This is a genomic window from Kitasatospora sp. NPDC101155, from assembly GCF_044768305.1.
In the GTDB taxonomy this organism is placed as follows: Bacteria; Actinomycetota; Actinomycetes; order Streptomycetales; family Streptomycetaceae; genus Kitasatospora.
Genome location: NZ_JBIWPN010000013.1, coordinates 57,672 through 112,984, shown reverse-complemented (window position 1 = coordinate 112,984; position 55,313 = coordinate 57,672). Strand labels below are relative to the sequence as shown.

The window sequence follows — 55,313 nt, the reverse complement described above, 5'->3', positions numbered from 1 at the left end:
TCCCGCACGGCCTGGAAGCCGCCCGCGACTACATCGCGCGGGCGCTCGCCGACCAGGCAGCGGGCCGGTCGCTGCCGTTCGCGACGGTGAACGTCGCCGACGGCCGGGTGGTCGGCTCCACCCGGTTCCTGGAACTCGACTACTGGCAGGGCCCGATGGTGTGGCCGCCGGTGCCCGGCGTGCCGTTCGGCGATCCGGAGACGGCCGTCCCGGACGCCGCCGAGATCGGCAACACCTGGCTCTCGCCGCGAGCCCAGGGCACCGGCATCAACACCGAGGCCAAGCTGCTGATGCTGCGGCACGCCTTCGAGACCTGGGGCGTGCAGCGGATCTCGCTGCGGGCGGACGCCCGCAACCTGCGCTCGCGGGCCGCGATCGAGCGGCTCGGGGCCACCTCCGAGGGCGTCCGCCGGGCGCACTCGCGCGGGCTGGACGGGGTGGTGCGCTCGACCGCGTTCTACTCGATCCTGGACTCCGAGTGGCCCGCCGTCCGGGACATCATCGAGCTGCGGATCGCCGCCGCCACCTCGCCGAGCGCCCCGGATCCGGCGATCAACCAGGAGTGCCTTAGACAAGGCGGCAGCGGCGCCGGGCAGCTGATGATCACGGCCTGAGGGGGGACCGTTCACCGGTGGCGGCGGTCTTCAGGATCCAGGTGAGGACCGCCGCGCCGTGGGGATCCTCGGGCAGCACCGGCCAACGGTTGTGGCTCGTCTCGGCAATCACCGAGACTGGCCGCCAGCCGCCACGGACCCGGGTGACCGCAACCTCCCAGACCGGATGGCCGTCCTTCGGGCGGCAGATCCTGACCGAACCATCGTGGGTGTGCACCGCCCAGCGGTGGTCCAGCGCGTCCGTGTGCCTCCCGGCCCGGATGCGCTGCCACTGCTCGTCGGTCCACTCCACGTCGGGGACGGGATGCCGGCGCGGAACCAGCATGTCCGCGCGGCCCCGGCCGCCGGTGACACCGCCCGGTTCCGGGAACGCCCAGGCCGGGAGCGGTTCGCGGGCAGCCATCCAGGCGGCGGGGATGCCGACGGTACCGGCGTAGGCTGCGACCACCCCGCCGGTGATCGCAGCCACGGTGTCCATGTCGCCGCCCGCCGCGATCGCCTCCCACAGGGCCGCCCGGTAGTCGGTCAGCCGTCGGGCGGCGCACCACAGGGCGTACGGGACGGTGTCGGCGGCGGAGGTCCGGCTGCCGTTGCCGAGCACCTTGGCGGCGACCAGCGGGTCCGGCTCGGCGAGCAGGGCGATCGCCTCGGACAGGCCGTCGTGGACGGCGCCCAGTGGGGTGTGGTGGCGGACCCAGCCGAGGAAGCTCTCCGGCGTCATGCTCTCGGTCCGGGCCCGGACCGCCAGGGCCGCCGCGACCGCAACGGCGATCGCCCCGTCCACGGCCTGCGGGTGGGTGTGGGTGATCATCGCCGTCCGGACGGCCAGCCGGACGACCTCGTCCAGGTCATCCGCGTACGCCGCCCCCAGCGGAGCGACCCGCATCGCGGCGCCGTTGCCGTACGAGCCCTGGCCGTCGAAGAGTTCGGCGGCCAGCGCCTGGGCGTCGCCGCCCTCGCGGATCAGCCGCAGCAGCCGGTTGGCCGCCGGGCCGTAGCCACGGTCGAAGTCGTGGCGGCGGGCGAAGGCGTGGGTGAGGTCGAAGGTGTCGATCGTGCCGCGTTCGCGGTGGGCGGCGTACACCGAGCAGGCCATCTCGGTGTCGTCGGTCCACGGCCAGGGGCCGGGCGGTTCGGTACGGGAGGCGTGGTGGGCCCGGGCGGTTTCCGGGACGAAGAACTGCGCGCCGAGGGCGTCGCCGACGGAGAGCCCGTTGAGCGCGTCGAGCGCGGGGCCGTGGGATTCGGTCATCATGTGGGCCCAAGCTGATCCGCTGAACCGCCGTTTCGTCAACACTGTTACGCCGACGCCCCCGACGAGGGATGTTTCGCATACCTCCGATCCGGGCGGGCAGCACCGGGGCATGACCCGCGCGAACCCCCTCGACCCCGTCTCCCTGCTCGGCGCCGACCAGCAGCACATCGCCACCCGGGCGCAGTTGCGCCGGCTCGGCATGCCCTCCGGCACGATCGCCCACCGGCTGCGGCCGGGCGGGCCGTGGCAGCAGGTGCTGCCGCGGGTGATCTGCCTGCAGAGCGGACGATTGACGGTTCATCAGAAACTGCGGGCCGCGCTGGCGTACGCGAGCCCGAAGGGGCGGGAGCCGCAGCCCGGGGAGGTGCTGCTGACCGGGCTCGCGGTGCTGGCCGACGCCGGGCTGCCGAGTGCCGGGCACCCGGCCGACCTCGCCGAGGTGGATGTCCTGATTCCCAGTCAACGCCGGGTGGCCGACCGGGAGTTCGTCCGGGTCCACCGGGCGACCGGGGTGATGCCGGGCGGTTTCGAGCGGGACGACGGGCTGTGGAGTGCCACGGTCGCGCGGGCGTTGGCGGACCTCGCGCCGCGGGAGACCGGGCCGCGCCGGTTCCGGGCGCTGTGCGCCGAGGCCGTGCAACGGCGACACTGTGAACTCGGCGAGCTGCTGGACCAGTTGCTGGCCCGGACGGGCGCATTGGCGCTGCCTCAGGTGGCCCGGGTGGTGGAGGACCTGACCGCCGGGGTCCGCTCGGTGGTGGAGGGCGAGGCCCGCGACGTGCTTTCCGGTGCGGGCCTGCCCGAGCCGCTCTGGAACCCGGTGCTCTTCCTGGACGGCCGCTTCCTCGCCGTCCCGGACGCCTACTGGCCGCACGCCTGCGTGGCGCTGGAGATCGACTCCCGCGCCTACCACCTGCGCCCGGCCGACCACGAACGCGGCCTCGCCCGCGCCAACCGCCTCACCGCCTCCGGCCTCCCGGTGGTCCGCACCACCCCGACCCAGCTCCGCCGTGACCCGGCGCCGGTGCTGCACGAACTGACCGCCCTGCTCACCACCGGCCCCCACGGCCGGCACCACCGCATCACCTGGCGGCGGGCCCAGTGAACTCAGAGACATTTCAGGTGTGTTGGGCTCCGGCGGCCTCGGCGGCGGCGACCAGTCGCTGGAGTTCGGCGAGATGGGCGGCGAGCGCGGCACGGCCCTCGCGGGTGGCGGCCAGCCAGGTGCGCGGGCGCTTGCCGACGTAGCCCTTCTTCACCACCAGGTAGCCGGCTTCCTCCAGGGCGGTGGCGGCCTTGCTGAGGACGGAGTCGGAGACCTCGCAGTGATCCCGGACGGCGGCGAACTCGGCCTCGCGGCAGGCGCCGAGGAAGGCGAGCACGGTCAGCCGGGTGGCGTGCTGGAGCAGCGGATCGAGGGCGGGGCGCTGAGTCGGCCCCCACTATTGGGTGGCCCGTTTCCAGCGGGGGACCCCGCCCCGCCGCCAGGCGGCTGCCCTGGCGCAGTTGGCCAGGTACAGCGCCTCGACGGCAAGCCAGTTGGCAGACATGGAGTCACTCATGGCTTCCGTTGCGTCGGCCCTCAGGGGACCTCAACACTCCGGACGTTTCTGCCCGGAAGGTCCGTTCGCGGCCTTTCGGACACGACTACGGTTCACGCTTCATCGCCGACTGCCCGGCTTGCGCCTGGTCTGATACGGCTCCACGTGCGTTTTCCGTCTCCGAGCCACTCCCGGCGACGCCAGGCCGAGGCCCGGTATGGGAAACGTGTTTAGCCTGCCGTCGCAGGATCCGCCGCCCGGTTCGGCTTGACCTTCGTCGGCCGGACGCACCCAACGTACCAATCGACATGCAGGGAAAGTAATTCCATTACGGCGGCTACTTTCCGAATCGGAAGTACTCTCAGCAGCGCGGGTCGATCTCCTGGAAGGTCGCGTAGTGGTCCGGGGACCAGTACTGCTCGCCGGCGCCGCCGGTGACGACCCGACGGGTGCCGCGGTCGTTGGAGCCCGGGGTGACCACGGTGAACTCGTGGTAGTAGTCGCCGGCCTTCTTCGGCAGACGGCTCTCGCGGTTCTCGAAGACGATGCCGTCCCGGTTGTACGGGTAGGGGCCGTTCTTGGCGATCAGGGCGATGGTGTCCTGGGCCTGACTGGGCAGCTTGGTGCGGCAGACGTCGGCCAGCGCCGGGTCGGCGGGCACCCAGCTGCCGCTCGGGGCCGGGGTGCCGCCGGACGGCGGGGTGGGCTTGGGGGCCGAGGGCTTCGCCGCGGTGGTGGCGCTCGCGGCGGCCTTGGGGTGGCTGCTGCCGCCCCTGCCGGCGAGCAGGTAGCCGGCTCCGGCGAGGACCGCCAGGATCAGGACGGCCACGACGACGAGCGGGCTCTTGCTTCTGGTCATGCGGTCCAGCTTGGCAGGCGCCGCCGCCCGGCCGGGCGAGCTGCACACGTGGCCGAGGCCACACGGCGCCGTGCGCAGACGTACGGCCGGGCGGGGACGGACGCCGTTGTCCGTCCCCGCCCGGCCGTGTTACGCACGCCGGTTCTCCTGCGCCGAGCTCCGGTGTACGCCCTCCCGACGGGAGGGTGAGCGGTCAGTCGTACCCGCGCTTGAGTAGGGGATGCCTACCCTCTCAGCGCGAGTCGCTGCCCGCCGACTCGATGGCGGCGCGGCCGGCCTCCAGGCGCGCCACCGGGATCCGGAAGGGGGAGCAGGAGACGTAGTCCAGCCCCACCTCGTGGAAGAAGTGGACCGACTCCGGGTCCCCGCCGTGCTCGCCGCAGACGCCGAGCTTGAGGTCCGGGCGGGTGGCCCGGCCGGCCTCGACGGCGTGCTTGACCAGGGAGCCGACGCCGTCGCGGTCGATGGTCTCGAACGGGGAGACCCCGAAGATGCCCTTCTCCAGGTAGGCGGTGAAGAACGAGGCCTCCACGTCGTCCCGGGAGAAGCCCCAGACGGTCTGGGTCAGGTCGTTGGTGCCGAAGGAGAAGAACTCGGCGGCCTCGGCGATCTGACCGGCGGTCACCGCGGCGCGCGGCAGCTCGATCATGGTGCCGAGCTTGATGTCCAGCTGGACGCCGGTGGACTGGGCGACCTCGGCGAGCACCCGCTCGCACTCGTCGCGGACCAGCTCCAGCTCCTGGACGGTGCCGACCAGCGGGATCATCACCTCGGGGCGCGGGTCCCCGCCGGCCAGCTTGCGCTCGGCGGCGGCCTCCGCGATGGCGCGGACCTGCATGCCGAACAGGCCGGGGATGACCAGGCCGAGGCGCACACCGCGCAGGCCCAGCATCGGGTTCTGCTCGTGCAGCTTGTGCACCGCCTGGAGCAGGCGCAGGTCGTTCTCGTTCGGGTCCTTGCGGGCCTCGGCGAGGGCGACGCGCACCGACAGCTCGGTGATGTCCGGCAGGAACTCGTGCAGCGGCGGGTCGAGCAGGCGGACGGTGACGGGCAGCCCGTCCATCGCCTGGAAGAGCTCCAGGAAGTCGCTCTTCTGCAGCGGCAGCAGGGTGGAGAGGGCGAGCTCGCGGCCCTTGTCGTTGTCCGCGAGGATCAGGTGCTCGACCTCCTTGCGGCGCTCCTCACCGAGGAACATGTGCTCGGTGCGGCACAGGCCGATGCCCTGGGCGCCGTAGCGGCGGGCGCGCGAGCCGTCCTCGGCGTTGTCGGCGTTGGCGCGCACGGCGAGGCGGCGGCGGCCGTCGGCGTGCGACATCAGCCGGTGGACGGCCTGGACCAGCCCGCCCTGGACGTCGGCGCCGGCGTGCAGGGTGCCCTCGAAGTACTCGACCACGGGGGACGGCAGCACGGGTACCTCACCGAGGTAGACCTTGCCGGACGCACCGTCGATGGAGACGATGTCACCCTCCTCGACCACCAGGCCGTCGGCGGTGGTGAAGCGGCGGGCCTTGGTGTCGACCTCCAGCTCCTCGGCGCCGCAGACACAGGTCTTGCCCATGCCGCGGGCGACGACGGCGGCGTGCGAGGTCTTGCCACCGCGTGAGGTGAGGATGCCCTCGGCGGCGATCATGCCGTCCAGGTCGTCCGGGTTGGTCTCCCGGCGGACCAGGATGACCTTCTCGCCGGAGCGGGACCACTTGACGGCGGTGTAGGAGTCGAAGACGACCTTGCCGATCGCGGCGCCCGGCGAGGCGGCGAGGCCCCAGCCGATCTGCTTGGACTCGGCGGTCGGGGCGAAGCGCGGGAACATCAGCTGGGCCAGCTGGCCGCCGGTGACGCGCATCAGGGCCTCGTCCAGGTCGATCAGACCCTGGTCGACCAGCTGGACGGCGATCCGGAAGGCGGCCGCGGCGGTGCGCTTGCCGACGCGGGTCTGCAGCATCCAGAGCTTGCCGCGCTCGATGGTGAACTCGATGTCGCAGAGGTCGCGGTAGTGGTTCTCGAGCTTCTGCATGATCGCCATCAGCTCGTCGTACGACTTCTTGTCGAGCTTCTCCAGCTCGGACAGCTGCAGGGTGTTGCGGATGCCGGCGACGACGTCCTCGCCCTGGGCGTTGGACAGGTAGTCACCGTAGACGCCCTGGGCGCCGGTGGAGGGGTCGCGGGTGAAGGCGACGCCGGTGCCGGAGTCCTCGCCGAGGTTGCCGAAGACCATGGTGCAGACGTTGACCGCGGTGCCGAGGTCGTTCGGGATGCGCTCCTGGCGGCGGTACAGCCGGGCGCGGTCGCCGTTCCAGGAGTGGAAGACGGCGTGGATGGCGAGGTCCATCTGCTCGCGCGGGTCCTGCGGGAAGGCCCGGCCGGTCTCGCGCTCGACGATGCCCTTGAACACCTCGACCAGTTCCCGGAGGTCGGAAGCGTCCAGGTCCAGGTCGTTGACGGTGCCCTTGGCGTGCTTGGCCTCGTCCAGGGCCTCCTCGAACAGCTCGCCGTCGACGCCCAGCACGGTCTTGCCGAACATCTGGACCAGGCGGCGGTAGGAGTCCCAGGCGAAGCGCTCGTTGCCGGACTGGGCGGCGAGGCCGGCCACCGAGGAGTCGGAGAGGCCGATGTTGAGGACCGTGTCCATCATGCCGGGCATGGAGAACTTGGCGCCGGAGCGGACCGAGACGAGGAGCGGGTTGTCGGCCTGGCCGAGCTTCTTGCCCATCTCCTGCTCGAGGGCCTCCAGGTGGGCGCTGATCTCCTTGTGCAGCGAGGACGGCTCACTGCCGGTCTCCAGGAAGACCTTGCAGGCCTCGGTGGTGATGGTGAACCCCGGGGGGACGGGGAGGCCCAGGTTGGTCATCTCGGCCAGGTTCGCGCCCTTGCCGCCAAGAAGATCCTTGAGGTCCTTGTTTCCTTCGGTGAAGGAGTAAACAAACTTCTGCTGGGACGGCACGGGTCGGTCTCCTCGTACGCGGTTGCCCTGACGCCGGAGAACATACCCATTTCGAAGGCACTTCTCTGCCCTGAATAGGCCACACGAGGCCGGTACCGAGGGGTAACCCGCTAGATCGAATGCACATAAAGGCGTTCACCTCTGTTGGTGAAATCGTCCTCCTGACGCTAGCCAGCCTTCAAGTCTTGAAGACAACGAAACCCGAAGATCGCCCGATTCGGACGCTGGGTAGCGGCCGTGCGTCCGTCGCGTTGCCCCGGCTTGATTTCCTGCACCCGGATCGACCGATCGCGCCCGGATCGGCTTCGGGAAGCGATCCACCGCCGACCTGTCCATTTCGTCCACCGACCGGCCGTCAGTCGCAACTCCGTGTGGCAAGCGTCACCAGCGCATCTCGCCGGTCGAGCGTAGACCAGCTCCGCCGATCGTCGCACCCCGTCCAGGAATGTGCTCGCTCCGTGACATCGGAGCGCCAAAAAGGAGCCCTCCTGTCCAGAATGGACAAGAGGGCCAGGACCGACTGGCGACCGGGCCGAGGGGGCCCATCTCGCCACTACGGACAGATCATCCGCCAGAGGTGTCCGATTCGGCGTCCGCGCCCGGCCGGGCGCAGTCGTACGGATCGTCCAACCAGTTCTCCGGCAGGACCACCCGGTTGTTGCCGCTGGTGCGCCCGCGCGGGCCGTCCGCGCCGATCGGCCAGGACTGGGTCTGCTCCACCTGGGCCAGCGTTTCGGCCAGATCGGCCAGCGAGGAGGCGTTGGCGAGCTTCACCCGCAACTCCGAGCCGACCGAGAAGCCCTTGGTGTACCAGGCGACGTGCTTGCGGAAGTCGATCACGCCGCGCGCCTCGTCCCCCAGCCACTCGCCGAGCAGCTGGGCGTGGCGCACCATCGCCCGGGCCACATAGCCGAAGTCGGGGCGGGCGTAGTCCACGTCCCCCTCGAAGATCGAGACCAGGTCCTTGAACAGCCACGGCCGGCCCAGGCAGCCGCGGCCGACCACGACGCCGTCGCAGCCGGTCTCGCGCATCATCCGCAGCGCGTCGTCGGCCGACCAGATGTCCCCGTTGCCCAGCACCGGGATGTGCGCCGGGACGGACTCGCGCAGCCGGGCGATCGCCGACCAGTCGGCTGTCCCGCCGTAGTGCTGGGCGGCGGTGCGCCCGTGCAGGGCGATCGCGGCCACGCCCTCCTCGGCACCGATCCGGCCGGCGTCCAGATAGGTCAGGTGGTCGTCGTCGATGCCCTTGCGCATCTTCATGGTCACCGGCAGGTCGCCCGCGTTGGCCACCGCCTCGCGCAGGATCTCGCGCAGCAGGTTGCGCTTGTACGGCAGCGCCGAGCCGCCGCCCTTGCGGGTGACCTTGGGGACGGGGCAGCCGAAGTTGAGGTCGATGTGGTCGGCCAGGCCCTCGTCCGAGATCATCCGGGCGGCCTTGCCGACGGTCACCGGATCCACCCCGTACAGCTGGATCGAACGCGGCTTCTCGCTCGGGTCGAACTTGATCAGCTGCATGGTCTTGGCGTTGCGCTCGACCAGCGCCCGGGTGGTGATCATCTCCGAGACGTACAGGCCCTTGCCGCCGCTCTGCTCGCGGCACAGGGTACGGAACGGCGCGTTGGTGATGCCGGCCATCGGTGCCAGCACGACGGGCGGCCACACCCGGATCGGGCCGATGTCCAGCGGCGCGAACTCGGTCTCGGGCGCGGTGGGTGCGGGCGTGGCTGTCATGCGCGGCTGACCTCGGGTAGGGGGACGGGACTCTTCATTCTCCCCCACCCGGGTGAGCGGCTTCCTCCGTATGGAGCGGGGCGCCTGTGGAAGGCGCACCGCTACTGCGGCGCCGGATAGATCGAGACCGAGCCCGAGGAGACCGCGGCGTGGATCCGGTTCGGGCTGGCGGAGTCCGCCAGCAGCGGGTCGATCCCTCCGCTGCCGCTGCCGATCTCGCCGGTGAAGGCGTAGCGGCTCTCCTTCGGCAGGCTCATCGTCACCGAGCCGGAGGTCGCCACGGCGTTCACGTCGTACGGGGCCTTGGCGAAGTACAGCTGCACCGAGCCCGAGGTGGTCGCGGCGTCCACCTTCCGCGCGCTCAGGTTGGTGCCCTGCACCAGCCCGGAGGTGGCGTGCGCGTACACCTCGCCGGAGGTGTCCACCAGCACCAGCTCGCCGGAGGTGAGCTCCATCCGCACGGCACCGCTCAGGCCCTCCACGGAGACCGAGCCGGAGCCGACCGACCCGGTCACCTCGGTCGCGGCCGGCACCTCCAGGTCGAGCTCGGCGCCGCAGCCGAAGTCGGCGAACGGCAGGACCTTCCGGCAGTGCACGCCGACGGTGAGCACGCCGTCGGCGAAGGTGGCGGAGACCACCGGCTTGCGCACCAGCCAGTCCAGCCGCTGGTGGACCACCACATGGCCGTCCCGGCCCGGGTGCACCCGGACCTGGGCGCTGCCGGTCTCCAGCCGGACCCGGTGGATCTCGCGGTCGTACGGCCGGGTCGTGCTGGTCCGCTGCTGCGCCGCCATCGACCAGGTCTGCAGCCCCGCACCGAGCATCACCAGGACCGTCGCGATCGTCCCGGTGACCCGCCAGGCCTTCACCACGCCCACGGCTACCCGACCTCCAGGAACCGCAGCACCGCCATCACCCGGCGGTGGCTGTCGTCGGCCGGCGGCAGGTCGAGCTTGGTGAAGATCGAGTTGATGTGCTTGGCCACCGCGCTGTCGCTGACCACCAGGGAGGCGGCGATGGCCGCGTTGGAGCGGCCCTCCGCCATCAGGGCGAGGACGTCCCGCTCGCGCGGGGTCAGCTTCTCCAGCGGGTCCCGGTGGCGGCGCAGCAGCAGCTGGGCCACCACCTCCGGGTCCAGCGCGGTGCCGCCCTCGGCGACCCGCTGCAGCGCGTCCACGAAGTCGTCCACATTGGCCACCCGCTGCTTGAGCAGGTAGCCGACGCCGCTGGTGTTGGTGGCCAGCAGGTCGGCGGCGTAGCGCTCCTCCACGAACTGGGAGAGCAGCAGCACGGCGACCTCCGGCCACTGCTGCCGGATCACCATCGCCGCCTTGACACCCTCGTCGGTGAAGCCCGGGGGCATCCGGACGTCCGCGACCACCACCCCGGGGCGGTGCTCCTCGACGGCGGCCAGCAGTTCGACGGCGTCCCCGACGGCGGCCACGACCTCGAAGCCCACCGCCTCCAGGACCTTGACCAGGCCGACCCTGAGCAGGACCGAGTCCTCGGCGATCACAGCGCGCACGGCAACTCCACGGTGATGGTGGTGGGCCCCCCGAGGGGGCTGAGAACGGACAGCGTGCCGTCGACCGAGGCGGCGCGCTTGCGCAGACCGGTGAGCCCGGTGCCGCGCGAGGGGTCCGCGCCGCCCACGCCGTCGTCGCTGATGACCAGGCGCAGTCGGCCGCCGGCCGTACGCACCGACACCTCGACCTGCTTGGCGCGGGCGTGCTTGGCGACGTTGGTGAGCGCCTCGGAGACGGTGAAGTAGGCGACCGCCTCGACGGTCGGGGCGACCGGGGCGGACAGGTCCACGTCCAGGCGCACCGGCAGCGGGGCGCGGGCGGCGATGCCGGACAGCGCCGCGTCCAGGCCGCGGTCCTCCAGGACCGCCGGGTGCAGGCCGCGGACCAGGTCGCGCAGCTCGTCGATGGCGGCCTGGGCCTCCTCGTGGGCGTCCACGATCACCTGCATCACCTCGGGCGGGACGTCCTTGAGGGTGCGCCGGGCCAGGCCCAGGTTCATCGCGAGGGAGGTGAGCCGCTGCTGGGCGCCGTCGTGCAGGTCGCGCTCGATCCGGCGGCGCTCGGCGTCCACCGCGTCGACCAGCCCGGCCCGGCTCTCGGCGATCTCCTCGACCCGCTGCTCCAGCCGCTCCGTCCGGTTGGGGCCGAGCAGCAGCCGCGCCGCCCGTACCTCCAGCCAGGCCGTCAGCGCCGCCAGCCAGGGGGCCGCGACCGCCAGCGTCAGGCCGCCGACCGTGAATCCGAGCAGAACGGGCCACTCTCCCCGCAGCCCGCTGGCCGGGGGCATCAGCCAACTCCAGCCGGACACCGTGGCCAGCACCAGGGCCGTGCCCCAGACGTACAGCACCGCCAGCGAGCCCAGCGCCAGCACCGGGCCGACCACCAGGTGGTAGGCGGTCTGGCGCCAGGTCAGCACCAGGCGCAGTCGGCCCAGCAGCCGGGTCGGCCCGTCGCCGGGGCGCGGCGGCGCCACCTCCACCCCGTGCAGGGCGCGCAGCCGGCTGCGCTGGAGGGCGGACAGCGGACGGACGCACAGCAGCACGACCCCGAGGGTCGGGAAGAGCAGGTCGGACTCGGTGACGGCCAGCCAGACCGGCACGGCCACGGGTATTCCGGCCGCTATGAAGCGGGTGTCCCGCCAGGCCCCGGCCGACCACGGCGGGCGGCGGAGGCTCCTGACGAGCGCTCGGCGCAACGTGGTGGAGGGCATGGCGGACAGCGTAGGGCCCGGTGATCAAGAGCCGCCATGAAGGGGGGTGCCCGGTGGGGGTGTAGCTAGGTACACCCCCGATTCGGTGTGGGGCACCACCGACAGGAGGCCCCTCGGGGCGGAAAGCTTGGGGGCATGACGAGCACTGCATCGCACTCCGCCACTCCGCCGCACGGGCGGCCCGTCCCCGGGAACCACGGGGGTGTTCCCGGGGGCGCGCTCCACCCGGCGTCGGGGCCGGAGGGGACGCTGCCGACCGGGGCCGGGCCCTGGTCGGTCCGCAGCGTCGGGTCCGGCCGCGGCCGGGCCGCGCTGGAGCTCTACCAGTACGGTGAGTTGGCCGACGTCCTGGTCGCCGCCCGGCTCACGCCGCAGCTGGTGCGCGGCGCCCGGCGCAGCCCGGCCGCCGGGAACCGCTCGCACGTGCTCGCCTGGGGTCGGCTGCCGGCCGACGGCGCGGCACCCTCGGTGCTGTTCACCGGCGGGCGGCGGCTGTTCCGTACGGCCCGTTCGTTCCGGACGGCTTCGGCGGCCCAGGTGGTCACGGTGGCCGGGAGCTTCTGGCTCGCCTGGGCCGAGGGGCCGTTCGACGCGGTGCTGGTCGAGCACCCGGCCGGCGGGCCGGCCGAGCGGCTGCCGCTGGAGCGGGTGCGGGAGCGTCAGGTCGCGGTGGTCGGGGGTGCGGCATGACCATCGCCGTCGTCTCGGGCGCCCCGGCGTACGTCCTGCCGGAGCGCTTGCGGCAGGCGCCGCGGCTGGCGGCCGTCGCGCTGCTGCCCTGGCTGATGATCCTGGCCGTCAACCACGAGACCCCGTGGGCGGTGCTCGACCTGCTGGAGTTCGCCGGCCTGCTGTCGCTGGACGCGCTGCTGCTCCGGTGCAGCCCCGCCGCGCTGTGGGCGGGCGCGGCGGTGGCCCTGCTGCTCGCCGGGGACGCGCTGGTGGACATCGCCTTCGCCGGGCCGGGGCACGCGGTGCTGGCCGCGCTGGTGATGGCGTTCTGCGTCGAACTGCCGCTGGCGGCGGTGTGCCTGCTGCTCGGGCGGGAGGCGATACGCGGCTAGCGGGCGACCCGCCAAGAGGCCTAGAGGCTCGTCGGCAGCTTGTCCATCAGCGACCGGGTCTCCTCGTCCAGCGGGGTGTAGCTGACGATGCGGGTCCCGAGCCGGGGGCTGAGCCAGAAGTTGGTGTACTCGCAGCGCAGCAGGCCCACGCCCGGCACCTGGAAGCGCTTGATCCCGTTGCTCGGCCGCATCACCTCGTGCCGCTGCCACTCCTCCTCGAAGTCCGGCGACGCCTTGCGCACCCGGGCCAGCAGCGCCTTCCAGGCCGGTCCGGCGGAGTGGTCGGCCATCGCGGCGCGGAACCGGGCCACCATGCCGAGGCGCTCGGTCCGGTAGTCGATCAGGACCTGACGGAAGTGCGAGTCGGTGAACGCCAGCCACATCAGGTTCCGGTCCTCGGGCGGCAGCTCGTCCAGCCTGCCGACGAAGCCGGTGTACTGCGCGTTGTACGCCAGCACGTCGTAGCGGGCGTTGAGCACCACGGCCGGGTACGGCGCCAGCTGGTCCAGCACCAGCCGGACGCTCGGGGTCACCGAGGGGCAGTCCTGGATCGGCGCCGGGTCCTCCGCGCCGGCCAGGGTGAACAGGTGCGCCCGCTCGCTCGGGTCCAGCAGCAGCGCCCGGGCCACCGCGTCCAGCACCTGGGTGGACACCTGGATGTCCCGGCCCTGCTCCAGCCACGTGTACCAGGTCACCCCCACGGCGGCGAGCTGCGCGACCTCCTCACGGCGCAGCCCCGGGGTGCGGCGGCGGCCGGTCATCGGCAGGCCCACCTGTTCGGGTGCGATGCGCTCCCGGCGGCTGCGCAGGAACGCCGCCAGGTCGTGCCGACGGGCGTCACCGGAGGTGCTGCGGTGCGGCGCGGCCGAGCCGGGACGGGCTTGCGCAACGGGGGTCATCAGGCTCATGGTCCCAGCATGCGGCAGTCCGCATCCTGTTGCCAGGTACTTCTTATACCTGGATAACCACACTCTGGTACCAGGGTACGGCGAGGCGGATCGTATGACCCGTGACTCAACCACTCGCCGTCGCCCCGGCCTCGCACCGGACCGCCCCCGCAGCCGCCCCCCACACCTCGTCGTCAGGCACCGCAGGGCCCTCCCTCGGCACCGCCGGACTGGTCACCGTCCTGCTCGGGGCCTTCCTCCCGATGCTCGACTTCTTCATCGTCAACGTCGCCCTGCCCACCATCGACAAGGACTTGGCCGCCGGACCCGCCGTCCTGGAGCTGGTCGCGGCCGGCTACGGCATCGCCTTCGCCGTCCTGCTCGTGCTCGGCGGGCGGCTCGGCGACATCTTCGGCCGCCGCCGGCTCTTCGTCGCCGGCGCCGCCGCCTTCGCGCTCACCTCGCTGGCCTGCGGCCTCGCCCCCGACGCGTGGTCGCTGGTCGCCGCCCGGGCCGCCCAGGGCGCCTCGTCCGCGCTGCTGATCCCCCAGGTGCTCGGCACCATCACCGCCGCCACCGACGGTGCCCGGCGCGGCCGCGCGCTCAGCATCTACGGCGCCGTCGGCGGGATATCCGTGGTGATCGGGCAGGTGCTCGGCGGGATGCTGGTCGCCGCCGACCTGTTCGGCACCGGCTGGCGGTCGGTCTTCCTGGTGAACGTGCCGTTCGCGCTGCTCGCCGTGGTGCTGGCCGTCCGGTACGTGCCGGAGAGCAAGGCCACCCAGGCCGCCCGGGTCGACGTGCCCGGCACCGTTCTGCTCACCGCGACCCTGCTGGCCCTGCTCATCCCGCTGATGGAGGGCCGCGCGGCCGGCTGGCCGCTCTGGTCCTGGCTGCTGCTCGCCCTGTTCCCGGTGCTGGCCGTCGCCTTCGCCCTGGTCGAGCGCCGCGCCGAGCAGCGCGGGGACACCCCGCTGGTGCCGCCGACCCTGCTGCGGATCCCCGAGATGCGGCGCGGCCTCGGCATCGCACTCCCCTACTTCGCGGGCTTCGGCGGCTTCATGTTCAACATCGCGGTCGCCATCCAGCAGGGCCTCCACCTCGGCGTGGTCGCGGCCGGCTGGGCGCTCGTCCCGATGGCCGTCGGCTACTTCTCCGCCTCGCTGGCCGGCCCGCGTCTGATCGGCCGCTGGGGCAGCCGGGTGCTCAGCGCCGGCGCCGTCATCCAGGCCGTCGGCCTCGCCACCCTCGCGCTGACCATCCTCGCCGACTGGTCGCACTTCTCCCCGCTGCGGATGGCCCCCGGCGTCGCCCTCGCCGGCATCGGGCAGGGCCTGATCGGCACCCCGCTGTTCCGGGTCGTCCTCTCCAAGGTCCCCGCCGCCCGGGCCGGTGTCGGCAGCGGCGTCCTCGCCACCAGCCAGCAGTCCAGCCTCGCCCTCGGCGTCGCCACCCTCGGCACGCTCTACCTGTCCCTCGCCCCCACCCTCGGCATGGACCGGGCGCTCGCCCTGTGCCTGGGCATCCAGCTGGTCGGCTCCTTCACCATCCTGTACCTGACCACCCGCCTGCCCCGCACCATCGGCTGAGCCCGGCGGGCCCCCCGGGGCCCCGGGCGACGGCTCACGGCCTCGCGATCGGTTCTCCACCGATCGCGAGGCCGTTCTGTGTGCGGCCACCGGCCGAGGTCGTCGAGCCAGCCGCCGACCAGGCCCCGCACCGTCTCGGCACACTCGACCTGCGGGTTGTGGCCGGCGCCGTCGAGCACCGTCGCCGCCATCCGGGAGTAGCAACTGCTCACCAGGAAACGGATGACGGAGTCGGTCGTGTCGGTCATGGGGACAGCCTTCAACCGTGACATACGTGTCAGGGTCAAGCGGCGGTTCGGGGAGTGCGGATCCGCCGCTCAGACGAGGCCCTTGACCACGTCCAGGTACTCCCGGATGGCGTCCCGGTTGCGGGTCAGGCACTGGATGCGGCGGGTCATCCGCTCCGTCTCGGACTCCAGGGTGTCGAGCATCTCCGGTGTGGCGTCGGCGAAGTGGGCTCGCCGGGGCGGCCGGCTGGCGGCCCACCTTCGCGCTGATGAGCGCGATCGCGGTGGGCCTGGTGGGGTGGATCGCCGCCGCCGTCCCGGCGGTCCCGGGCCGGGAGGAGCACGACCGGCCGTCGATCCGGCGGGTGCTGCGGATCCCGGGCGTGGCAGCCGTGCTGGGAGTGACGGCGACCTTCGTGCTCGCCCACAACATCCTCTACACCTACGTCGCGGCCCTGCTCGAACCCCTCGGCCCCGGCGGGCGGACCGACACCGTGCTGCTCGTCCTCGGCCTGTCCGCACTGGCGGGCATCGCCGCCACCGGAGCCCTCATCGACCGGCACCTGCGTGCCCTCACCCTCGCCGCCTGCGGGCTCCTCGCCCTCGCGGCGACCATCATCGCCGCCGCCCTGATCAGCTCAACGGCATGGCCGGTCCACGCCGCCGCCGTGATCTGGGGCCTCGGCTTCGGCGACGCCGCCACCCTCCTGCGGACCGCCGTCGCCGACGCCGCCGGCCCAGCCGCCGACCTCGCCCAGTCCCTCCTGGTCACCTGCTGGAACCTCGGCATCGCCGCCGCGGCCTTCGCCGGCGGCCTCCTGCTCGACCACGGCGGACCGGGGTCGCTGCCCTGGTCGGCGCTGGCGCTGCTGGCGCTCGCCCTGGCGGTGGCGGCGGCCGCCCGGCGGCACGGGTTTCCGGGGCGGCGGTGACGCTCGTTCGTGTGAAATCGCCGCACGTCTATCGCGATCGCCGCACGAACAGCCCTACCGTGAGTCGTATGACAGCCAGAGTTCCCATCCGGCAGCTCCAGCAACACGCCAGCGAGTTGATCGACCGGGTCGCGGCCGGCGAGCGCGTCGAGATCACCCGCAATGGGCGGCTGATCGCCGTACTGGCACCGCCCGACCCCGAGCAGCGGGTGCTGGAGGACCTCGTGCGCGACGGCACCATCGATCCGGAGAACGCCGCCACCGCACGTGGGCTGGCCGACTGGATCCCGCCCACGATCGACGTCAAGCTCCCGTCGGCCGCTGAGGCCCTCCACAGGATGCGCGAAGAAGAAGACCGTTGATCTACCTCGACTCCTGCGCGATCCTCAAGCTCCTGGTCCCGGAGACCGAATCCGCCGCACTGCGCACGTTCCTCTCCTCGCACGGGTCCGAGGGACATGCGACCAGCGCGCTGGCCCAGGTCGAGGTCCCCCGCGCGCTCATCAGGATCGGCGCGCCACAGCACCTACTGGATGCGGCGGCAAACCTACTCGACCGCACGCTCCGCATCCGGCTCTCCGACCCGATCCTCCGAGCTGCCAGCCAGTTCCCCGCCCAGCATCTGCGCACGCTCGACGCCATTCACCTCGCCAGTGCCGAGCACCTGGAACACGCGCTCACCGCCTTCGTCACGTACGACAAGTGCCTTGGCGACGCGGCCGACGGACGCGACCTGCCGGTCACCTCGCCGGGCTCGGTGCTGGGCACCGGGCCCGGCGACACCAGCGCATAGCCGCACACCGGCTGTTCTGCGCATCCTCGCCTCTTGGGCGGACACCCCAGGCCTGGGCCTCACCCGTCGGCGAGCGAGCCGACGAAGCGGTCCAGTCGCTCGACGACCTGCCGCAGGATGTCGACCGAGCCGAGCGGGTCGTCGTCACGCTCCAAGCCGTGGTCGGCGCCCGGGAGTTCCAGGACCTCGTGCCCGGTCGAGTCGGCGATCCGGCGGTCCCACCGCCGGTCGGCGCTCCCGCCGACGAGCAGGGTCGGCGCCTGGGCCCGGCCGAGGGCCTCGGCCACGTGGTCGAGGGTCAGGATGGGCGTCAACCAGGCCGCCGCGAGCTCCCGGTCGGCGGCGAGGCCGCACGCGAAGGAGCCCAGGGACTTGCCGACCAGCAGGCGGCAGGCGCCGCGCTCGGCGTCCACCGCCTCGGCGACCTGCCGTTCCACCCAGGCGATCCACTCCTCCATCGCCAGGTCGGCGGATCCCGCCGGGAGTTGCCACCACAGCTCCTGGACCGTCCAGCCGTGCCGGAGCAGTACGGCCCGGGCGAAGTGCAGCAGTGGCCGGGCGGGCGAGTAGCCGCCGCCGGGGAGGACGAGCGCGACGCGGTCGGGGTCGCCGGCGTAGCGGGTGGGGAGGGTCAGCTGCGCGGAAGCGGACATGCGCCGGAGGCTACTACCCGGACGGTCAGTGGGCGGTGAAGTTCCTGTCGAGGAGGAGTTGCAGCACGTCGGTGTGGAAGTCCGGGAAGTCCATCGGGACGATGCCGAGGTGGGCGGGCTGTTGGCGGCGGGCGGCGAGGTAGTCGCGGACGGGTGGGAGGATGGCGTCGGCGTTGACCTTGGGCCAGCCGCCGTTGGCGTAGCTGGTGAAGTTGACGTACATCCGCGGAGAGGCCTGGTCGCCGCAGGCGCGGTCGAACCAGTCGATGACGGCCTGGGACTTGGCGGCGAGGCTGATGCCCTGGAAGGTGTCCTGGGTGGCGAACCAGGGGTTGGTGGCGCTGGACCACTGGATGACCGACCAGGGGTTGGCGAAGTCGGCGGCGAGGACGATACGGCCGCGGGCCTGGCCGAGGGTGGGCCACCAGGGGTCGGTCCAGAACAGCGGGCGGTAGCCGAGGTCGTCCAGGTAGTGGTTGATCCGGCGCTGGAACTCGGGGGCTTCGAGCCGGTTTCCGCCCGCGTACTCGTTCCTGATCCGCATGACGACGGCCTCGCCGGGGCAGGTGGCGAGGAAGTCGCGGCACTGGTCGAGCACGTCCTGGAGGCGCAGGTACTGGTAGGCGTCGCCGTGGTAGATGCCGAGTTCGTCGGCGGTGCCGGCCAGGCCGTTGCAGCGGATGTCCAGGAAGCGGATGCCGCGCTGGAGTTGCTCGGGCAGGCCCCAGTTCTGGGTGTGGGACCACTCGGTGCCGTGCCAGGGGTCGGTGCAGCAGGAGTCGTGGGTGCCGGGGATGGTCAGGGCGGTCAGCGGGGTGGTGTCGGCCAGGGCGGCCATCCAGGCGGACGGGTCGACGGTGGTGGCGGCGCTTGCCGTTACGGGCCGCAGGAGCCCGCCGACGGCGGGGAGGGCGGCGGCTCCCCAGCGCAGGACGTCGCGACGGGTGGGGCTGCTCATGGGCGCTCCTTCGTCTCGGCCTCGCTCGAACTGTTGTGTCCTCCAGCGGGTGTGCTCGACCGCGTCGGTCACGAAACCCCTTTGGCGCTACCGAGGTTGACCCTTGCGCGTGGTCACGTCCGGATCGCCTCGGACAGCACGGCTGTGGGCCGGGTCGTCACGACCACGAGGGTGCCGGCCAGGGCGATCGAGGCGAAGACGGTCAGGGCGCCAGCGGAGCCAGCGCGGTGGGCCGGACCGCGCCGGCGGCGGCCGAGCCGTGGAGCAGGGCGGCCAGGTCGTGGGGCGGCGCCGGCTCGCCGGTCGGGGTCGCCGCCGCGATGCGGTCGAGCCGGAAGCCCCGGCCGGCCTGACGGGTGCGGCACCAGGCGATGAGGTACCACTTGCCGTCGGCGGTGAGCAGTCCGGCCGGTTCCACCGCGCGGTCGCTCTCCTGCCCGGCCGCGTCGACGTAGGACAGCCGCAGCACGGTGCCCTCGGCGAGGGCCCGTTCCACCGCGGTGCGGACGGACTCCGCGGTCCTGGTCGGCAGTGCGACGATCCGGGCGGCGAGTTCCTGGGCCGCCGTCGAGGCGGGGCCGGTCATCGCGGCGGCGATCTTCTGGGAGGCCGTACGGACCGCGCCGGCGTACGGGGCCGAGGTGTCGGCCGCGGCGAGCGCGGCGACCAGCGCCGAGGCCTCCTCGGGGGTGAGGCGGATCGGCGGCAGGGTCATCGCCGGGTCGATCGACCAGCCCCCGCCCCGTCCGGTGGTGGCGCGCACCGGGACACCCGACTCCATCAGCGCCTGGAGGTCCCGCTGCACGGTGCGCGCGCTCACCTCGAACCGCGCGGCGAGCGCGGCGACCGTCAACGCTCGCGGCGCCGCCGCGCGCAACTCTTCCACCAGCGCGTAGAGCCGAGGGGTGCGGTTCATGCGGCCGACGCTACCGTCCCGCGCCGGCCAGGAAGTCCCGCTCCCGCTGCCGCTCGCGTGCGGTGACGGTCAGCGGGAACAGGGTGAAGCCGTGCATCGCCCCGGCGACGACGGCGAGTTGGACGGGCGCTCCGGTCGCCTGCCACCGCTGGGCCAGGAACAGCGAGTCGTCCAGCAGCGGGTCCTCGGTGCCGACCATGATCCGCGCGGGCGGCATGCCGGTCAGGTCGGCGTACAGCGGCGAGACCTCCGGGTCGCGGCGCCGGTCCGGAGTCATCCCCGGTGTGAAGAGCTCGTAACTGCCCTGCACCGAATCCGAGTTGCTCAGCAGCTGCCGGGAGCCGAACAACCGCTGGCTCGGCGTCATCGACAGGTCGTACGGGCCGAAGGCCAGGTGGGCGGCCCGGAACGCGCCAGTGAGGCCGTGCCGGTCGCGCAGGCGCAGCAGGGTCAGGACGCTCAGGTGGGCGCCGGCCGACTCGCCGCCGATCAGCAGCCGCCGGGTGCCGAACTCGGCCTCGGCGTGGTCCACCAGCCAGCGGGCGGCGGCTTCGCAGTCGTCGGGCCCGGCGGGGAAGGGGCGCTCCGGGGCCAGGCGGTAGTCCACGCTCACCACGGCCAGTCGGGCTTCGGTCGCCAGGCTCCAGAGCTTCTCGTCCTGCCCGTCGGCCGAGCCGAACACCCAGCCGCCGCCGTGGATGTGCAGGTACACGCCCTCGACGCGCTCCGGCACGAAGGCCCGGACCTTCACCCCGGACGGGAGGACGCGGCCCCGGCCCTGCGGGAGCCGCACCGGGGGCGTGTCACCGCCGAGCCGGTTGCGGCGCAGGTGCGCGATCAGGGCCGCGTCGGGCGCCTGCCCGCGCTGGGGGCGGAGTGCGGCGGCGGCCTCGAACTGTGCGTTGAAGGCCAGGGTCTCGGTGAGGCAGTCCTCGTCGGTGATCGTCATGAGTCGATGGTCGCGACCGTCCCCGACAACAGCCTGTCACCCTTTTCCGGTGACCTGCATCACAACATCTCAATATCTATCCAATCTGCTACGGTCGTATTCATGAAGAGAGAATTCAATGCTCCGGCCGCCGAAACCGAGCTGCGGATGCCCCTCGACACCAAGGTGGTCATCTGGGTCTTCTGCGGTGCGGCCGGCGCCGGGCTCGGCTTCGCCGTCCCCTGGCTGCTGCAGTCCGCCGCCAAGCACCCGATCCCGTACGCCGACACCGTGAGGTTCCTCGGCTCCTTCGACTCCCCGGCCATGGTGATCGGCCGACCCGTCCTGCTGGCCGTCATCGGCCTGGTGATCGGCCTCTTCCTCACGTACCACAGCGCCACGCTGCGGATCACGGACAGAAGCATCACCATCATCGAAGGCGACGACACCCGCGTCATCGCCCGCGACCAGGTCGGCGGCGTGTTCCACCGTGGCGGCAAGGTGCGGATCGAATCGCCCGTCGGACGCGTGCTGTTCGACGACGACGTCGAGGGCAAGAAGGCCGTCATCGCCAAGGCCTTCCGGCGCCACCACTACCCTTGGGAAGGCGCCTGAGCCACACCCGAGGGTGTGTGATCGAGAACCGAGGTCTCCCGTTGTCCGAATACAAAGCCGCGCCGCGAACGGTCGTCGAGGCCTGCTTCGATCCGCAGGGCACCGCGTCGCTCGACTACGTCTACGACGTCGCCGCGGCCGCCGGCCTGTCGGACCAGCCGGTGCGGCTGGCGATCCGCCGACTGGAGGCGGCAGGCGTGTTGCGGCAGGAGGGGCGGGGCCGGAAGGGCCGACTGCTGCTGACCGATGCCGGGCGGCTCCGCGCCGACACGGACGTCCGGTTCATCGCGCTCGCCTACGCGCAGGATGCCGGGCTCGCACCGTGGGACGGCCTCTGGCGGCTCTACACCTTCTCCGTGCCGGAGCAGCGGCGAGCGGAACGCGACGCCCTCCGTGTGGCGTTGACCCGACTCGGCGCCGTCGCGCTCGCGCCCGGCGCCTATGTGAGTCCGCACGACCTCCTGGAGGAGCTGGTCGGCGAGACCTCGGAGGCGACGGTCGGGACCTATCTGATCACGGCGGAGGCCACCCGGCTGATCGGCCCGGGATTCACCGATGCCGTCGCCGTTGCGGAGCGCCTGTGGCCCGCGGCCGACACGATCGAGGCCTACCAGCCGCTCGCCGACACGCTCGGCGAGGATTCCCGTGCTGACGGCAGTCCCGCCGAACTCGTCGCGGCGGCGCTGGGGCTGGCCGACGCGTTCAGCCAGGCGATGGAGCACGACCCGCTGCTGCCACCGGAGTTGCGGCCCACCCCGTGGCCGCCGTCGCAGCTCCGGCAGCGGTTCCGGGAGAAGTGGGACGAGATCCGGAGGCACGCCCCGGACCTCTCCCTCTTCCGCGCCTACGACCTCTCCGAGGCGCCTTCGGCCTGAGGCCCGTCGTCAGCGGGGCGGGATGATCCCGGTCAGCCACTTGAAGGTCGGGACGACCAGCGGCTTCCAGGTCGACGTCAGGTGCGCACCGGTGGTCTCGAACGGCGTGACGGTGGTCGGGCTCTTCGCCGCCTGCTGGAGGGCGGTCGCGTCCTCCAGCCCGTCGCCCCGCTTGCCGGTCACGTAGAGCGCGACGTTCGGCGGCGTCGGGGCGTGGGTGAGGATGTAGAGCGGGTTGGAGGTCTCGCGCAGCTTCGGGTCCTTGGCAGTCAGTGAGGCCGGTTCGCCGGACGGGTTGTTGTAGCCGGACATGCTGATCGCGGCGCGGTACCGGTTCGGGTGGGAGAGCGCGAGGCGCAGGGCGCAGTGGGCGCCGGCCGAGTAGCCGGACAGGGCCCAGCGGTCCGGGGTGGTGTCCGCCCGGAAGTTGTCCACGATCATCTGCGGGACGTCCCGCGAGAGCCAGGTATCGGCGTTGACCTTGCCCGGCACATCGGCGCACCCGGTGTCGGTGTTACCGAGCAGAGTGACGCGCGGCGAGACCAGGATGAACGGCGTGACCTGCCCTGACTTCATCAGCGGTTCGAGTTGCCCGATCGCGTCCATGGCCTCGCCGAACCAGGCGCTGGAGGACCCGGGGTATCCGACGAGCAGTTCGACCACAGGGAAGGTCTTGTCCTTGTAGGCGGGGTCGTCGTACTGCGGCGGCGTCCAGACCAGGACCTCGCCGTCGACACCGGAGAGCCGGCCCTTGAGGTCGGCCTGCTTCACGCTCCGCGGTACGGCGTCCGAGTCGGGCGCGTGGAAGGCCTGCGGCACCTTCGGCGCGGCGGAGCCGGACGGCCCCCCGGCGGCACCCGCAGTCCGGTCCCCGGCCAGGCCGTCGTCCTTCGGAGGCACGGGAACGGCCCGGACGTGGCTGGAGGTGCCCAGCAGGTCACCCCAGTTGTCGTAGAGCTGGTTCTCGTTGTTGACGATCACGAAGACCATCGCCACGGCGGTGAACTGGCAGAGCAGGACGGTACCGAGGTAGGAGAGCACGCGCAGCGGCCTGCGTCGCTGTTCGGGGTTCCGCACCCGCCCGACGCGGACTCCTCTGCCCAGCCATTGCGCCATGGCCAGCGCGAGGGAGCCCACGAACAGGATGATCGTGAGGATGAGGAAGGGAGTGCCCGTCAGAGTCATTGCGTTCGAAGCCGGTTCCTGTGCCCGCCGGGCCCGCGTACCCGGTCACAGGGGAGACATCGAGGAACGGCCGTTCGGTTGCCCCTTCCTGGGAATTCCCCGGGGCGGCCGCCGGCGAACGACGGGGATGCGGCCGCCGCGCCGGTCCGGCTCAGGCCAGCAGGCGGCTCCAGATCGTCGCGGTCGGTGCGGCGAGGAGGAGGCGTTCGCGGGGCGCGTCGGTGCCGAGGGGGAGCCAGGTGAGGGCGGGGTCGTCGGCCACGGCGGCGGCCGGGCGGAGCGCGATGACGGTGTCGTCGCCGAGGAGGGCGTGGCGGAACAGGGTGTGGCTGCTGTGGTCGTGGTCGCCGGGGGTCGTGCGCGGTGTCCAGCCGTGGACGGCGAGCTGGGCCAGGACGGTGGAGGCGTAGCCGGATGCGGCGGATTCCGGGAACCAGAGCAGGCGTTGGCCGTCGAGCTCCGGCCAGGTGACGGACGTGCGGTCGGCCAGCGGGTGGGCGCGGCCGACGACGACGCCGAGCGGCTGGTCGGCGAGGACGCGGGTGGTGAGACCGGTCTCGTCGGCCGGACCGCGCAGGATGCCGAAGTCGAGTTTGCCGGTGCGCAGCCGGTCGGCCTGGTCGTGGGAGTCGACCGCGTGGTAGCCGAGGTGGAGCGACCGGTTCCGGGTGACGAGCTGCTCGGCCGTCGCCAGGACCTCCTGCGGCAGACCGTGGCAGACGCCGATCCGGGCCGGCAGCGCGGCCCCGCGCGCCGAGGTCATGGCGGCGTGCAGCTCGCCGAGTGCGCGGTTGGCGCCGTCCAGGAGCGTCTGCCCCGCGGCGGTGAGGGACATCCCGACCGGGCCGCGGTGGAACAGTGGTGCGGCGACCCGGCGTTCGAGCGCGCGGATCTGCTGGCTCAGGCTCGGCTGGGTGATGTGGAGCCGGCGTGCGGCCTCGGTGACCGTACCGGCCTCGGCGACGGCGGCGAAGTACCTCAGGTGCCGGAACTCGATTCCGGACAGGTCGTTCACGGGCTTCCCATCAGCGGTTATCGGGTGGCGCCTATGGCGTCCCCGGGGGATCGTATTGGCGGGTGGGGCGGGTGGTCCGGTTGGCTGTTCGGCGAGGGAAGCCCCCCGTACGGCGATCGAGAGTTCCAAGACATGCATGATGTTCTGACGGCAGACCAGATAGAGCGGTTCGTGACGGACGGGTTCGTCCGGCTGGAGGTGGCCTTCCCCCGCGAGCTGGCCGAGGAGTGCCGGGCGTTCCTGTGGCGCGAGACCGGGCTGGCCGAGGACGACCCCGCCACCTGGACCCAGCCGGTCGTGCGGCTGTGGGGCTACGCGGACGAGCCGTTCCAGCGGGCCGCCACCACCGAGCGGCTGCACGGCGCGTTCGACCAGCTGGTCGGCCCCGGGCGGTGGCTGCCGAGGACCGGACTCGGGACGTTCCCGATCCGTTTCCCGCACCCGGAGGACCCGGGTGACACCGGCTGGCACGTGGACGCCAGCTACACGCCCGAAGGGGAGGCCGGCTACTGGCTCAACCTGTTCTCGCGGGAACGGTCGTTGCTGATGCTGTTCCTGTTCTCGGACGTCGACGCCGACCACGGGCCGACCCGGATCAAGGTCGGCTCGCACCTGGACGTCCCGGCGTTCCTGGAGCCGGCCGGCGAGCGCGGGCTCGACCTGATGGAGCTGTGCCGGTCGATGGATGCGGCGGGCCGGCTCGACGCCCCCGACCGCGAGGTGGCCTTCGCCACCGGGCGCGCCGGAGACGTCTACCTCTGCCACCCGTTCCTGATCCACGCCGCGCAGCCCAACCGGGGCACGCGGGCGCGGTTCATCGCTCAGCCTCCGCTGTACTCGGCGGCTCCGCTGGAGCTCGACCGGGCCGACGGGACGTACTCGCCGGTCGAGCGGGCGGTGCGGCTCGGGCTGGCACGGCAGGGCTGAGGTCAGGGCGGGCTCCTTCGTCGGGCCCCGGTTCGGGGGTCTGGCGAGGTTCACGGTAGGAGAGCGGGCGGAGGGACGGCCCGACAGTTCCGGAACGCGATCTGTCGGGTAGCGGCGGTCCGCCGCTCCTTAAATCCGTTGGCCTGACCTCCCTGCCGGTCCGACAATCGCCGGATGACCGATGATCAGATCGACTGGGACCGTCTGCGCGCGGCCCGCCGAGGCAGCACACGCTTCTTCTCCGGCGGCCTCCCCGCCACCATCCACGAGCGGCTCACCGCCCTCGCCGACGCCGTCGACCCGGACCTCTACCCCGACTTCTACGGGAACGGCGGTCCGGTCCGGGAGCTCGAAGAGCGCACCGCCGCCCTTCTGGGCAAGGAGGACGCGGTCTTCTTCCCCACCGGCACCATGGCCCAGCAGGTCGCCCTGCGCTATCACGCGGAGCAGCTCAACAACCGGGCCGTCGCGCTCCACCCGCTCTCCCACATCGAGCGGCACGAGCGCCACGCCCACACCCAGCTCACCGGCCTGCGCGGCCTCTGGCCCACCACCGAGCAGCGTCAGCCGACCCCCGAGGAGCTGCACGCGCTCGGTGAGCCCTTCGGCACCCTGGTGGTCGAACTCCCGCTGCGCGACCCGGGCTTCATTCTCCCCACCTGGGACGAACTGGCCGAACTGGTCGCCGCCGCCCGCGAAACCGGCGCCCGGGTGCACTTCGACGGCGCCCGCCTCTGGAACACCACCGCCCACTTCGGCAAGCGGCTCGACGAGATCGCCGCCCTCGCCGACAGCGTCTACGTGTCCTACTACAAGGACCTCGGCGGCATCAGCGGCGCCGCGCTCGTCGGCGACAAGGCGCTCACCGCCTACGCCCGCACCTGGCGCCACCGCTACGGCGGCCAGCTCTCCCAGCAGTGGCCCGCCGCCCTCGCCGCGCTCTCCGGCCTGGACACCGCGCTCCCCCGGCTGCCCGGCTACACCGCCCACGCCAAGACCCTCATCCCGGCCCTGGCCGCGCTCCCCGGCGCCCGCCTCCACCCGGAGGAGCCGCCCACCCACGAGTTCCAGCTCTGGCTGCCCCACCCCGCGAAGGCCCTGAACGCCGCCGTCCTCGCCCTCGCCGAGCAGGAACGGATCTGGTTCATCCCGGAGTGGACCGACGCCGCCCCCGGCCTCGCCATGGCCGAGGTGAGCCTCGACGGCCCGGCGCAGGACTGGACGGCCGAGGAGGTCACCGAACTCGGCCTGCACTTCCTGAAGTTGGTCGCAGCCGCCGAGCAGGGGACCACGACCGGCTGATGGGCGCCCGGCGCCCGACCGGCCGCCGGGCGCCGTGACCGGCGATTCAGCGCTCACCGCTCCGGGGCGGGACGGGCGCCGGGTCCAGGATCGGCATGCCGTCGACGGCCGGGGTGGCCGGGGTGGCCGGGTGAGCGGGGGCGCGAAGACGCCCGTCTCCGGCCGGGAGCGACCTCGACCCCGGGGGTCGGCGAACCACCCCTCCCCCATGTCCCCCGCGTCGCCGACCGTTCCGTCCCCCCGGTCATCGCACCGGCCCGTCGGCGAACCGACTCAAAAATCCGGTGGGCCCCGCCGGGACTTCGTGTCAGAATGACGATATGAGCAAGCAGCATGTGGGGGACCTTGCCGACGTCCGCAACCGCGCGGACCTGGCAGCCCTGATGACCGCCGGGGCACGGCCCAAGTGGGTGATGTTCTGGGGGCACACCCAGCGCAAGGGCGGCGGGACGCTCCAGGAGTGCCTGAGCCAGTGGTGGCCCGGGCGGTTCACCGTCGACGGGGTGACGTACGCGTCCGCCGAGCACTGGATGATGGCCGGCAAGGCCCGGATGTTCGGGGACGAGGCCATCGAGCAGCGCGTCCTGAAGGCCCGCACGCCCGCCGAGGCCAAGAAGTTGGGCCGGCTGGTCAAGGGCTTCGACGACCAGGAATGGACGGCGGGCCGGTTCGAGCTGGTCGTCGAGGGCAACGTCGCGAAGTTCAGCCAGGACGAGGCGCTGCGCGACTACCTGCTGGGCACGGGCGGCCGCGTCCTGGTCGAGGCCAGCCCGGTGGACCGGATCTGGGGCATCGGGCTCGCCGCGGACGACATCCGCGCCGAACGCCCGCTGGAGTGGCGGGGGTTGAACCTGCTCGGCTTCGCGCTGATGGAGGCGCGGGCCCGGCTGGCCCAGTGAGGCCGGTCGCCCCACTGCTGGACGGGACGGCGGCGGTCCCGACCGCCACCGCCCCGCTGCGGAGTGCGACCGGCGCACTTCTCACAACGACCGCCCTCTGCGCGCTCCTTGACACCACTCGGACACGACTGGTCGTGCGCTCTTAACTCCCCCGCCACATAACGACGCCAGGATGTCCCGCAGTCAGGGTCTGGATGGACAGGTTGGGGCGATCATGCGCATGCGGTCGACGGAAGAATCCGCAGGCCAGCCGCTGGAGGGTGAGCAACAGGCCGCCGAACTCCGCGCGGAACTGGACGAGTTACTCCGCGCCAGCCGCTACGCGAGCCAGCGCGAACGGCGGCTGAACGAGGCGATACGCGCGACCCCGGGCCGCCACCGCCCGGCCGGGGGCCTGCTGCGGCAACTCGCCCAGGTGCGCACCCTGCGCGAGGGCCTGGGCGCCCGCTGCCTCCAACTCAGCGACCAGCTGGAGGAATTGGAGCTCCGTCTCAGACAACGGCAGCATTCCCAGGAGGAACCGGAGCCCCAGCCGAGGCCGGCCCCGCCACCGCCTCCACCCCCCACCCGGCCCGACCTCGGCGGCATCACCGAGCGGATCACCACCCTCCACCGCACCGGCGCCTCCCCCGAGGCCGAGGAACTGCTGAACCAGGCCGCCGCCCGCCTCACCCCCGCCGACGCCGCCCTGCTGGTCGGCATGCTCTCCCAGCGCGGCCCGACCGGCGCCTCGCTCCACCTCGCCCGGACGGCCGCCCGAGGCGCCCCCGACCACGCCGTCGCCGTGCTGGCCGAACTGCGCGAACTGGGGCTGGCGGAGGAGGCCGCCGAGCTGTTCCACGCCTTCTGGGCCTACCCGGCGGCCGCAGTCCCCGGCCTCCTCGCCGCACTGGAGCGGGCCGGGCAGCACGCCGACGCCGCGACCCTGCTCTGGGAGTGGGGCTCCGCCCCGACCTCCGAGCTGACCTCCCTCGCCGCCTGCCTCCAGCAGCACGACCGCCCCGCCGACGTCCGCACCCTGCTGCGCCAGGCCGCCGGCCGCCCCACCGCCGACCTCGCCGCCCTCGCCGCCGAGCTGCCCCCCGCGCTCGCCACCCTCCTGCTGAACGAGCTGGCCGCCCTGCGCCCACCCGTCGAACTGGTCCGCCTAGCCGCGGCCCTGGACGGCACCCCGGACCTCTACGGCCGGCTGCTGGCCGCCCTGCTGGCCGACGGGACCCGCCACCGCACCACCCTCGCCGCCCTCCGCACCGCCGGACTGCCGACCGCCCCGCCCACCGCCCCGCGCTCCCGCTGGGGCCGGCGGTAGGACGGCGGAAGGACGGCGGCAAGGGGAGGAGGCCCGCCAGGGGCCGCCGTCGGCCCCACCGAACAGCAGGGAGCCCCCGCCCGCCCCACCAGGGGCGAACGGGGGCTCCCGAAAAGCCGGACTCAGCAGCCGATGAGGCGCGCGCCCAGGTAGGCCTTCACCTGGTCGAGCGACACGCGCTCCTGCGACATGCTGTCGCGGTCGCGGACGGTCACCGCGTTGTCCTCAAGGGTGTCGAAGTCGACCGTCACGCAGAACGGCGTGCCGATCTCGTCCTGGCGACGGTAGCGCTTGCCGATCGCGCCGGCGTCGTCGAACTCGACGTTCCAGGCGGTGCGCAGGTCGGCGGCCAGGCCGCGGGCCTTCGGGGAGAGGTCGGCGTTGCGGGACAGCGGCAGGACGGCGACCTTGACCGGGGCCAGGCGCGGGTCGAGCCGCATGCCGACGCGCTTCTCCATGACGCCCTTGGCGTTGGGCGCCTCGTCCTCGAAGTAGGCGTCGATCAGGAAGGCCAGCATGGCGCGGTTGAGGCCGGCCGCCGGCTCGATGACGTACGGGAAGTACCGCTCGCCGCTCTCCTGGTCGTAGTACTTGAGGTCCTGGCCGGAGGCCTCGCTGTGCACCCGCAGGTCGTAGTCGGTGCGGTTGGCGACGCCCTCCAGCTCGGAGAACTCGCTACCACCGAAGTTGAAGCGGTACTCGATGTCCACCGTGCGCTTGGCGTAGTGGGACAGCTTCTCCTTCGGGTGCTCGAAGAAGCGCATGTTCTCGGTGCGCAGACCGAGGTCGACGTACCAGTCCCAGCGCTGCTGGAGCCAGTACTCGTGCCACTGGTCGTCCTCGCCCGGCTTGACGAAGAACTCCATCTCCATCTGCTCGAACTCACGGGTGCGGAAGATGAAGTTGCCGGGGGTGATCTCGTTGCGGAAGCTCTTGCCGGTCTGGGCGATGCCGAACGGCGGCTTCTTGCGCGAAGTGGTCTGGACGGCCTTGAAGTTGGTGAAGATGCCCTGGGCGGTCTCGGGGCGCAGGAAGGCCAGGCCGCTGGCCTCCTCGGTGACACCGAGGTGGGTCTTCAGCATGCCCGAGAAGTCCTTGGGCTCGGTGAACTGGCCCTTGGTGCCGCAGTCGGGGCAGTTGACGTCCTTGAGGCCGTTCGGCGGCGGGAAGCCGTGCTTGGCCTCGTACTTCTCCTCCAGGTGGTCGGCCCGGTGGCGCTTGTGGCAGGAGAGGCACTCGGTCAGCGGGTCGTTGAAGGTGGCGACGTGGCCGGAGGCCTCCCACACCTCGCGGGCGAGGATGACCGACGAGTCGAGTCCGACGACGTCCTCACGGGCCTGGACCATCGCACGCCACCACTGGCGCTTGATGTTCTCCTTGAGCTCGACACCCAGCGGTCCGTAGTCCCAGGCGGCACGCGTGCCGCCGTAGATCTCGCTGCAGGGGTAGACGAAGCCACGGCGCTTGCTCAGGCTGACGATCGTGTCGATCTTGTCGGCGGCCACAGTGCTCTCTTCAGTACGTACGGCACGGTCAGGGCACGGCTGGTTGCACGTACCCGAATACCTCAGGTTACCGGCCATATGGGTACGGGGTTCAAATCGGTATCGTCCGCCACCCCCCACCCATCGCCACCTGACGTTCACCCATCCGAGTGATTTGACAATCATTTCCAATTGAGATGAGAATGATTGTCATGATGATCGGACTGCCTCGACGCCGGACCCGCACCTCCATAGCCCTCGCCGCCACCGCCCTCACCGCCTCCCTGGTCCTGACGGCCTGCGGCGGCAGCAGCAGCGCCAAGGGCGCGGACGGCAAGCTGAACGTCGTCGCGTCCTTCTACCCGATGGAGTTCCTGGCCCAGCAGATCGGCAAGGACCACGTCTCGGTCACCGACCTCACCGCGCCCGGCGTGGAGCCGCACGACCTGGAGCTCACCGCCAAGCAGGTCGCGAGCGTCCAGAAGGCCGACGCGATCATCTACCTCAAGGGCCTGCAGCCCACCGTCGACCAGGCCGTCGACCAGTCCTCCAGCAAGGCCGAGATCGACGCCACCGCCGCCAGCCCGCTGGTCGACCACCACCTCGACGAGGGCACCGAGCAAGGCGGCCAGCAGGCCAAGGGCCCGGCCGGCGACCCGCACATCTGGCTCGACCCGGCCCGCTACGCCGCGATCGCCAAGAGCGTCGGCGACGGGTTCGCCAAGGCCGACCCCTCGCACGCCGAGGACTACAGGAAGAACACCGACGAGCTGCTCACCAAGCTCACGGCCCTGGACCAGGACTTCAAGAACGGGCTGAAGGACGTCAAGACCAAGACCTTCGTCACCAGCCACGCCGCCTTCGGCTACCTCGCCGACCACTACGGCCTCACCCAGGTCGCCATCAACGGTGTCGACCCGGAGTCCGAGCCCACCCCGGCCCGCCTCGCCGAGGTGCAGAAGGCCGCCAAGGACAACGGCGTCACCACGATCTTCTTCGAGACCCTGGTCAGCCCCAAGCTCGCCGACACCGTCGCCAAGGACCTCGGCCTCAAGACCGCCGTCCTGGACCCGCTGGAGGGCGTCAAGGACCCCGCCAAGGACGACTACCTCACCGTCATGAAGCAGAACCTGGCCAACCTCCAGGCCGCCCTCGGCGCCCCCGCCACCACCCCGGCCGCCACCAGCTGACAGGACGCAGCGCCATGACCCACCCGATACCCCCGGCCGTCCGCCTCCGTGACGCCGTCGCCGCCCGCGGCGGCCGGCCGGTGCTGCGCGGCGTCGACCTCACCGTCCAACCCGGCGAGGTCGTCGCCCTGCTCGGCGCCAACGGCTCCGGCAAGTCGACCACCGTCAAGGCCGTGATCGGCTCGGTGCCGCTGGAGCAGGGCACCCTGGAGCTGTTCGGCACCCCGTACGGCTCCTTCCGCGCCTGGCACCGGATCGGGTACGTCCCGCAGCGCACCACCGCCGCCTCCGGCGTCCCGGCGACCGTGCGCGAGGTGGTCTCCACCGGGCGGCTGCCGCAGCACCGGCTGCTGCCCTTCCGCCGCAAGGACCGCGAGGCGGTGGACCGCGCGCTGGCCGCCGTCGGCATGCTGGACCGGGCCGGGGACGGCGTGGCCGACCTGTCCGGTGGCCAGCAGCAGCGGGTGCTGATCGCCCGCGCCCTGGTCGGCACCCCCGACCTGCTGATCATGGACGAGCCGATGGCCGGCGTGGACGCCGCCAGCCAGCAGGTGCTGGCCGACACCCTGCGCGCCGAGGTCGCCCGCGGCGCCGCCGTCCTCCTCGTCCTGCACGAACTCGGGCCGCTGGAGCCGCTGATCGACCGCGCCGTGGTGCTGCGGGACGGCTGCGTCGCCCACGACGGCCCGCCCGTGCCCAACACCGGCCTGCACGCCCTGCCCGGCCACGACCACGTCCACCCGCACGCCGACCTCACCCCGCCGAGGCTGCTCGCATGACCGAGATGCTCTCCTACGACTTCATGCAGCGCGCCCTGCTCGCCGCCGTGCTGGTCGGGATCACCGCCCCCGCCGTCGGCATCTACCTGGTGCAGCGCCGCCAGGCCCTGATGGGCGACGGCATGGGCCACGTCGCGATGACCGGCGTCGGCCTCGGCTTCATCTTCCAGACCAGCCCGGTCTGGATGGCCGTGCTGGTCTGCGTGCTCGGCGCGGTCACCATGGAGCTGGTCCGCTCCCGCGGCAACCAGCGCGGCGACATCGCCCTCGCGATGCTCTTCTACGGCGGCATGGCCTGCGGCAAGCTGCTCGTCTCGCTCTCCGCCCAGGCCGGGGCCGGCTCGCTGGAGAGCTACCTGTGGGGCTCGATCCTCACCGTCGCCCCCGAGGACCTGGCCGCCATCGCGGTGCTCGGCGCGGTGGTCATCGCGGTCACCGTCGGCCTGCGCCGCCAGCTCTTCGCGATCTGCCAGGACGAGGACTTCGCCCGGGTCACCGGCCTGCCGGTGCGCACCCTCAACCTGCTGCTCGCGGTGATGGCCGCGGTCACCGTCACGGTCGCCATGCGGGTGGTCGGGCTGCTGCTGGTCAGCGCGCTGATGGTGGTCCCGGTGGTCGCCGCCCAGCAGCTCACCCGTTCCTTCGCCGCCACCCAGGCCGCCGCCATCGCACTCGGCGTGGTGGTCTCGCTGGCCGGCGTCACCGGCTCCTACCACCTCAACGTGCCCTCCGGCCCGGCCATCGTGCTGCTCGCCATCGCGGTCTTCGCGGTGTTCAGCGTGATCGCCGCGCCGCTCGCCCGGCGCCGCCACCGCCGGCGCGGCGAGGCCGACCGGGGGCCGACGGTCTGCGACGTCGCCATCCCGGAGCGGATCCCCGGCCTGATCCCCGGCCGGGGCGCCGACCGCGTCCCGGACGGAATCCCTGACCAAATCCCCGGCCAAATCCCGGGAAAGACTTCCTCCGACACGGGCACCCCGGAGCGGCGGGCCGGACTGGCACAATGAGGTGCGAGACGCCCACGACCCCAGGAGGACCCACGGTGACCACCGCAGGCCCGTCGCCGCGAGCCCGATCGACCCGGCAGCGTGCCGCCGTCTCGGCTGCCCTGGACGAGATCGCGGACTTCCGCAGCGCGCAGGAGCTCCACGACCTGCTCAAGCACCGCGGGGACTCCGTCGGTCTGACCACGGTCTACCGCACGCTCCAGTCGCTCGCCGACGCCGGTGAGGTGGACGTGCTGCGCACCGCCGACGGCGAGGCCGTCTACCGCCGGTGCAGCAGCGGGCACCACCACCACCTGGTCTGCCGGCACTGCGGCGCCACCGTCGAGGTGGAGGGCCCCGCAGTGGAGCGCTGGGCCAACTCGGTCGCCGCCGAGCACGGGTTCAGCGACATCGCGCACACCCTGGAGATCTTCGGCACCTGCGCGGAGTGCGCGAAGAAGGACTAGCGGCAGCCGTACGGGGGCAGCCCGGACGGACGACGGCGAAGGGCCCGCGGGAGCGATCCCGCGGGCCCTTCGCCGTACACCGGCACGGTCAGCGCTGCGAGGGCACCCCCGACGGCCCGGCGACCTCGTTCGGGATCGCCCCGCCGAAGCGGCGGTCGCGCATCGCGAACTGCTCGCAAGCGCGCCACAGGTCGCGGCGGTCGAAGTCCGGCCAGAGCACGTCCTGGAACACGAACTCGGCGTAAGCGGACTGCCAGAGCAGGAAGTTGGAGGTGCGCTGCTCACCGCTGGGGCGCAGGAACAGGTCCACGTCCGGCATGTCCGGGTGGTACATGTACCTGGCGAGGGTCTTCTCGTTGACCTTCTTCGGGTCCAGCTTCCCGGCCGCGACGTCCTGCGCGATCGCCTGCGCCGCGTCCGCGAGTTCGGCCCGGCCACCGTAGTTGACGCACATGTAGAGCGTCACGGCGTCGTTGCCCTTGGTCTGCTCCTCGGCGACCTGCAGCTCCTGCACGACGCTCTTCCACAGCTTGGGCATCCGGCCGGCCCAGCGGATCCGCACGCCCATCGCGTCCATCTCGTCGCGGCGGCGGCGGATGACGTCCCGGTTGAAGTTCATCAGGAACTTCACCTCGTCGGGCGAGCGCTTCCAGTTCTCGGTGGAGAACGCGTACAGCGAGATGTTCTTGACGCCGAGCTCGATCGCGCCCTTGAGAACGTCCAGCACGACCGACTCGCCGATCTTGTGGCCCTCGGTGCGGGGCAGCCCGCGCTCCTTGGCCCAACGGCCGTTGCCGTCCATCACGATGGCGACGTGGTTCGGGACCAGCTCGCCGGGGAGCTTCGGGGGCTGTGCGCCGCTGGGGTGCGGGGTCGGGGGAACGTAGTCCCGCTGCTTGCCGCCGCCGAAGAGCCGTCGCGCTGCCATGTGCTCACTTCTCCACGTATCTCATCGAGCGGATGCCCCGCTCCAGGTGCCACTGCAGATAGGCCGCGACCAGGCCGCTGCCCTCCCGCCAGTACCGCGGCTCGCAGGCGTCGGCCGTCTGCCAGTCCCCTGACAACAGTGCCCCGAGCAGTACCAGTGTCTCAGGGGAGGGTACGGCACATCCGGGCACTCGGCAGTCCGGGCAGAGCACCCCGCCCGCTTGGAGCGAGAAGAAACGGTTCGGCCCCTCCAGGCCGCACTTGGCGCAGTCCGTGAAGCTCGCGCCGTACCCGTTGACCGCGAGCGAGCGCAGCAGGAAGGCGTCCATCACCAGGTGCGACTCGTGCAGCCCGGCCGCCAGCGTGCGCAGCCCGCCCACCAGCAGCAGGTACTGCTGCACCGCCGGCTCGCCCTCGTTCTCGGCGAAGCGCTCGGCCGTCTCCAGCATCGCCGTGCCGGCGGTGTAGCGGCCGTAGTCGGTGACGATCGAACCGCCGTACGGGGCGATGGTCTCCACCTGGGTGCACAGCGGCAGCCCGCGCCCGACCAGTTCGCTCCCCCGGCTGAAGAACTGCACGTCCACGTGCGAGAACGGCTCCAGGCGGGCGCCGAACTTGGACTTGGTCTTGCGCACCCCGCGCGCCACCGCCCGCACCTTGCCGTGCTGGCGGGTCAGCAGGGTGATGATCCGATCGGCCTCGCCGAGCTTCTGCGCCCGCAACACGACGCCGTCGTCCCGGAAAAGACTCATGCGGTCCATTCTCCCCCAGCCGCGGGGGCGGCCGGGGCGCCCGGGGCCGGGCAGCCGTGTTGCCCGCACCGGGGCCGTGGGGGAGGACCACTACGGTGCGGGTCACGGCGGGCCCGGAGGGGGGTCGGGCCCGTTTGTGGGGGATACGGAAGGTCTTCTCGAAGGGGGCCGGCAGGCCCTACAGGTTCTCGTACGGCGCCCGGGTCGCCGCCTCCAGCAGCCCCGTGACCACGGACTGCGGCAGGTCCAGGCAGCGCCCGACCGCGGCCAGCGCCTCCCGCTCCTGCGGCAGGTAGCGCCCGTCGGCCAGGGCGATCGCGGCGCCCTGCAGCAACAGCCGCTCACGGCCCTGCTGGGCCAGGTGCGGGGCGAGCGGTTCGAGCACCGCGTGCAGTTCCACGGCGAGGCCGCCGGCCATCCCGTGGGCGTCGTAGAGTTCGCCGCCGAGCCCGGACAGCGCGGCGAGCGCGGCCAGCACCTGGGCCTCGCCGCAGTCCTCGAACCCGGCCTCGCGCACCGCCGCGCAGGCGGCCTCGCGGGCCGCCCGGTGGGCGGTGCCGCCGGCCGCGAGCAGGGCCAGCGCGACGGTGTACTGGCCGTCCCGCAGCATCCCGCCGAGGCGCACGCTGGTGGGCTGCTCCAGGGCCTCGACACCGTACCGACCGTGGCAGCTGGTGCACTGCACGCTGCCGATCACCGGCCCGAGCGGGACCACCGGGGCCCCCAGCAGCCGCAGCCACCGCCGACCGTGCTGCCGACGGTAGTTGCGGTCCCCGCCGCAGCCCGGACAGAAGAAGTCACCGAGAACGTCAGTCCGCCACCGCGGGCGAACACCCCACAACCTGGTCACGGCGCCACTCCCCAGACATGGCAGGCGGCCTGCACAACTATGGGCAGGTCACGCGACCGGACACCGAGGCCGTCCCACCGACCCGGCTTTCCGGTGGATCGATGTTGCCATGGTTACCGGCACGTGTCAGTACCTCGAACGGCTTCCGGTCCGAAAAAATGTGGCGCAGGACACAACGGGCGACTCGAACGGCGAAGGGCCGCCCCGCGGGACGGCCCTTCGCATACCACCCGTACGAATTAACCACGCCGCGAGCGGTTGACAGCGCTGATCATCGCCTTCAGCGAGGCCAGCACGGTGTTGCCGTCGATGCCCACGCCCCACAGCACCTTGCCGTCCACCGCGCACTCCACGTACGCGGCCGCCTGGGCGTCGCCGCCCTCGCTCAGCGCGTGCTCGGCGTAGTCCAGCACGCGTACGTCCACGCCGATCCGGGCCAGCGCGTCCGCGAAGGCCGAGACCGGGCCGTTGCCGGTGCCGTTCAGGGTCACCGGCGCGCCGTCCACCACGGCCTCGGCGGTCAGCGCGTCCCGGCCGTCCTCGGTGGTCAGGGTGCGCGAGCCGGCCAGCGACAGCCGGCCCCACGGGTTGGCCGGGGTCGGCAGGTACTCGTCCTCGAAGACCCGCCAGATCTCGGCCGGGGTGACCTCGCCGCCCTCGGCGTCGGTCTTGGCCTGGATGATCCGGGAGAACTCGATCTGCATCCGGCGCGGCAGGTCCAGCTTGTGGTCGTTCTTCAGGACGTACGCCACGCCACCCTTGCCGGACTGGCTGTTGACCCGGATGACCGCCTCGTAGGTGCGGCCGACGTCCTTCGGGTCGATCGGCAGGTACGGCACGCCCCAGGTGTGCTCCTCCACCGGCACCCCGGCCGCCCTGGCGTCCGCCTCCAGGGCGTCGAAGCCCTTCTTGATGGCGTCCTGGTGCGAGCCGGAGAAGGAGGTGTACACCAGGTCACCGGCGTACGGGTGGCGCGGGTGCACCTCCATCTGGTTGCAGTACTCCGCGGTGCGGCGCACCTCGTCGATGTCGGAGAAGTCGATCTGCGGGTCGATGCCCTGCGAGAACAGGTTCATCCCCAGCGTCACCAGGTCGACGTTGCCGGTCCGCTCGCCCTGCCCGAACAGACAGCCCTCGATCCGGTCCGCACCCGCCATGTAGGCCAGCTCGGCGGAGGCGACGGCGGTACCCCGGTCGTTGTGCGGGTGCACCGACAGGCAGACGAACTCGCGGCGGGACAGGTTGCGCGACATCCACTCGAACTGGTCGGCCTGCACGTTCGGGGTGGCCCGCTCGATGGTGGCCGGCAGGTTCAGGATGATCTCGCGGCCCTCGCCCGGCTGCCAGATGTCCATCACCGCCTCGCAGACCTCCAGCGCGAAGTCCAGCTCGGTGTCCACGAAGATCTCCGGCGAGTACTGGTAGCCGAAGACGGTGTCGTCGCCCAGCAGCTTCTCCGCGTACTCCATCACCAGCCGGGTGCCGTCGACGGCGATCGCCTTGGTGGCCGCCCTGTCGTTGCGGAACACCACCCGGCGGAACAGCGGCGCGGTCGCGTTGTACAGGTGAACGGTCGCCCGCGGGGCGCCGACCAGCGACTCCACGGTCTTCTCGATCAGCTCCTCGCGGGCCTGGGTCAGCACCGAGATGGTGACGTCCTCCGGGATCGCCCCCTCCTCGATCAGCGACCGCACGAAGGCGTGGTCGGTGGCGCCGGAGGACGGGAAGCCGACCTCGATCTCCTTGTAGCCCATCCGCACCAGCAGGTCGAACATCTTGCGCTTGCGGGCCGGGGACATCGGGTCGATCAGCGCCTGGTTGCCGTCCCGCAGGTCGGTGGAGAGCCAGCGCGGCGCCTTGGTGATCACCTTGCTCGGCCAGCTGCGGTCCGCCAGGTCGACGGTGCCGAACGGCAGGTAACGCCTGTGGCGCATGCCCGAGGGCCGCTGGCGCACGGAGGCGGCGGTGATCGGCGTGGGCCGGTCGACGAAGGCGGGAGCGGCGGGGACGGACGCGGCGGAGCTCTGCTCGGTCATGGAGGTGACTCTCGGCTTCCTGTGGATGCGTGGTGCGGGGCGGGTCGGGAGGGATCAACACCGACTGGCCGGCCTCTGCTGCCGCTCGCGATTCGTCATCGGATCGCCGTTTCCGCGCACAGCTCGTTCCCCGCGGCGAGGGAGCCGGCCCCCGTGGACTACAGGCCCTCGACGCGGCAGCTAAGAAGAAGCAGTCCGTTGCGCATGATGCCCCAGCGTAACCCAGGGCCGCGCGCCCCCGAAGTGATCCGGGCTCCCGTTCCACTCCTTGAGACGCCGACCGGTCATGCCAAAGATGGTGACAACCGGTCATCGAGGCCTCACCCTGGGCCACATGACCGCATCGGTACCGATCTGCGCGATCGTCCCGCCGTACGTCCTGGACCGCCTCGCCGAGGCCGGTCACGAGCCCGCCGTCCACTCCCTCGCCCTCGACACCGCGCACCGCGCGGCCCGCCTGAGCCCTCCCCCGCCGGTCGCCGCCGCCCCGGGCCTCGACCGGGTGATCGCCGACTCCGGCCACAGCCAGCGGCTGCCCGGCCGCACCGTCCGCACCGAGGGCCAGGCCCCGGTCACCGACACCTCCGTCGACCACGCCTACGACGGCCTCGGCGACACCTTCGCGCTGTACTCCGACGTCTTCGGCCGCGACTCGATCGACGGCCAGGGGCTGCGCCTGGACGCCAGCGTGCACTACGGCCAGAACTACGACAACGCCTTCTGGAACGGCCAGCGGATGGTCTTCGGCGACGGCGACGGCGAGATCTTCGGCGACTTCACCGCCTGTGTCGACGTCATCGGCCACGAACTCACCCACGGTGTCACCCAGTTCACCGCCGGCCTGGAGTACCAGGACCAGCCCGGCGCGCTGAACGAGTCGGTCTCCGACGTCTTCGGCTCGCTGGTCAAGCAGTACGCGCTGCGCCAGAACGCCGCCGACTCCGACTGGTTGATCGGCGCCGGGCTGCTCGCCCCCGGTATCCAGGGCGTGGCGCTGCGCTCGATGAAGGCGCCCGGCACCGCCTACGACGACCCCCGGCTCGGCAAGGACCCGCAGCCCGCGCACATGCGGGACTACGTGCAGACCTCGGAGGACAACGGCGGGGTGCACATCAACTCCGGCATCCCCAACCACGCGTTCTACCTGCTGGCCACCGCGCTCGGCGGCCAGGCCTGGGACCGCGCCGGACGGATCTGGTACGACGCGCTGACCGGCCGCCGACTGCCCACCGACGCCGACTTCACCGCCTTCGCCCGGGCCACCGTGGCCGCCGCCAAGGCCCGCTACCCCGACCAGTCCTCGATCGCGGACACCGTCACGGCGGCCTGGGCGCAGGTGGGGGTCAGCTCGGGCTGACCGACGGCTGAGACGGGCCCTGGGCTCGTCCGGTGGGTTTTGTCGGACCCGACAAGGACCCGCCGAACGGGCCCCGAAGGTCACGGTCCGGGAAAAGTGCCGCAAAAGCCTTCCCTGCGTAGCACCATGGACACCATGCGCATCCAGGTGACCCGGACCGGCGGCCTCGCCGGAATCGTCCGCCACGCGGAGCTCGACACCGCCGAGCGCGTGGACGCCCCGCACGTCCACGCGCTCGCCCGCGAGGCCGTCGCGGGCGGCCTGCGCGCCCCCTCGTACGGGGTGCCGGACGGCTTCCACTACGAGATCACCGTCGACAACCGGACGGTGTACTGCGCCGACCCCAAGCTCACCGACTCGCAGCGCGAGCTGGTGTCGCTGGTGCTGCGCGAGGGGGCGTAGCACCAGCGGCAGGGCCGCTCAGAGCCAGCCGTCCAGCGCGGCCAGGAAGCCCTCGTGGTCGTCCCGGTGGGGGTTGTGCCCGGCGCCGGGGACGGTCCGCACCTCGAAGCCGCGGGCGCGCAGCGTCCCGGCCTGCTCGGCGCCCACCAGGACGCTGCCGTCCGCCAGCACCACCAGCGAGGGCACCGCGGGGGTGGCGGGCAGGTCCGACCGCTGGTCGACCAGAGCCAGCGCCGTGTCCGGGTCCCAGTGGGCCAGGCCGGCGAGTTTGGCCTCGACGTCGGCGGCCTCCCAGCGCGGATTCCGCGCGACGATCCACTCCCGGGTGACCTGCTTCTCCGCCACCCACTCCTTCGGGTCCAACCCCGCCTGCCAGAGCCGCCAGCCCGGGTCCACGTACACCGCGCGGGCCGGCTTCAGCCGCTCGACCGCGCCGACCAGGGCGATCCCGCCCAGCGAGTGGCCGATCGCCAGCTCCGGCCCGGCCGGCAGGGTCTCCAGCAGGTCCTCGGCGTAGGCCTCCAGCGGGTAGCGCTCCGCCGGGCTCGCCCCGGTGCCGCGCGGGCTCAGCCCGTGCCCGCGCAGGTCGACGGCGAGCACCCGGTAGCCCCGCCCGGCCAGCTCCGGGCCGAGCCGCAGCCAGCTGCGGTGGTCGGAGGTCATGCCGTGCACCAGCACGGCCGTCCGGTCCCCGCCGCCCCACTCGTGGGTGTGCAACTTCATTGCGCTGTCCCCATTCTGACGCTTCGTATCGGACCGGCAACGGCGAAGGCCCGCCCGGACGCACAACGTCCGGACGGGCCTTCGATCTTCCCGTTCGCGCCGAACTCCCCTGTCAGAAGCCGAGCTTGCGCAGCTGCTTGGGGTCGCGCTGCCAGTCCTTGGCCACCTTGACGTGCAGGTCCAGGTAGACCGGCGTGCCGAGCAGCGCCTCGATGTGCTTGCGGGCGGTGCTGCCGACGTGCTTGAGCCGGGAGCCCTTGGCGCCGATCACGATCGCCTTCTGGCTCTGCCGCTCGATGTAGACGTTGGCGTGGATGTCCAGCAGAGGGCGGTCCGCCGGGCGGCCCTCGCGCGGCAGCATCTCCTCGACCACGACGGCCAGCGAGTGCGGCAGTTCGTCCCGCACGCCCTCCAGGGCGGCCTCGCGGATCAGCTCGGCGACCATGATCTGCTCGGGCTCGTCGGTGAGGTCGCCCTCCGGGTAGAGCTGGTCGCCCTCCGGCAGCAGCTTGGTGAGCAGGTCGGCGGCCAGCTCGACCTGCTTGTCGCCGACCGCGGAGACCGGGATGATCTCGGCCCACTCGAAGCCCAGCTCGATGCCGAGCTGGTGGACCGCGATGAGCTGCTCGGCCAGGCGCTTGGAGTCGACCAGGTCGGTCTTGGTGACGATGGCGACCTTCGGGGTCTTCTTGATCCCGGCGATCTCCTTGGCGATGAACTTGTCGCCGGGGCCGATCTTCTGGTCGGCGGGCAGGCAGAAGCCGATCACGTCGACCTCGGCCCAGGTGGTGCGGACCAGGTCGTTGAGGCGTTCGCCGAGCAGGGTGCGCGGCTTGTGCAGACCGGGGGTGTCGACCAGCACGAGCTGGGCGTCCGGGCGGTGCACGATGCCGCGCACGGTGTGCCGGGTGGTCTGCGGGCGGTCGGAGGTGATCGCGACCTTCGTCCCCACCAGGGCGTTGGTCAGGGTCGACTTGCCCGCGTTGGGGCGGCCGACGAAGCACGCGAACCCGGAGCGGTACGAGGAGGAAGGGGCATTCATGGGCTCCATTCTCCCTGATCACCGGAGCCGCGCCGTCCAGGGCCGGTCCTCACCCCGCGCTCAGCCCTTCTTGTCGCCCCGCCCGATCAGCGAGAACACCACCAGCAGCACCAGGAAGCCGATCGAGCCCCAGAGCCAGGCCGGCGAGTCGGTCTCCTGCCACTTGCCCATCCCCATCACGAACAGCAGCAGTCCGGCGATGAACGCCAACGCCCCCATGCCCCAGCCCCTCACCGAGTTCACTCCCCTGGTGAGATTATCGGCTGAGCACATGAGGGCAGCGCCCACGGTGCGAGCTGCCGAGGGGCCTCAGCGGGCCTCGGCCGACACCCGCAGCGTCCCGTCCGGCCCGGCCAGCAGCACCGGCGTCCCGGCCCCGCCCAGGTCCCGTACGGCGGCCAGGTCGGCCTCGGCCGGCTGCTCGGCCTCGCTCACCACGGCGGCCGCCTCCAGCGACTTCGCGCCGCTGGCCACCGCCATCGCCACCGCCGTCTGCAGGGCGCTCAGCTTCAGCGACTCCAGCGCGACCGTCCCGGCCACGTAGGTACGGCCGGTCTCGTCACGCACCGCGGCCCCCTCGGCCACGCCGTTGCGGGCGCGGGCCGAGCGGGCCAGGGTGATGATCTTCTTGTCTTCGGGGTCGAGCTCGACGATGTCACTCATGCCGCCGAGCATAGGCCGCGCCCCGAACGGGCGAGCAGGCGATCGGGCGATCCCCCGCCCCGAGCCGCCTCCCCCGGAGGCGAGCGGGCGAACAACACAGCCTCAGTGGCCGACCGGGTGGGTCCGCCCCGGGTTGGGGTTCATGATCTTGACGAAGGTCTTCGGCCCGGAGGGCTGCGGCTCCTCGCGTTCGATCCGCTTGCGCCAGAACGGGTTGTCGTGCGGCAGGTGACTGCTCACCCGGCCGTACATCCCGAAGGTGGTCACGACGACCCCGAAGATGAACGCGAACAGCACGTTCGACAGCCGGAAGTTGAGGATGTTCGCCTCCGGCCGTCCGAGCACCGTCAGTCCGTAGAAGCCGGACAGGACGAACAGCAGACCGACCACCATGTTGAGGTTGGACGCGAAGTTCCCGCCGATGATCGCGCCGACCACGAGGATCGCGCCCGCCACGATGGACAGGATGCTCAGTGCGCCGTTGGTCGACAGTCCGGCGATCCGGTCGCCGTGGGTGTCCAGGAAGCCCGGGTGGTGAGCCAGCCCCAGGGCCCCGAACACGATCAGGAAGATCCCCCCGAGTGCCGCCCCGACCCGCCACACCATGGCGAGTCGACGGTCGACGGTCGGCAGTTCGTCTTGCAGCTTCATGGCGACCTCCAGAGCCCGCCGAGAGCCGAGTGGCTCGGCCTAGCTGTAGGGATGGCTCCCCTGCATGTGCGGTGTCTCGTGCATGTAGAGCGAACCGCACTGCTGGCAGCAGCGCAGCCCGGTACCCCACTCCTGTTCCGGCCGCGTCTCCGCGTCGTCGGGCATGGTGCGGCCGCAGAGCGCCGTCGACAGGTCCTCGTCCCGCACCACGTGCCAGGACTTGACCCCGCCGGCGGCCCCCTGCGGGCCGTACTCCGCCCGGAGTTTGTGCGTCATGCCCTCCATGGTCGCTCGGCGGCCCCCGACCCGCTACTCGCCCGCGGCGTCCTCGGCTCCGTCCGTCCCGCGCACGGGCGAGGCGACCATCGAGCCGATCCGGTTGCGCCGGCCCGCCGAGGACTCGGCGGTCAGCAGGATCCCGGTCAGCCCGGTCTCCTCCGGCTCGGGCAACGGGATCTCGCAGGAGGAACCGGGGATCGGCACCCGGCCGAGGTGCTTGGCCAGCAGACCGCCGACGGTCTCGACGTCCTCGTCCTCCAGCTCGATGCCGAACAGCTCGCCCAGGTCCTCCACCAGCAGGCGGGCGGTGATCCGGTACGAGCCGTCGCCGAGGTCCTCGATCGGCGCGATCTCCCGGTCGTACTCGTCGGTGATCTCGCCGACGATCTCCTCCAGGATGTCCTCGATGGTGACCAGGCCGGCCGTGCCGCCGTACTCGTCGATCACGATCGCGACGTGCGAGCGGCGCTGCTGCATCTCGCGCAGCAGGTCGCCGGCCGGCTTGGAGTCCGGCACGAAGACGGCCGGGCGCATCACCGCGCCGACCTCCTCGGCCTCCGCCTCGCGGTTGATGTGGGTGCGGCGCACCAGGTCCTTGAGGTAGACGATGCCGACCACGTCGTCCTCGTTGTCGCCGACCACCGGGATCCGCGAGAAGCCCGAGCGCAGCGCCAGGGTGAGCGCCTGGCGGACGGTCTTGTGCCGCTCGATCATCACCAGGTCGGTGCGCGGCACCATCACCTCGCGCACGATGGTGTCGCCCAGCTCGAAGACCGAGTGCACCATCCGGCGCTCCTCGTCCTCGATCAGGTCGTCCTTCTCGGCGAGGTCGACCAGGGCCCGCAGCTCCGCCTCGGAGGCGAACGGGCCCTCCCGGTAACCCTTGCCCGGGGTCAGCGCGTTGCCGAGCAGGATCAGCAGCCGCGGGATCGGGCCGAGCACCGCGGCCAGCGGCAGCAGTACGAAGGAGGCCGCGGTCGTGGTGGAGATCGGGTGCTGGCGCCCGATCGTGCGCGGCGAGACGCCCACCGCGACGAAGGACACCAGCACCATCACGCCGAAGGCCAGCAGCACGGCCTGCCAGGTCGGGTGGAGGTTGCGCACGCACACCGCGGTGACCAGGACGGCCGCCGCCATCTCGCTGGCCACCCGGATCAGGGTCGCCAGGTTGAGGTAGCGGATCGGGTCGGAGGCGACGGTCAGCAGCCGCGCGGAGCCGCGCCGCCCGTTCCGTACCGCCTCCTCCGCCCGGAACCGGGAGACCCGGGAGATGCCCGCCTCGGCGCACGCGGCCAACCAGCCGAGCACGACCAGCGCCACGGCGCCGAGGATGAAGCTCGTACTCTCACCACTCACAGGGGTTCGGGCTCCGCGCTCAGTGGGTGGTGGGGGCCGGCGAGATGCCGCCGAGACCGCGGCCCGCCCGCCAGTCGTCCAGGATGCGCTTCTGGAGGGCGAACATCTCCTCCTCTTCCTCCGGCTCCTCGTGGTCGTAGCCGAGGACGTGCAGCACCCCGTGGACGGTGAGCAGTTGCAGCTCCTCGTCCATCGAGTGCTTGGAGGGGGCCGCCTTGCCCTGCTGCTCGGCGACCTCGGGGCAGAGCACGATGTCGCCGAGCAGACCCTGCGGCAGCTCCTCGCCCTCCTTGCCGGGACGCAGCTCGTCCATCGGGAACGACATCACGTCGGTCGGGCCGGGCAGGTCCATCCACTGGATGTGCAGCTCCTCCATCGCCGCACCGTCCACCAGGATCACGGACAGTTCGGACTGCGGGTGGATCCGCATCTTGTCCAGGGCGAAGCGGGCGACGTCGAGGATGGCTTCCTCATCGGCGTCCCAACCGGACTCGTTGGCGATGTCGATCGACATGACGGGCTGTGTGCTCAGCTTTCGGTGCGATGGGACTGTCGGGGTGCGCGCGCCGCGGTCGTCTTACCGAGGCGCCGCTGGGCGGGCTTGCGGGCGACCGGGGCGTTGTCCTCGGCCTCCTGCTGGGCGTCCCAGCGCTCGTAGGCGTCCACGATCCGGCCGACCAGCTTGTGGCGGACCACGTCGGTGCTGGTGAGGACGGAGAAGTGGATGTCCGGCACGTCGGCCAGGATCTCCTGGACGACCTTGAGACCGCTACGGGTGCCGCTCGGGAGGTCGATCTGGGTGGTGTCGCCGGTGACCACCACCCGGGAGTTGAACCCGAGGCGGGTGAGGAACATCTTGATCTGCTCGGGCGAGGTGTTCTGGGCCTCGTCGAGGATGATGAAGGCGTCGTTGAGGGTTCGACCGCGCATGTACGCGAGCGGCGCGACCTCGATGGTGCCGGACGCCATCAGGCGTGGGATCGAGTCCGGGTCGATCATGTCGTGCAGCGCGTCGTACAGCGGGCGCAGGTACGGGTCGATCTTCTCGTAGAGGGTGCCGGGCAGGAAGCCCAGCCGCTCGCCCGCCTCGACCGCCGGACGGGTCAGGATGATCCGGTTGACCTCCTTGGCCTGCAGGGCCTGGACGGCCTTGGCCATCGCCAGGTAGGTCTTGCCGGTGCCGGCCGGGCCGAGGCCGAAGGTGATGGTGTGCTTGTCGATCGCGTCGACGTAGCGCTGCTGGTTGAGGGTCTTGGGGCGGATCGTGCGGCCACGGTTGGACAGGATGTTCGCGGTGAACACCTGCGACGGGGCCGGGGAGTCCGGGTCCTGTTCCTGGCTGCGGAGCATGGCGATCGAACGCTCCACGGCGTCCTCCGTCAGGGGCTGGCCGGTGCGCAGCACCAGCATCATCTCGCTGAAGAGCTTCTGCACGAGGGCGACCTCGGCGCGGGCCCCGGTGGCGGTCACCTCGTTGCCGCGGACGTGGATGTCGGCGGCGGGGAAGCCCTGCTCGATCACGCGCAGCAGCGAATCCGCCGTGCCGAGCAGGGTGACCATCGGGTGCTTCTCGGGGATGACGATCCGGGCGCTCACGCGGCCGTCGTCGGCCGGTTCGGGGCGCGACTGTCCGTCGGTACGGGTCTGCGATGTGTCACTCATAGGTCGGCGCTGGGGCCTGCCTCATCCCATCCGTGGTGTCGTGTGCCGCTCGGTCTCTCCGGGGCACCAGGGTACGCCGCGAGCGTGATCGCTGCGGCGGGCGGCGGGGCCGCACCCGCACGATGCTGCGGCAGATCGGGGAACGACGCGACCGCTTTTCCGACGGGACCGCGCACCGTTCACGGGTGGCGGCGGGCCGGAACGGGCACCCGGGCGAGGTCGGCGGCCAGCACCAGCTCCCCGTCGAAGTGCTTGCGGGCGTCGGCCAGGTGCTGGCCGAGGTCCGGGTAGCGCTGGGAGAAGTGGGTCAGCACCAGGGTGCGCACCCCCGCCTCGGCGGCGGCCTTGGCGGCCTGACCGGCGGTGAGGTGGCCATGGTCCTCGGCGAGGTGGGCGTCGGCGTCGGTGAAGGTGGCCTCGACCACCAGCAGGTCGGCGCCCTCGGCGAGCCGGTACACACCGTCGCAGAGCCGCGTGTCCATCACGAAGGCGAACTTCTGGCCGGGCCTGGGCTCGCTGACCTGGTCCAGGGTGACGGTGCGGCCGTCCACCTCGATCGCGCCCTCGTGCTGCAGCCGGCCCACCGCCGGGCCGAAGACGCCGAGCTCGGCGAGCCGTTCGGGCACCAGGCGACGGCCGTCCGGCTCGGACAACCGGTAGCCGAAGGACTCCACGGGGTGGTCGAGGCGGATCGCGTCCAGCGCGAAGCGGGCGCCGGGGGCGGGCAGCGGGCCCGGCTCGTCGATCGGCCGGGGCCGCAGCACGGCCGTCTCGTGGTAGGCGGTGGCGTGCCGCAGCCGCTCGAAGTAGACCTCACCGGACGCCGGGAAGTAGACGTCCACCGGGTGCGGGACGCGGTCAAGGTTGATCCGCTGGATCACCCCGGCGAGGCCCAGGCAGTGGTCGCCGTGGAAGTGGGTCACGGCGATCCGGGTGATCTGGGTGGCCGAGACCCCGGCGTGCAGCATCTGCCGCTGGGTGCCCTCGCCGGGGTCGAAGAGCAGGCCCTCGCCGTCCCAGCGGAGCAGGTAGCCGTTGTGGTTGCGGTGCCGGGTGGGCACCTGGCTGGCGGTGCCGAGGACGACGAGTTCGCGCTGGGACACGTAGGTCAGACCATGCTCTCGGTCATGCTCTTGCCGCCCAGCACGTGGACGTGGGCGTGGAAGACCGTCTGCCCGGCGCCCGCACCGGTGTTGAAGATCAGCCGGTAGTCCGCGAGGCCCTCGTCCCTGGCCACCGCGCCCGCCTCGGCGAGCAGTTCGCCGGCGATCTCCGGCTCGGCGGCGGCCAGCGCGGCGGCGTTCGGGTAGTGGACGTGCGGGATGACCAGGACGTGCACGGGGGCCTTGGGGGCGATGTCGCGGAAGGCGAGGGTGCGCTCGGTCTTGCGTACCACGGTCGCCGGGATCTCGCCCGCCACGATCTTGCAGAACAGGCAGTCGGACTGCGGCTCGCCGGCCATCGGTTTCTCCTCGGGTTCGTCGTGGATCACGGTTTCACGGGCCGTACGGGCGCAGCCTAGCTGAGCCGCGCAACCGCCTGCCGATACTCCCGCAGGTGCTTCCAGCGGACGATCCGCACCCCGACGATGTCCCCCGCGCCCTCGAACTCCTCGGCCAGCCAAGTGAACAGCAGGAAGACGAAGCCGAGCAGCCAGCGCCGGGTCAGCCGCCAGGTGTCGGGGCGCATGACGTGCTTGGGGCGGATCACCCGCAGCGCCATGACGCCCTTGCCGACGCTGAAGCCGGTGCGGCGGGCGAGCAGCACCTGGTTGACGAAGGAGAGCACCAGGCCGGTGGCCACCAACGCGACGATCCACGGCACGCTGGCCGGGGCGCCGTTCCTGCCGGGGTTGCCCGCCTTGTCGGCGACGGCGAAGGCGGGGCCGACGGCGACCAGACAGTCGATGAGGATGGCGGGGAAGCGCCGCCAGTTGCTGGTCTCCGGCGGTGCGGGGACCTCATCGGGGGTGTACATCGGCCGGGGCTGGTACTGGAACGGCTGCGGGGCGGGCCGGCCGTGCGGCGGGTACGGGTTCTGGCCGTACGGCTGCGGCTGCTGCCCGTAGCCGCTCTGCGGATACTGCGGCGGCGGATAGCCCTGCGCCATGCGCTCCCCCGTGAGCTGTCGATCAAGATCCCGATCAAGGACAGCCCCGCATCCTACCCGGGCCCCGGCGCGGGAGGTCGGCCCCACCGACGTCCCGCGCCGAACCCTCGCGAGCTACGCCCAGGGCAGCGGCGGCCCCGTACGGGCCGGGGTCCCGGCCAGCGCCGCGAGGGCGATCCGCACGCCCTCGGCCAGCTGCGGGTCCTCCCCTGCCGCCCAGTGGTGCGGGGCGAACGGCACCTCGACGTCCGGGTCGACGCCGTGGTTCTCCAGGCCCCAGCCGTAGTTCTCCAGCCACATCGCGTACTTGGGCTGGGTGACCAGGGTGCCGTCGACCAGCTGGTACCTGCTGTCGATGCCGATCACCCCGCCCCAGGTGCGGGTGCCGACCACCGGGCCGATCCCGAGCGCCTGGATGGCGGCGTTGACGATGTCGCCGTCCGAACCGGACAGCTCGTTGGCGAGCGCGACCACCGGCCCGCGCGGGGCGTCCATCGGGTAGGGCACCCGGCTGTCGGTGTCCCGGATCGCGTACCAGCCGATGATCCGCCGGGCCAGCTTCTCTATCACCAGCTGCGAGGTGTGGCCGCCGCGGTTCTCCCGGACGTCCACGATCAGGCCCTCCTTGGCCATCTCGGTGGTCAGGTCGCGGTGCAGCTGCGCCCAGCCGGCCGTCTGCATGTCGGGGATGTGCAGGTAGCCGAGCCGGCCGCCGGACAGCTCCCGCACCTCGGCCCGCCGCCCGGCCACCCAGTCGTGGTAGCGCAGCGCCGCCTCGTCGGCGAGCGGGACGACCACGGGGTGGCGCCGGTCGGTGCCGTCCTTGCCGGTCACGGTCAGCTCGACCGGCTGCCCGGCGGTGCCGGCCAGCAACGGGGCCGGGCCGGTGACCGGGTCCACCGGGCGGCCGTTGACGGCGAGCACCGCGTCGCCCGGGCGGACCGCGGCGCCGGGCGCGGCCAGCGGTGAACGGGCCCTGGGGTCGGAGGACTCGCCGGGCAGGATCCGGGCGATCCGCCACTGGTCGCCGTCCTTCACCAGGTCGGCGCCGAGCAGGCCCTGGCGCCGGGCGGGCTCGGTGTAGCGGCCGTACGGGACGACGTAGGCGTGCGAGGTGCCGAGTTCGCCGTGCACCTCCCAGAGCAGGTCGACCAGTTCGTCGTGCGAGCCGACCCGCTCGACCAGCGGCCGGTAGCGGTCCAGGATCCCCGCCCAGTCCACGCCGCCGAGGTCGGGGCGCCAGAAGTTGTCCCGCATCAGCCGGCCGTTCTCGGCGTACATCTGCCGCCACTCGGCAGCCGGGTCGACGGTCACCCGCAGCCGGGAGAGGTCGACGGTGGTCTCGTCGTCCTCGCCGGAGGCCTTGTGGTCGGCCGGGACGATCCGCAGCTCGTCCTCGTCCAGCACGGCCACCCGGGTGCCGTCCCCGCTGACCGCGAACCCGTCGACGCCGTGCACCAGTTGCTCGACGCGGCGCTTCCTGAGGTCGAAGCGCTCCAGCACCGGGCGGGGCCGCTCGTCGTCCAGGGAGGCCGCCTCGTCGCCGAGTTCGCCGAGCAGCGGCGCCCTGGTCCACAGCACCCCGTCCTTGGCGGCGCGCAGCGCGTCGAACCGGCCGCCCTCGACCGGGAACGGGACGATCCGGTCGGCGATGCCGTCCAGGTCCACCCTGGTCGTCGGCGCGGCCTCGGCCGCGCCCTCCTCACCGTCCGCCTTGCGCGAGCCGGGCTCGTCCTCCTCCCCGCCGAGCGGCCGCCCGGCCCGCTGCGGCCCGAACGGGGACGGTGTGTCGGCGGCCAGCGTGATCAGGTACGGGCGGCAGCCGTTCGGGAAGGACAGGTCGAAGGCGTGCGCGTCGTAGACCGGGTCGAAGTTGCGCACCGACAGGAAGGCCAGGTAGCGGCCGTCCGCGGTGAAGGCGGGCGAGGTGTCGACGAACCGCTGCTGGGTGACCTCGCTGACGGTGCGGGTGGTCAGGTCGGCCAGCACGATCTGGCGCAGCGAGTACGGGCCCATCCGGTGCACCGGGCGGGACCAGGCCAGCCAGGCCGAGTCCGGGCTGAACGCCAGCCCGCTGACCTCGCCGTCGGTGCTGCGCTCCAGCTCGTGCACGGCGCCGTCGGCCAGCGCCACCAGCAGCACCCGGCCGTCGTGCACGCCGAGCGCGGCCTGCTTGCCGTCCGGGGAGACCACCAGCGAGTTGACCCGTCCGAGCTGCCCGGCGGCCAGTCGGCGACGCTCGGTGCCGTGGACGGCGGGGGCGTACTCCAGGGCGTCCTCGCCCTCGGCGTCGGACACCCACAGCACGCCCTGGCCACCGTCCTCGCCCGGCACCACCCGGGCCAGCCGCGCGCGCACGCCCGGGGTCTCGTCCAGCACCCGGGCCGGGCCCTCCCGGTGGGTCAGCCAGTGCACGCTGCCGCGCACCACCACCGCGCCGGCCCGTCCGGTGCGGTCGGGGGCGACGGACTCCAGCCAGTGCGCGGTGTGCACCGGGCGGGGGCGGCGGCCGGTGCGCGGACCGGCCAGCCGGACGTCCAGGCGGCGCGGCTCGGCGCCGTCCAGGTCGTCCAGCAGCCAGAGGTCGCCGGCCCGGTGGAGGACGACCCTGGTGCCGTCGGTGGTGGCGTTGCGGGCGTAGAAGCCGTCCGGGTCACCGGTGTGGCGGCGCAGGTCGGAGCCGTCCGGGCGGCTGGACCACAGCTCGCCGACGCCCTCGTGGTCGGACAGGAAGGCGATCCGACTGCCGTGCGGGGAACCGGCCACCCACAGCGGGGAGTCGAGCTGCCCGTCCAACTCCTCGTGCACGCGGCTGAATTCGTCCTGCCCGAGCCACAACTTGCCGGCCCGGCCGCCCCGGTAGCGCTTCCACCAGGCCGGCTCGCGGTTGTTGACGGTGACCAGCAGCACGCGGTCCCCGTCCGGCTCGAAGGCGAGCCCGCCGACCGGCCCGTACGGCAGCCGCACCGGCTCACCGCCGTCCAGCGGCACCGCGTGTGCCCAGCAGCGCCGCACGCCGGACTCGCCCGCGCCGGTGGTGGCGATCGGACGCCCGTCGGCGGTCCAGCCCTGCACCCGGGTCTCGGCGTTGCCCCAGTACGTCAGCCGCCGGGACGGCCCGCCGTCCACCGGCACCACGTGCACCTCGGGGGCGCCGTCCCGGGTGGAGGAGAAGGCGATGTGCCGCCCGTCCGGCGAGAACCGGGGGTGGTGCACCGGCAGGTGATCGGCCGTCAGCCGCCAGGCCCGCCCGCCGTCCAGCGGGGCCAGCCAGACGTCGTCCTCGGCGACGAAGGTGACCAGGTCACCGTGCAGATGGGGATGGCGCAGATAGGCGCCCGCAGAGGTGCTCAGGGAGTCCGTCACCCGGCCAGCGTAGGCAGGTACGGGTACGAGCCGCTCCGTTTTCGGCAAGTCCCCGAGGGCGTGCGGGGGTTACGACCAGCGGCCGGTGCGCCCCAGCAGCAGCGCCCCGGCGGCCACCCCTGCGGTGGAGGTGCGCAGCACCGACGGGCCCAGCCGGTACGGCTTCGCGCCCGCCTCGGCGAAGGCGGCCAGCTCCTCCGGGGAGACCCCGCCCTCCGGGCCGACCACCAGCACGATGTCCCCCGCCCCGGGCAGCGCGGCGTGCGCCAGCGGCTCGGCACCCTCCTCGTGCAGCACGGCGGCGAAGGCGGCCTGCGCCAGCAGCGGGGCCAGCTGCCGGGTGGTCATCGGCTCGCGCACCTCGGGGAAGCGCAGCCGGCGGGACTGCTTGCCCGCCTCCCGGGCGGTGGCCCGCCACTTGGCGAGCGCCTTGGCTCCGCGTTCGCCCTTCCACTGGGTGATGCAGCGCGAGGCCGCCCAGGGGACCACCACGTCCACGCCGACCTCGGTCATGGTCTCCACGGCCAGCTCGCCGCGGTCGCCCTTGGGCAGCGCCTGGACGACGACGATCCGCGGCGCCGGCTCCGGCTCCCGGCGCACGGCGGTCACCGTGACGTCGATCGCGTCCTTGCCGAACACCTCGGCGACCGTCCCGTCCACCCCGAGCCCCAGCCCGTCCGCCAGGGTCACCGCCTCACCGGCCGCCAGCCGCTTCACCGCGGCCGCGTGCCGCCCCTCCGCCCCGTCCAGGCGCACCAGCGCCCCGGGCGCGGCGGCGGCGATCCGCTCGGTGTCGACGACGAAGACGGGCGCGGTCATGAGAGGGAACCTCCAGGAATGGAACGGAAACGCGAAAGGGGTGCCGGGGAACTGCCCCCGGCACCCCTTCCCGGACGACTACCGGCCGTTGAAGGCGTCCTTCAGGCGCGAGAACAGGCCCTGCTGGCCCGGCGCGAACTGGCCGGACGGGCGCTCCTCGCCGCGCAGTATGGCGAGCCGGCGCAGCAGCTCCTCCTGCTCGGGGTCGAGCTTGGTGGGCGTCTGCACCTCGACGTGCACTATCAGGTCGCCCCGGCCGCCCCCGCGCAGGTGGGTGATGCCCCGACCGTGCAGCGGGATCGACTGGCCGGACTGGGTGCCGGGCCGGATGTCGACCTCCTCCAGCCCGTCCAGGGTCTGCAGCGGCACCTGGGTGCCGAGCGAGGCCGCCGTCATCGGGATGGTGACGGTGCAGTGCAGGTCGTCCCCGCGCCGTTGGAAGACGCTGTGGGTGGTCTCGGCGATCTCGACGTACAGGTCGCCGGCCGGGCCGCCACCGGGGCCGACCTCGCCCTCGCCGGCCAGCTGGATCCGGGTGCCGTTGTCGACACCGGCCGGGATCTTGACGGTCAGGGTGCGGCGGGCGCGGACCCGGCCGTCGCCGGCGCACTCGGGGCACGGGGTCGGCACGACGGTGCCGAAGCCCTGGCACTGCGGGCAGGGGCGGGAGGTCATGACCTGCCCCAGGAAGGAGCGGGTGACCTGGGAGACCTCGCCCTTGCCGCGGCACATGTCGCAGGTCTGCGCGGAGGTGCCGGGGGCCGCGCCCTCGCCGCTGCAGGTGGTGCAGGTGACGGCGGTGTCGACCTGGAGTTCCTTGGTGGTGCCGAAGGCGGCCTCCTCCAGGGTGATCTCCAGCCGGATCATGGCGTCCTGGCCGCGGCGGGTGCGCGAGCGCGGGCCGCGCTGGCCGGCCGCGGCGCCGAAGAAGGCGTCCATGATGTCGGAGAAGCCGAAGCCCGCCGCGCCGGCGCCGAAGCCGCCCGCGCCGCCGCCGCCCGGTGAGAGCGGATCGCCGCCGAGGTCGTAGACCTGGCGCTTCTGCGGATCGGAGAGCACCTCGTAAGCGGCGTTGATCTCCTTGAACCGCTCCTGCGTCTTCGGGTCCGGGTTGACGTCCGGGTGCAGTTCGCGTGCCAGGCGCCGGAACGCCTTCTTGATCTCGTCCTGCCCCGCATCCCGTCGGACGCCGAGTACCGCGTAGTAGTCCGTGGCCACCAAATGCTCCGCTTGTTCCGCCTGTAGTAGTGCGACTGGACACCGCCGTCAGAATTCTGACGGCGGTTGCTTGCTACGACTCAGCCAGGATCTGACCCACGTACCGTGCCACCGCCCGCACCGCCCCCATTGTGCCCGGGTAGTCCATCCGGGTCGGACCGATCACACCGAGTTTGGCCACGCTCTCGTCGCCCGAACCGTAGCCGACCGACACCACCGAGGTGGAATTCAGCCCTTCGTACGCAATCTCCCGCCCGATCCGGACCGTCATCCCGGCGTCCCCGGTCTCACCCAGGAGGCGGAGCAGGACGACCTGCTCCTCCAGGGCCTCCAGCACCGGCTGGATGGTGAGCGGGAAGTCGTGGCCGAAACGCGTCAGGTTGGCCGTGCCGGCCAGCATGATGCGCTCCTCGTTCTGCTCGGCCAGCGCCTCGAACAGGGTCGCCAGGACCGTACTGACCGTCGGCCGGTCGATCTGCTCGAACGTGGCCGGCAGCTCTTCCAGCAGCCCCGGGACGTCCGGCAGCCGCTGGCCGGCGGCCCGGACGTTGATCCGCGCCCGCAGGTCCGCCAGGACCGTCTCGCCGACCGTGCCCGGGCAGTCGACCATCCGCTGCTCGACCCGGCCGGTGTTGGTGATCAGGACCAGCATCACCTTCGCCGGGGCCAGCGCCACCAGCTCGATGTGCCGGACGGTGGAGCGGGTCAGCGAGGGGTACTGCACCACGGCGACCTGCCGGGTCAGCTGGGCGAGCAGCCGCACCGTGCGGGCGACCACGTCGTCCAGGTCGACGGCGCCGTCCAGGAAGTGCCGGATCGCCCGGCGCTCCGGGGCGCTCATCGGCTTGATCTCGGCGAGCTTGTCGACGAACAGCCGGTAGCCCTTGTCGGTGGGGATGCGCCCGGCGCTGGTGTGCGGCTGGTGGATGTAGCCCTCCTCCTCCAGCGCCGCCATGTCGTTGCGCACGGTCGCCGGGGAGACTCCGAGGTTGTGGCGCTCCACGAGGGCCTTGGAGCCGACCGGCTCCTCGGTGCCCACGTAGTCCTGGACGATGGCACGCAGAACGGCGAGCTTGCGGTCGTCCAGCTGGCGGACCTCACCGGCCATGGGCACGCACCTCCGTCTTCGCACGTTGTCCGTCTGTGATGCTGCGGGCCGCTCCGGGAGGACCCCGGCCCTGGCACTCTGCGCACACGAGTGCCAAAACCGTACCTGCCAGTGTAAGGCCCGGGTCCTGTCCCAGGAACGGCCCGGCCGGAGTGATCCTGCCCGCAGTCCCGGGGCACGGCCCCTTCCGCCGCAACTCGCGGCGCGGGGGTGGTGCCGTGGGGCCGTCCGGGTGGCAGCATCGAAAGCGACGGCGAACGGAGGAGCAAGAGATGTCGAGCTCGGGCCAGCACACCCGTTTCGCGCCCGATCGCGGCCTGACCAGCCGCATGG

57 protein-coding genes (2 of these 57 cut by a window edge) are annotated in these 55,313 nt (G+C 72.3%); 21 read left to right on the top strand and 36 right to left on the bottom strand.

What is annotated here, in order from left to right; genetic code table 11:
• A protein-coding gene (locus ACIRYZ_RS21185; RefSeq protein WP_355669436.1) for a GNAT family protein crosses the window boundary here: on the top strand, positions 1–614 show its 3' portion. The gene continues 121 nt to the left of window position 1, outside the view; 614 of the gene's 735 nt are visible here — the last part of the coding sequence; the start codon falls outside the window, past its left edge; its stop codon occupies positions 612–614.
• On the opposite strand, the gene ACIRYZ_RS21180 is transcribed toward ACIRYZ_RS21185, so the two are convergent.
• Positions 604–1,869, bottom strand: coding sequence for an ADP-ribosylglycohydrolase family protein (locus ACIRYZ_RS21180; RefSeq protein WP_402946251.1), 1,266 nt, complete (start codon positions 1,867–1,869; stop codon positions 604–606). The two genes, ACIRYZ_RS21185 and ACIRYZ_RS21180, sit on opposite strands and share 11 nt — an antisense overlap.
• A 109-nt stretch (positions 1,870–1,978) precedes the next feature.
• Between ACIRYZ_RS21180 and ACIRYZ_RS21175 the strand changes: the two genes are divergently transcribed.
• Positions 1,979–2,974, top strand: a complete 996-nt coding sequence (locus ACIRYZ_RS21175) for a hypothetical protein (protein ID WP_402946249.1) — start codon at positions 1,979–1,981, stop codon at positions 2,972–2,974.
• A 13-nt stretch (positions 2,975–2,987) separates the two neighbouring features.
• On the opposite strand, the gene ACIRYZ_RS21170 is transcribed toward ACIRYZ_RS21175, so the two are convergent.
• The 7 genes from ACIRYZ_RS21170 to ACIRYZ_RS21140 form a co-directional block, all read right to left on the bottom strand.
• On the bottom strand, positions 2,988–3,251 hold the full coding sequence (locus ACIRYZ_RS21170; RefSeq protein ID WP_402946247.1) for a transcriptional regulator: 264 nt from the start codon (positions 3,249–3,251) through the stop codon (positions 2,988–2,990).
• Positions 3,252–3,771: 520 nt separating this feature from the next.
• A complete protein-coding gene (locus ACIRYZ_RS21165) occupies positions 3,772–4,269 on the bottom strand; it encodes a ribonuclease (protein WP_402946245.1) in 498 nt (165 codons plus the stop codon).
• 232 nt (positions 4,270–4,501) lie between these two features.
• On the bottom strand, positions 4,502–7,210 hold the full coding sequence (ppdK, locus tag ACIRYZ_RS21160; RefSeq protein WP_402946243.1) for a pyruvate, phosphate dikinase: 2,709 nt from the start codon (positions 7,208–7,210) through the stop codon (positions 4,502–4,504).
• A gap of 564 nt (positions 7,211–7,774) precedes the next feature.
• Complete coding sequence (dusB, locus tag ACIRYZ_RS21155) at positions 7,775–8,944, bottom strand: tRNA dihydrouridine synthase DusB (RefSeq protein ID WP_393034463.1); 1,170 nt, start codon at positions 8,942–8,944, stop codon at positions 7,775–7,777.
• Between the two features lie 101 nt (positions 8,945–9,045).
• The gene (locus tag ACIRYZ_RS21150; RefSeq protein ID WP_402946241.1) at positions 9,046–9,822 is read right to left on the bottom strand and encodes a DUF4097 family beta strand repeat-containing protein; all 777 of its coding nucleotides are present in this window, start codon (positions 9,820–9,822) and stop codon (positions 9,046–9,048) included.
• Positions 9,823–9,824: 2 nt separating this feature from the next.
• Entirely contained in the window at positions 9,825–10,469 is a 645-nt protein-coding gene (locus tag ACIRYZ_RS21145) for a response regulator (RefSeq protein WP_402946239.1), read from the bottom strand.
• Complete coding sequence (locus tag ACIRYZ_RS21140; protein WP_402946237.1) at positions 10,457–11,680, bottom strand: histidine kinase; 1,224 nt, start codon at positions 11,678–11,680, stop codon at positions 10,457–10,459. Before ACIRYZ_RS21140 ends, ACIRYZ_RS21145 begins: the two co-directional genes overlap by 13 nt.
• 135 nt (positions 11,681–11,815) lie before the next feature.
• On the opposite strand from ACIRYZ_RS21140, the gene ACIRYZ_RS21135 reads away from it, so the two are divergent.
• Both ACIRYZ_RS21135 and ACIRYZ_RS21130 read left to right on the top strand, forming a co-directional pair.
• Positions 11,816–12,370, top strand: coding sequence for a hypothetical protein (locus ACIRYZ_RS21135; protein ID WP_393034475.1), 555 nt, complete (start codon positions 11,816–11,818; stop codon positions 12,368–12,370).
• Entirely contained in the window at positions 12,367–12,744 is a 378-nt protein-coding gene (locus tag ACIRYZ_RS21130; protein ID WP_402946235.1) for a hypothetical protein, read from the top strand. The genes ACIRYZ_RS21135 and ACIRYZ_RS21130 overlap by 4 nt, the downstream gene beginning before the upstream one ends.
• A 20-nt stretch (positions 12,745–12,764) precedes the next feature.
• Here the strand turns inward: ACIRYZ_RS21130 and ACIRYZ_RS21125 are convergent, their stop codons facing one another.
• Positions 12,765–13,643 carry a helix-turn-helix transcriptional regulator gene (locus ACIRYZ_RS21125; protein WP_402946233.1) on the bottom strand — a complete coding sequence of 293 codons (879 nt, stop codon included), beginning with the start codon at positions 13,641–13,643 and terminating at the stop codon, positions 12,765–12,767.
• Positions 13,644–13,753: 110 nt separating this feature from the next.
• Between ACIRYZ_RS21125 and ACIRYZ_RS21120 the strand changes: the two genes are divergently transcribed.
• The 4 genes from ACIRYZ_RS21120 (at position 13,754) to ACIRYZ_RS21105 (ending at position 17,172) form a co-directional block, all read left to right on the top strand.
• On the top strand, positions 13,754–15,220 hold the full coding sequence (locus ACIRYZ_RS21120; RefSeq protein ID WP_402946231.1) for an MFS transporter: 1,467 nt from the start codon (positions 13,754–13,756) through the stop codon (positions 15,218–15,220).
• Positions 15,221–15,716: 496 nt separating this feature from the next.
• Positions 15,717–16,379, top strand: a complete 663-nt coding sequence (locus ACIRYZ_RS21115) for a hypothetical protein (protein WP_402946229.1) — start codon at positions 15,717–15,719, stop codon at positions 16,377–16,379.
• A gap of 68 nt (positions 16,380–16,447) precedes the next feature.
• Entirely contained in the window at positions 16,448–16,741 is a 294-nt protein-coding gene (locus ACIRYZ_RS21110; protein ID WP_402946227.1) for a type II toxin-antitoxin system Phd/YefM family antitoxin, read from the top strand.
• Positions 16,738–17,172 (top strand): type II toxin-antitoxin system VapC family toxin, encoded by a 435-nt coding sequence (locus ACIRYZ_RS21105; RefSeq protein WP_402946225.1) that lies wholly within the window; start codon positions 16,738–16,740, stop codon positions 17,170–17,172. Before ACIRYZ_RS21110 ends, ACIRYZ_RS21105 begins: the two co-directional genes overlap by 4 nt.
• Before the next feature lie 59 nt (positions 17,173–17,231).
• Here ACIRYZ_RS21105 and ACIRYZ_RS21100 read toward each other — a convergent pair whose 3' ends face one another.
• The 4 genes from ACIRYZ_RS21100 to ACIRYZ_RS21085 form a co-directional block, all read right to left on the bottom strand.
• Positions 17,232–17,825, bottom strand: coding sequence for an alpha/beta hydrolase (locus tag ACIRYZ_RS21100; RefSeq protein WP_402946223.1), 594 nt, complete (start codon positions 17,823–17,825; stop codon positions 17,232–17,234).
• 25 nt (positions 17,826–17,850) lie between these two features.
• Positions 17,851–18,783: a phosphatidylinositol-specific phospholipase C gene (locus ACIRYZ_RS21095; protein ID WP_402946222.1), complete on the bottom strand. Its 933-nt coding sequence runs from the start codon at positions 18,781–18,783 to the stop codon at positions 17,851–17,853.
• Positions 18,784–18,985: 202 nt separating this feature from the next.
• Positions 18,986–19,699, bottom strand: a complete 714-nt coding sequence (locus ACIRYZ_RS21090; RefSeq protein ID WP_402946220.1) for a helix-turn-helix transcriptional regulator — start codon at positions 19,697–19,699, stop codon at positions 18,986–18,988.
• 10 nt (positions 19,700–19,709) lie between these two features.
• Positions 19,710–20,648 (bottom strand): alpha/beta hydrolase, encoded by a 939-nt coding sequence (locus tag ACIRYZ_RS21085; RefSeq protein WP_402946218.1) that lies wholly within the window; start codon positions 20,646–20,648, stop codon positions 19,710–19,712.
• A 102-nt stretch (positions 20,649–20,750) separates the two neighbouring features.
• Here ACIRYZ_RS21085 and ACIRYZ_RS21080 point away from each other — a divergent pair, with 102 nt between their 5' ends.
• Both ACIRYZ_RS21080 and ACIRYZ_RS21075 read left to right on the top strand, forming a co-directional pair.
• Complete coding sequence (locus tag ACIRYZ_RS21080) at positions 20,751–21,242, top strand: hypothetical protein (protein ID WP_402946216.1); 492 nt, start codon at positions 20,751–20,753, stop codon at positions 21,240–21,242.
• Between the two features lie 41 nt (positions 21,243–21,283).
• Positions 21,284–22,117 (top strand): PaaX family transcriptional regulator C-terminal domain-containing protein, encoded by an 834-nt coding sequence (locus ACIRYZ_RS21075; RefSeq protein WP_402946214.1) that lies wholly within the window; start codon positions 21,284–21,286, stop codon positions 22,115–22,117.
• 9 nt (positions 22,118–22,126) lie between these two features.
• Here the strand turns inward: ACIRYZ_RS21075 and ACIRYZ_RS21070 are convergent, their stop codons facing one another.
• Both ACIRYZ_RS21070 and ACIRYZ_RS21065 read right to left on the bottom strand, forming a co-directional pair.
• A complete protein-coding gene (locus ACIRYZ_RS21070; RefSeq protein WP_402946212.1) occupies positions 22,127–23,302 on the bottom strand; it encodes an alpha/beta hydrolase in 1,176 nt (391 codons plus the stop codon).
• 151 nt (positions 23,303–23,453) lie between these two features.
• Positions 23,454–24,317 (bottom strand): LysR family transcriptional regulator, encoded by an 864-nt coding sequence (locus ACIRYZ_RS21065; RefSeq protein ID WP_402946210.1) that lies wholly within the window; start codon positions 24,315–24,317, stop codon positions 23,454–23,456.
• Between the two features lie 132 nt (positions 24,318–24,449).
• On the opposite strand from ACIRYZ_RS21065, the gene ACIRYZ_RS21060 reads away from it, so the two are divergent.
• The 4 genes from ACIRYZ_RS21060 (at position 24,450) to ACIRYZ_RS21045 (ending at position 28,754) form a co-directional block, all read left to right on the top strand.
• Entirely contained in the window at positions 24,450–25,244 is a 795-nt protein-coding gene (locus ACIRYZ_RS21060; protein ID WP_402946208.1) for a phytanoyl-CoA dioxygenase family protein, read from the top strand.
• Between the two features lie 174 nt (positions 25,245–25,418).
• Entirely contained in the window at positions 25,419–26,546 is a 1,128-nt protein-coding gene (locus ACIRYZ_RS21055) for a threonine aldolase family protein (protein ID WP_402946206.1), read from the top strand.
• 320 nt (positions 26,547–26,866) lie between these two features.
• Entirely contained in the window at positions 26,867–27,445 is a 579-nt protein-coding gene (locus ACIRYZ_RS21050; RefSeq protein ID WP_402946204.1) for an NADAR family protein, read from the top strand.
• Positions 27,446–27,665: 220 nt separating this feature from the next.
• Positions 27,666–28,754 carry a hypothetical protein gene (locus ACIRYZ_RS21045; RefSeq protein ID WP_402946202.1) on the top strand — a complete coding sequence of 363 codons (1,089 nt, stop codon included), beginning with the start codon at positions 27,666–27,668 and terminating at the stop codon, positions 28,752–28,754.
• A 122-nt stretch (positions 28,755–28,876) separates the two neighbouring features.
• Here ACIRYZ_RS21045 and ACIRYZ_RS21040 read toward each other — a convergent pair whose 3' ends face one another.
• Positions 28,877–30,259 carry a glycine--tRNA ligase gene (locus tag ACIRYZ_RS21040; protein WP_387624336.1) on the bottom strand — a complete coding sequence of 461 codons (1,383 nt, stop codon included), beginning with the start codon at positions 30,257–30,259 and terminating at the stop codon, positions 28,877–28,879.
• Positions 30,260–30,450: 191 nt separating this feature from the next.
• Between ACIRYZ_RS21040 and ACIRYZ_RS21035 the strand changes: the two genes are divergently transcribed.
• Genes ACIRYZ_RS21035 through ACIRYZ_RS21020 form a run of 4 tightly spaced genes read left to right on the top strand, consistent with a single transcriptional unit; the run spans position 30,451 to position 33,660 of the window.
• Positions 30,451–31,428, top strand: coding sequence for a metal ABC transporter substrate-binding protein (locus ACIRYZ_RS21035; protein ID WP_402946199.1), 978 nt, complete (start codon positions 30,451–30,453; stop codon positions 31,426–31,428).
• Between the two features lie 14 nt (positions 31,429–31,442).
• Positions 31,443–32,207, top strand: a complete 765-nt coding sequence (locus ACIRYZ_RS21030; protein WP_393034540.1) for a metal ABC transporter ATP-binding protein — start codon at positions 31,443–31,445, stop codon at positions 32,205–32,207.
• Positions 32,204–33,214, top strand: coding sequence for a metal ABC transporter permease (locus tag ACIRYZ_RS21025; protein ID WP_402946197.1), 1,011 nt, complete (start codon positions 32,204–32,206; stop codon positions 33,212–33,214). The genes ACIRYZ_RS21030 and ACIRYZ_RS21025 overlap by 4 nt, the downstream gene beginning before the upstream one ends.
• Positions 33,215–33,249: 35 nt before the next feature.
• Positions 33,250–33,660 carry a Fur family transcriptional regulator gene (locus ACIRYZ_RS21020; protein ID WP_380613739.1) on the top strand — a complete coding sequence of 137 codons (411 nt, stop codon included), beginning with the start codon at positions 33,250–33,252 and terminating at the stop codon, positions 33,658–33,660.
• An 88-nt stretch (positions 33,661–33,748) separates the two neighbouring features.
• Here ACIRYZ_RS21020 and ACIRYZ_RS21015 read toward each other — a convergent pair whose 3' ends face one another.
• The 4 genes from ACIRYZ_RS21015 to leuA form a co-directional block, all read right to left on the bottom strand.
• A complete protein-coding gene (locus ACIRYZ_RS21015) occupies positions 33,749–34,588 on the bottom strand; it encodes an isoprenyl transferase (protein ID WP_402946195.1) in 840 nt (279 codons plus the stop codon).
• Between the two features lie 4 nt (positions 34,589–34,592).
• Positions 34,593–35,339 carry a DNA repair protein RecO gene (gene recO / locus ACIRYZ_RS21010; protein ID WP_393034549.1) on the bottom strand — a complete coding sequence of 249 codons (747 nt, stop codon included), beginning with the start codon at positions 35,337–35,339 and terminating at the stop codon, positions 34,593–34,595.
• Between the two features lie 178 nt (positions 35,340–35,517).
• Entirely contained in the window at positions 35,518–36,189 is a 672-nt protein-coding gene (locus tag ACIRYZ_RS21005; RefSeq protein ID WP_402946193.1) for a TerB family tellurite resistance protein, read from the bottom strand.
• A gap of 239 nt (positions 36,190–36,428) precedes the next feature.
• Positions 36,429–38,225 carry a 2-isopropylmalate synthase gene (leuA, locus tag ACIRYZ_RS21000; protein WP_402946191.1) on the bottom strand — a complete coding sequence of 599 codons (1,797 nt, stop codon included), beginning with the start codon at positions 38,223–38,225 and terminating at the stop codon, positions 36,429–36,431.
• A 334-nt stretch (positions 38,226–38,559) separates the two neighbouring features.
• Between leuA and ACIRYZ_RS20995 the strand changes: the two genes are divergently transcribed.
• Positions 38,560–39,582, top strand: a complete 1,023-nt coding sequence (locus ACIRYZ_RS20995; RefSeq protein WP_402946189.1) for a M4 family metallopeptidase — start codon at positions 38,560–38,562, stop codon at positions 39,580–39,582.
• Positions 39,583–39,717: 135 nt separating this feature from the next.
• Entirely contained in the window at positions 39,718–39,984 is a 267-nt protein-coding gene (locus ACIRYZ_RS20990) for a protealysin inhibitor emfourin (protein ID WP_402946187.1), read from the top strand.
• An 18-nt stretch (positions 39,985–40,002) separates the two neighbouring features.
• Here ACIRYZ_RS20990 and ACIRYZ_RS20985 read toward each other — a convergent pair whose 3' ends face one another.
• The 16 genes from ACIRYZ_RS20985 to hrcA all read right to left on the bottom strand — a co-directional run bounded on the left by ACIRYZ_RS20985 (position 40,003) and on the right by hrcA (position 54,980).
• Positions 40,003–40,707, bottom strand: coding sequence for an alpha/beta fold hydrolase (locus ACIRYZ_RS20985; protein ID WP_402946185.1), 705 nt, complete (start codon positions 40,705–40,707; stop codon positions 40,003–40,005).
• Positions 40,708–40,819: 112 nt separating this feature from the next.
• The gene (era, locus tag ACIRYZ_RS20980) at positions 40,820–41,749 is read right to left on the bottom strand and encodes a GTPase Era (protein ID WP_380613746.1); all 930 of its coding nucleotides are present in this window, start codon (positions 41,747–41,749) and stop codon (positions 40,820–40,822) included.
• Between the two features lie 60 nt (positions 41,750–41,809).
• Entirely contained in the window at positions 41,810–41,992 is a 183-nt protein-coding gene (locus tag ACIRYZ_RS20975) for a hypothetical protein (RefSeq protein ID WP_402946182.1), read from the bottom strand.
• Positions 41,993–42,058: 66 nt separating this feature from the next.
• On the bottom strand, positions 42,059–42,412 hold the full coding sequence (locus ACIRYZ_RS20970) for a cytidine deaminase (protein WP_393034565.1): 354 nt from the start codon (positions 42,410–42,412) through the stop codon (positions 42,059–42,061).
• 102 nt (positions 42,413–42,514) lie between these two features.
• Positions 42,515–43,063: a DUF4383 domain-containing protein gene (locus tag ACIRYZ_RS20965; protein ID WP_393034567.1), complete on the bottom strand. Its 549-nt coding sequence runs from the start codon at positions 43,061–43,063 to the stop codon at positions 42,515–42,517.
• Between the two features lie 39 nt (positions 43,064–43,102).
• A complete protein-coding gene (locus ACIRYZ_RS20960) occupies positions 43,103–43,339 on the bottom strand; it encodes a hypothetical protein (RefSeq protein WP_350629678.1) in 237 nt (78 codons plus the stop codon).
• A gap of 33 nt (positions 43,340–43,372) precedes the next feature.
• The gene (locus ACIRYZ_RS20955) at positions 43,373–44,698 is read right to left on the bottom strand and encodes a hemolysin family protein (protein ID WP_402946179.1); all 1,326 of its coding nucleotides are present in this window, start codon (positions 44,696–44,698) and stop codon (positions 43,373–43,375) included.
• A gap of 19 nt (positions 44,699–44,717) precedes the next feature.
• Positions 44,718–45,212, bottom strand: a complete 495-nt coding sequence (ybeY, locus tag ACIRYZ_RS20950; protein WP_030061268.1) for an rRNA maturation RNase YbeY — start codon at positions 45,210–45,212, stop codon at positions 44,718–44,720.
• 14 nt (positions 45,213–45,226) lie between these two features.
• Positions 45,227–46,258, bottom strand: coding sequence for a PhoH family protein (locus tag ACIRYZ_RS20945; RefSeq protein ID WP_393034586.1), 1,032 nt, complete (start codon positions 46,256–46,258; stop codon positions 45,227–45,229).
• 281 nt (positions 46,259–46,539) lie between these two features.
• Positions 46,540–47,463, bottom strand: a complete 924-nt coding sequence (locus tag ACIRYZ_RS20940) for a ribonuclease Z (protein ID WP_387624293.1) — start codon at positions 47,461–47,463, stop codon at positions 46,540–46,542.
• 5 nt (positions 47,464–47,468) lie between these two features.
• Positions 47,469–47,822: a histidine triad nucleotide-binding protein gene (locus ACIRYZ_RS20935; RefSeq protein WP_402946177.1), complete on the bottom strand. Its 354-nt coding sequence runs from the start codon at positions 47,820–47,822 to the stop codon at positions 47,469–47,471.
• 56 nt (positions 47,823–47,878) lie between these two features.
• The gene (locus ACIRYZ_RS20930; RefSeq protein ID WP_402946175.1) at positions 47,879–48,469 is read right to left on the bottom strand and encodes an RDD family protein; all 591 of its coding nucleotides are present in this window, start codon (positions 48,467–48,469) and stop codon (positions 47,879–47,881) included.
• Positions 48,470–48,583: 114 nt separating this feature from the next.
• Complete coding sequence (locus ACIRYZ_RS20925) at positions 48,584–51,835, bottom strand: S41 family peptidase (protein ID WP_402946173.1); 3,252 nt, start codon at positions 51,833–51,835, stop codon at positions 48,584–48,586.
• Positions 51,836–51,904: 69 nt separating this feature from the next.
• On the bottom strand, positions 51,905–52,654 hold the full coding sequence (locus ACIRYZ_RS20920; RefSeq protein WP_402946172.1) for a 16S rRNA (uracil(1498)-N(3))-methyltransferase: 750 nt from the start codon (positions 52,652–52,654) through the stop codon (positions 51,905–51,907).
• A 78-nt stretch (positions 52,655–52,732) separates the two neighbouring features.
• A complete protein-coding gene (gene dnaJ / locus ACIRYZ_RS20915) occupies positions 52,733–53,872 on the bottom strand; it encodes a molecular chaperone DnaJ (protein ID WP_402946170.1) in 1,140 nt (379 codons plus the stop codon).
• Positions 53,873–53,945: 73 nt separating this feature from the next.
• A complete protein-coding gene (gene hrcA / locus ACIRYZ_RS20910; RefSeq protein WP_393027795.1) occupies positions 53,946–54,980 on the bottom strand; it encodes a heat-inducible transcriptional repressor HrcA in 1,035 nt (344 codons plus the stop codon).
• A 272-nt stretch (positions 54,981–55,252) separates the two neighbouring features.
• Here hrcA and htpX point away from each other — a divergent pair, with 272 nt between their 5' ends.
• Positions 55,253–55,313 carry the 5' end (the start) of a zinc metalloprotease HtpX gene (htpX, locus tag ACIRYZ_RS20905; protein ID WP_393027793.1) on the top strand. Its footprint extends 860 nt past the window's final position, so only the first 61 of its 921 coding nucleotides appear in the window; the start codon lies at positions 55,253–55,255; the stop codon falls past the right edge of the window.

Bases quoted from the DNA above. Each gene is read 5' to 3' on its own strand.
- ACIRYZ_RS21180 (WP_402946251.1), bottom strand. From the start codon at position 1,869: ATGATGACCGAATCCCACGGCCCCGCGCTCGACGCGCTCAACGGGCTC.
- ACIRYZ_RS21175 (WP_402946249.1), top strand. From the start codon at position 1,979: ATGACCCGCGCGAACCCCCTCGACCCCGTCTCCCTGCTCGGCGCCGAC.
- ACIRYZ_RS21165 (WP_402946245.1), bottom strand. From the start codon at position 4,269: ATGACCAGAAGCAAGAGCCCGCTCGTCGTCGTGGCCGTCCTGATCCTG.
- dusB (WP_393034463.1), bottom strand. From the start codon at position 8,944: ATGACAGCCACGCCCGCACCCACCGCGCCCGAGACCGAGTTCGCGCCG.
- ACIRYZ_RS21140 (WP_402946237.1), bottom strand. From the start codon at position 11,680: ATGCCCTCCACCACGTTGCGCCGAGCGCTCGTCAGGAGCCTCCGCCGC.
- ACIRYZ_RS21135 (WP_393034475.1), top strand. From the start codon at position 11,816: ATGACGAGCACTGCATCGCACTCCGCCACTCCGCCGCACGGGCGGCCC.
- ACIRYZ_RS21130 (WP_402946235.1), top strand. From the start codon at position 12,367: ATGACCATCGCCGTCGTCTCGGGCGCCCCGGCGTACGTCCTGCCGGAG.
- ACIRYZ_RS21125 (WP_402946233.1), bottom strand. From the start codon at position 13,643: ATGACCCCCGTTGCGCAAGCCCGTCCCGGCTCGGCCGCGCCGCACCGC.
- ACIRYZ_RS21115 (WP_402946229.1), top strand. From the start codon at position 15,717: ATGAGCGCGATCGCGGTGGGCCTGGTGGGGTGGATCGCCGCCGCCGTC.
- ACIRYZ_RS21110 (WP_402946227.1), top strand. From the start codon at position 16,448: ATGACAGCCAGAGTTCCCATCCGGCAGCTCCAGCAACACGCCAGCGAG.
- ACIRYZ_RS21100 (WP_402946223.1), bottom strand. From the start codon at position 17,825: ATGTCCGCTTCCGCGCAGCTGACCCTCCCCACCCGCTACGCCGGCGAC.
- ACIRYZ_RS21095 (WP_402946222.1), bottom strand. From the start codon at position 18,783: ATGAGCAGCCCCACCCGTCGCGACGTCCTGCGCTGGGGAGCCGCCGCC.
- ACIRYZ_RS21090 (WP_402946220.1), bottom strand. From the start codon at position 19,699: ATGAACCGCACCCCTCGGCTCTACGCGCTGGTGGAAGAGTTGCGCGCG.
- ACIRYZ_RS21085 (WP_402946218.1), bottom strand. From the start codon at position 20,648: ATGACGATCACCGACGAGGACTGCCTCACCGAGACCCTGGCCTTCAAC.
- ACIRYZ_RS21080 (WP_402946216.1), top strand. From the start codon at position 20,751: ATGAAGAGAGAATTCAATGCTCCGGCCGCCGAAACCGAGCTGCGGATG.
- ACIRYZ_RS21070 (WP_402946212.1), bottom strand. From the start codon at position 23,302: ATGACTCTGACGGGCACTCCCTTCCTCATCCTCACGATCATCCTGTTC.
- ACIRYZ_RS21060 (WP_402946208.1), top strand. From the start codon at position 24,450: ATGCATGATGTTCTGACGGCAGACCAGATAGAGCGGTTCGTGACGGAC.
- ACIRYZ_RS21055 (WP_402946206.1), top strand. From the start codon at position 25,419: ATGACCGATGATCAGATCGACTGGGACCGTCTGCGCGCGGCCCGCCGA.
- ACIRYZ_RS21050 (WP_402946204.1), top strand. From the start codon at position 26,867: ATGAGCAAGCAGCATGTGGGGGACCTTGCCGACGTCCGCAACCGCGCG.
- ACIRYZ_RS21045 (WP_402946202.1), top strand. From the start codon at position 27,666: ATGCGGTCGACGGAAGAATCCGCAGGCCAGCCGCTGGAGGGTGAGCAA.
- ACIRYZ_RS21035 (WP_402946199.1), top strand. From the start codon at position 30,451: ATGATGATCGGACTGCCTCGACGCCGGACCCGCACCTCCATAGCCCTC.
- ACIRYZ_RS21030 (WP_393034540.1), top strand. From the start codon at position 31,443: ATGACCCACCCGATACCCCCGGCCGTCCGCCTCCGTGACGCCGTCGCC.
- ACIRYZ_RS21025 (WP_402946197.1), top strand. From the start codon at position 32,204: ATGACCGAGATGCTCTCCTACGACTTCATGCAGCGCGCCCTGCTCGCC.
- ACIRYZ_RS21015 (WP_402946195.1), bottom strand. From the start codon at position 34,588: ATGGCAGCGCGACGGCTCTTCGGCGGCGGCAAGCAGCGGGACTACGTT.
- recO (WP_393034549.1), bottom strand. From the start codon at position 35,339: ATGAGTCTTTTCCGGGACGACGGCGTCGTGTTGCGGGCGCAGAAGCTC.
- leuA (WP_402946191.1), bottom strand. From the start codon at position 38,225: ATGACCGAGCAGAGCTCCGCCGCGTCCGTCCCCGCCGCTCCCGCCTTC.
- ACIRYZ_RS20995 (WP_402946189.1), top strand. From the start codon at position 38,560: ATGACCGCATCGGTACCGATCTGCGCGATCGTCCCGCCGTACGTCCTG.
- ACIRYZ_RS20990 (WP_402946187.1), top strand. From the start codon at position 39,718: ATGCGCATCCAGGTGACCCGGACCGGCGGCCTCGCCGGAATCGTCCGC.
- ACIRYZ_RS20985 (WP_402946185.1), bottom strand. From the start codon at position 40,707: ATGAAGTTGCACACCCACGAGTGGGGCGGCGGGGACCGGACGGCCGTG.
- era (WP_380613746.1), bottom strand. From the start codon at position 41,749: ATGAATGCCCCTTCCTCCTCGTACCGCTCCGGGTTCGCGTGCTTCGTC.
- ACIRYZ_RS20970 (WP_393034565.1), bottom strand. From the start codon at position 42,412: ATGAGTGACATCGTCGAGCTCGACCCCGAAGACAAGAAGATCATCACC.
- ACIRYZ_RS20965 (WP_393034567.1), bottom strand. From the start codon at position 43,063: ATGAAGCTGCAAGACGAACTGCCGACCGTCGACCGTCGACTCGCCATG.
- ACIRYZ_RS20960 (WP_350629678.1), bottom strand. From the start codon at position 43,339: ATGACGCACAAACTCCGGGCGGAGTACGGCCCGCAGGGGGCCGCCGGC.
- ybeY (WP_030061268.1), bottom strand. From the start codon at position 45,212: ATGTCGATCGACATCGCCAACGAGTCCGGTTGGGACGCCGATGAGGAA.
- ACIRYZ_RS20945 (WP_393034586.1), bottom strand. From the start codon at position 46,258: ATGGTCACCCTGCTCGGCACGGCGGATTCGCTGCTGCGCGTGATCGAG.
- ACIRYZ_RS20935 (WP_402946177.1), bottom strand. From the start codon at position 47,822: ATGGCCGGCGAGCCGCAGTCCGACTGCCTGTTCTGCAAGATCGTGGCG.
- ACIRYZ_RS20930 (WP_402946175.1), bottom strand. From the start codon at position 48,469: ATGGCGCAGGGCTATCCGCCGCCGCAGTATCCGCAGAGCGGCTACGGG.
- ACIRYZ_RS20920 (WP_402946172.1), bottom strand. From the start codon at position 52,654: ATGACCGCGCCCGTCTTCGTCGTCGACACCGAGCGGATCGCCGCCGCC.
- hrcA (WP_393027795.1), bottom strand. From the start codon at position 54,980: ATGGCCGGTGAGGTCCGCCAGCTGGACGACCGCAAGCTCGCCGTTCTG.